60 protein-coding genes are annotated in these 53,199 nt (G+C 40.8%); 24 read left to right on the top strand and 36 right to left on the bottom strand.

All coding sequences use genetic code 11. The features are described from left to right. Nucleotides 1-168: 168 nt before the first annotated feature. Both OU683_RS16225 and OU683_RS16220 read left to right on the top strand, forming a co-directional pair. Nucleotides 169-2,394, top strand: a complete 2,226-nt coding sequence (locus tag OU683_RS16225) for an NADP-dependent isocitrate dehydrogenase (RefSeq protein ID WP_268140216.1) — start codon at nt 169-171, stop codon at nt 2,392-2,394. 159 nt (nt 2,395-2,553) lie between these two features. After that, the gene (locus OU683_RS16220) at nt 2,554-3,495 is read left to right on the top strand and encodes a LysR family transcriptional regulator (protein WP_268140214.1); all 942 of its coding nucleotides are present in this window, start codon (nt 2,554-2,556) and stop codon (nt 3,493-3,495) included. Nucleotides 3,496-3,542: 47 nt separating this feature from the next. Here OU683_RS16220 and OU683_RS16215 read toward each other — a convergent pair whose 3' ends face one another. The 3 genes from OU683_RS16215 to OU683_RS16205 form a co-directional block, all read right to left on the bottom strand. After that, nucleotides 3,543-3,740: a hypothetical protein gene (locus tag OU683_RS16215; RefSeq protein ID WP_029034693.1), complete on the bottom strand. Its 198-nt coding sequence runs from the start codon at nt 3,738-3,740 to the stop codon at nt 3,543-3,545. A 128-nt stretch (nt 3,741-3,868) separates the two neighbouring features. Next, entirely contained in the window at nt 3,869-4,669 is an 801-nt protein-coding gene (locus tag OU683_RS16210) for a TIGR00266 family protein (RefSeq protein ID WP_268140211.1), read from the bottom strand. 84 nt (nt 4,670-4,753) lie between these two features. Next, nucleotides 4,754-5,206, bottom strand: a complete 453-nt coding sequence (locus OU683_RS16205; protein WP_268140209.1) for a DUF4442 domain-containing protein — start codon at nt 5,204-5,206, stop codon at nt 4,754-4,756. A gap of 143 nt (nt 5,207-5,349) precedes the next feature. Here OU683_RS16205 and OU683_RS16200 point away from each other — a divergent pair, with 143 nt between their 5' ends. The 4 genes from OU683_RS16200 (at nt 5,350) to OU683_RS16185 (ending at nt 8,105) form a co-directional block, all read left to right on the top strand. After that, nucleotides 5,350-5,868: a DUF4870 domain-containing protein gene (locus OU683_RS16200; RefSeq protein WP_268140206.1), complete on the top strand. Its 519-nt coding sequence runs from the start codon at nt 5,350-5,352 to the stop codon at nt 5,866-5,868. A 77-nt stretch (nt 5,869-5,945) separates the two neighbouring features. Next, on the top strand, nt 5,946-6,290 hold the full coding sequence (locus OU683_RS16195; RefSeq protein WP_228916590.1) for a PadR family transcriptional regulator: 345 nt from the start codon (nt 5,946-5,948) through the stop codon (nt 6,288-6,290). Further along, a complete protein-coding gene (locus OU683_RS16190; RefSeq protein ID WP_268140204.1) occupies nt 6,283-7,974 on the top strand; it encodes a PspC domain-containing protein in 1,692 nt (563 codons plus the stop codon). Before OU683_RS16195 ends, OU683_RS16190 begins: the two co-directional genes overlap by 8 nt. Beyond that, on the top strand, nt 7,971-8,105 hold the full coding sequence (locus OU683_RS16185) for a hypothetical protein (RefSeq protein ID WP_268140202.1): 135 nt from the start codon (nt 7,971-7,973) through the stop codon (nt 8,103-8,105). The genes OU683_RS16190 and OU683_RS16185 overlap by 4 nt, the downstream gene beginning before the upstream one ends. A 61-nt stretch (nt 8,106-8,166) precedes the next feature. Here the strand turns inward: OU683_RS16185 and trxB are convergent, their stop codons facing one another. Continuing rightward, nucleotides 8,167-9,138: a thioredoxin-disulfide reductase gene (gene trxB, locus OU683_RS16180; RefSeq protein WP_268140200.1), complete on the bottom strand. Its 972-nt coding sequence runs from the start codon at nt 9,136-9,138 to the stop codon at nt 8,167-8,169. A 141-nt stretch (nt 9,139-9,279) separates the two neighbouring features. On the opposite strand from trxB, the gene OU683_RS16175 reads away from it, so the two are divergent. Then, complete coding sequence (locus OU683_RS16175) at nt 9,280-9,906, top strand: trimeric intracellular cation channel family protein (RefSeq protein ID WP_268140198.1); 627 nt, start codon at nt 9,280-9,282, stop codon at nt 9,904-9,906. 157 nt (nt 9,907-10,063) lie between these two features. Continuing rightward, nucleotides 10,064-10,417: a hypothetical protein gene (locus OU683_RS16170; protein ID WP_268140196.1), complete on the top strand. Its 354-nt coding sequence runs from the start codon at nt 10,064-10,066 to the stop codon at nt 10,415-10,417. Here the strand turns inward: OU683_RS16170 and OU683_RS16165 are convergent. From OU683_RS16165 to OU683_RS16120, 10 genes are all read right to left on the bottom strand, one after another. Next, nucleotides 10,414-10,830, bottom strand: coding sequence for a DUF6691 family protein (locus OU683_RS16165; RefSeq protein ID WP_268140194.1), 417 nt, complete (start codon nt 10,828-10,830; stop codon nt 10,414-10,416). The two genes, OU683_RS16170 and OU683_RS16165, sit on opposite strands and share 4 nt — an antisense overlap. Nucleotide 10,831: 1 nt before the next feature. Then, nucleotides 10,832-11,389, bottom strand: coding sequence for a YeeE/YedE family protein (locus tag OU683_RS16160; protein WP_268140191.1), 558 nt, complete (start codon nt 11,387-11,389; stop codon nt 10,832-10,834). Between the two features lie 79 nt (nt 11,390-11,468). Next, nucleotides 11,469-12,362 carry an NAD(P)-dependent oxidoreductase gene (locus OU683_RS16155; protein WP_268140189.1) on the bottom strand — a complete coding sequence of 298 codons (894 nt, stop codon included), beginning with the start codon at nt 12,360-12,362 and terminating at the stop codon, nt 11,469-11,471. A gap of 152 nt (nt 12,363-12,514) precedes the next feature. Next, entirely contained in the window at nt 12,515-14,056 is a 1,542-nt protein-coding gene (locus tag OU683_RS16150; RefSeq protein ID WP_268140187.1) for an acyl-CoA carboxylase subunit beta, read from the bottom strand. 17 nt (nt 14,057-14,073) lie between these two features. Further along, complete coding sequence (gene accC / locus OU683_RS16145) at nt 14,074-15,516, bottom strand: acetyl-CoA carboxylase biotin carboxylase subunit (protein WP_268140185.1); 1,443 nt, start codon at nt 15,514-15,516, stop codon at nt 14,074-14,076. Between the two features lie 47 nt (nt 15,517-15,563). Further along, nucleotides 15,564-16,049 carry an acetyl-CoA carboxylase biotin carboxyl carrier protein subunit gene (locus OU683_RS16140; protein WP_268140183.1) on the bottom strand — a complete coding sequence of 162 codons (486 nt, stop codon included), beginning with the start codon at nt 16,047-16,049 and terminating at the stop codon, nt 15,564-15,566. A gap of 130 nt (nt 16,050-16,179) precedes the next feature. Continuing rightward, nucleotides 16,180-16,545, bottom strand: coding sequence for a DUF3703 domain-containing protein (locus tag OU683_RS16135; RefSeq protein ID WP_268140181.1), 366 nt, complete (start codon nt 16,543-16,545; stop codon nt 16,180-16,182). Nucleotides 16,546-16,553: 8 nt separating this feature from the next. Then, nucleotides 16,554-17,891: an MBL fold metallo-hydrolase gene (locus tag OU683_RS16130; protein ID WP_268140179.1), complete on the bottom strand. Its 1,338-nt coding sequence runs from the start codon at nt 17,889-17,891 to the stop codon at nt 16,554-16,556. Between the two features lie 130 nt (nt 17,892-18,021). After that, on the bottom strand, nt 18,022-18,510 hold the full coding sequence (locus tag OU683_RS16125; protein WP_268140177.1) for a DUF2231 domain-containing protein: 489 nt from the start codon (nt 18,508-18,510) through the stop codon (nt 18,022-18,024). A gap of 2 nt (nt 18,511-18,512) precedes the next feature. Next, nucleotides 18,513-18,827: a hypothetical protein gene (locus OU683_RS16120; protein WP_268140175.1), complete on the bottom strand. Its 315-nt coding sequence runs from the start codon at nt 18,825-18,827 to the stop codon at nt 18,513-18,515. Nucleotides 18,828-18,967: 140 nt separating this feature from the next. Here OU683_RS16120 and OU683_RS16115 point away from each other — a divergent pair, with 140 nt between their 5' ends. The 5 genes from OU683_RS16115 to OU683_RS16095 all read left to right on the top strand — a co-directional run bounded on the left by OU683_RS16115 (nt 18,968) and on the right by OU683_RS16095 (nt 22,960). Continuing rightward, the gene (locus OU683_RS16115; protein WP_268140173.1) at nt 18,968-19,315 is read left to right on the top strand and encodes a hypothetical protein; all 348 of its coding nucleotides are present in this window, start codon (nt 18,968-18,970) and stop codon (nt 19,313-19,315) included. A gap of 91 nt (nt 19,316-19,406) precedes the next feature. Beyond that, a complete protein-coding gene (locus OU683_RS16110; protein WP_268140170.1) occupies nt 19,407-19,829 on the top strand; it encodes a DoxX family protein in 423 nt (140 codons plus the stop codon). Further along, nucleotides 19,810-20,229, top strand: a complete 420-nt coding sequence (locus OU683_RS16105) for a DsrE family protein (protein WP_268140168.1) — start codon at nt 19,810-19,812, stop codon at nt 20,227-20,229. Before OU683_RS16110 ends, OU683_RS16105 begins: the two co-directional genes overlap by 20 nt. A gap of 23 nt (nt 20,230-20,252) precedes the next feature. Beyond that, nucleotides 20,253-20,846, top strand: a complete 594-nt coding sequence (locus tag OU683_RS16100; protein ID WP_268140165.1) for a TlpA family protein disulfide reductase — start codon at nt 20,253-20,255, stop codon at nt 20,844-20,846. A gap of 50 nt (nt 20,847-20,896) precedes the next feature. Continuing rightward, on the top strand, nt 20,897-22,960 hold the full coding sequence (locus OU683_RS16095; RefSeq protein WP_268140162.1) for a protein-disulfide reductase DsbD family protein: 2,064 nt from the start codon (nt 20,897-20,899) through the stop codon (nt 22,958-22,960). A gap of 57 nt (nt 22,961-23,017) precedes the next feature. On the opposite strand, the gene OU683_RS16090 is transcribed toward OU683_RS16095, so the two are convergent. The 8 genes from OU683_RS16090 to OU683_RS16055 form a co-directional block, all read right to left on the bottom strand. After that, nucleotides 23,018-23,629: a class I SAM-dependent methyltransferase gene (locus OU683_RS16090; protein ID WP_268140160.1), complete on the bottom strand. Its 612-nt coding sequence runs from the start codon at nt 23,627-23,629 to the stop codon at nt 23,018-23,020. A gap of 12 nt (nt 23,630-23,641) precedes the next feature. Further along, nucleotides 23,642-24,259, bottom strand: a complete 618-nt coding sequence (locus OU683_RS16085; protein ID WP_268140158.1) for a class I SAM-dependent methyltransferase — start codon at nt 24,257-24,259, stop codon at nt 23,642-23,644. Further along, on the bottom strand, nt 24,231-25,304 hold the full coding sequence (locus OU683_RS16080) for an MBL fold metallo-hydrolase (protein ID WP_268140155.1): 1,074 nt from the start codon (nt 25,302-25,304) through the stop codon (nt 24,231-24,233). The genes OU683_RS16085 and OU683_RS16080 overlap by 29 nt, the downstream gene beginning before the upstream one ends. A 5-nt stretch (nt 25,305-25,309) precedes the next feature. After that, complete coding sequence (locus OU683_RS16075) at nt 25,310-25,774, bottom strand: methyltransferase family protein (protein WP_268140153.1); 465 nt, start codon at nt 25,772-25,774, stop codon at nt 25,310-25,312. A gap of 70 nt (nt 25,775-25,844) precedes the next feature. Then, nucleotides 25,845-26,885: a cytochrome d ubiquinol oxidase subunit II gene (locus tag OU683_RS16070; RefSeq protein ID WP_268140150.1), complete on the bottom strand. Its 1,041-nt coding sequence runs from the start codon at nt 26,883-26,885 to the stop codon at nt 25,845-25,847. Nucleotides 26,886-26,887: 2 nt separating this feature from the next. Next, a complete protein-coding gene (locus tag OU683_RS16065) occupies nt 26,888-28,189 on the bottom strand; it encodes a cytochrome ubiquinol oxidase subunit I (RefSeq protein WP_268140148.1) in 1,302 nt (433 codons plus the stop codon). A 194-nt stretch (nt 28,190-28,383) separates the two neighbouring features. Next, nucleotides 28,384-29,181 carry a sulfite exporter TauE/SafE family protein gene (locus OU683_RS16060; protein WP_268140146.1) on the bottom strand — a complete coding sequence of 266 codons (798 nt, stop codon included), beginning with the start codon at nt 29,179-29,181 and terminating at the stop codon, nt 28,384-28,386. A 64-nt stretch (nt 29,182-29,245) separates the two neighbouring features. Then, complete coding sequence (locus OU683_RS16055; RefSeq protein WP_268140144.1) at nt 29,246-29,881, bottom strand: Crp/Fnr family transcriptional regulator; 636 nt, start codon at nt 29,879-29,881, stop codon at nt 29,246-29,248. A gap of 221 nt (nt 29,882-30,102) precedes the next feature. Here OU683_RS16055 and OU683_RS16050 point away from each other — a divergent pair, with 221 nt between their 5' ends. Continuing rightward, complete coding sequence (locus OU683_RS16050) at nt 30,103-30,888, top strand: TlpA family protein disulfide reductase (RefSeq protein ID WP_268140142.1); 786 nt, start codon at nt 30,103-30,105, stop codon at nt 30,886-30,888. 107 nt (nt 30,889-30,995) lie between these two features. Here the strand turns inward: OU683_RS16050 and OU683_RS16045 are convergent, their stop codons facing one another. Both OU683_RS16045 and serA read right to left on the bottom strand, forming a co-directional pair. After that, a complete protein-coding gene (locus OU683_RS16045; RefSeq protein ID WP_268140140.1) occupies nt 30,996-32,795 on the bottom strand; it encodes a nitronate monooxygenase family protein in 1,800 nt (599 codons plus the stop codon). A gap of 250 nt (nt 32,796-33,045) precedes the next feature. Beyond that, nucleotides 33,046-34,938: a phosphoglycerate dehydrogenase gene (gene serA / locus OU683_RS16040; protein WP_268140138.1), complete on the bottom strand. Its 1,893-nt coding sequence runs from the start codon at nt 34,936-34,938 to the stop codon at nt 33,046-33,048. Nucleotides 34,939-35,185: 247 nt separating this feature from the next. Between serA and OU683_RS16035 the strand changes: the two genes are divergently transcribed. Then, nucleotides 35,186-35,596, top strand: coding sequence for a hypothetical protein (locus OU683_RS16035; protein WP_268140135.1), 411 nt, complete (start codon nt 35,186-35,188; stop codon nt 35,594-35,596). Between the two features lie 144 nt (nt 35,597-35,740). Beyond that, nucleotides 35,741-37,048: a rhodanese-like domain-containing protein gene (locus OU683_RS16030; RefSeq protein WP_268140132.1), complete on the top strand. Its 1,308-nt coding sequence runs from the start codon at nt 35,741-35,743 to the stop codon at nt 37,046-37,048. 46 nt (nt 37,049-37,094) lie between these two features. On the opposite strand, the gene OU683_RS16025 is transcribed toward OU683_RS16030, so the two are convergent. Next, a complete protein-coding gene (locus OU683_RS16025; RefSeq protein WP_268140128.1) occupies nt 37,095-38,564 on the bottom strand; it encodes an SLC13 family permease in 1,470 nt (489 codons plus the stop codon). A 134-nt stretch (nt 38,565-38,698) separates the two neighbouring features. Here OU683_RS16025 and OU683_RS16020 point away from each other — a divergent pair, with 134 nt between their 5' ends. The 5 genes from OU683_RS16020 to OU683_RS16000 all read left to right on the top strand — a co-directional run bounded on the left by OU683_RS16020 (nt 38,699) and on the right by OU683_RS16000 (nt 43,179). Next, complete coding sequence (locus tag OU683_RS16020; RefSeq protein ID WP_268140126.1) at nt 38,699-39,166, top strand: hypothetical protein; 468 nt, start codon at nt 38,699-38,701, stop codon at nt 39,164-39,166. 291 nt (nt 39,167-39,457) lie between these two features. Continuing rightward, nucleotides 39,458-39,892, top strand: a complete 435-nt coding sequence (locus OU683_RS16015; protein WP_228916658.1) for an RrF2 family transcriptional regulator — start codon at nt 39,458-39,460, stop codon at nt 39,890-39,892. Nucleotides 39,893-39,912: 20 nt separating this feature from the next. After that, the gene (nadA, locus tag OU683_RS16010; protein ID WP_268140122.1) at nt 39,913-40,860 is read left to right on the top strand and encodes a quinolinate synthase NadA; all 948 of its coding nucleotides are present in this window, start codon (nt 39,913-39,915) and stop codon (nt 40,858-40,860) included. 1 nt (nt 40,861) lies between these two features. Continuing rightward, on the top strand, nt 40,862-42,391 hold the full coding sequence (gene nadB, locus OU683_RS16005; protein WP_268140120.1) for an L-aspartate oxidase: 1,530 nt from the start codon (nt 40,862-40,864) through the stop codon (nt 42,389-42,391). A 116-nt stretch (nt 42,392-42,507) separates the two neighbouring features. Next, on the top strand, nt 42,508-43,179 hold the full coding sequence (locus OU683_RS16000) for a hypothetical protein (RefSeq protein ID WP_268140218.1): 672 nt from the start codon (nt 42,508-42,510) through the stop codon (nt 43,177-43,179). Between the two features lie 127 nt (nt 43,180-43,306). On the opposite strand, the gene OU683_RS15995 is transcribed toward OU683_RS16000, so the two are convergent. Both OU683_RS15995 and trhA read right to left on the bottom strand, forming a co-directional pair. Then, nucleotides 43,307-43,594, bottom strand: a complete 288-nt coding sequence (locus tag OU683_RS15995; protein WP_268140118.1) for a DUF202 domain-containing protein — start codon at nt 43,592-43,594, stop codon at nt 43,307-43,309. 76 nt (nt 43,595-43,670) lie between these two features. Further along, the gene (trhA, locus tag OU683_RS15990) at nt 43,671-44,321 is read right to left on the bottom strand and encodes a PAQR family membrane homeostasis protein TrhA (protein ID WP_268140116.1); all 651 of its coding nucleotides are present in this window, start codon (nt 44,319-44,321) and stop codon (nt 43,671-43,673) included. Nucleotides 44,322-44,545: 224 nt separating this feature from the next. Between trhA and OU683_RS15985 the strand changes: the two genes are divergently transcribed. Further along, nucleotides 44,546-44,890, top strand: coding sequence for a hypothetical protein (locus OU683_RS15985; protein WP_268140114.1), 345 nt, complete (start codon nt 44,546-44,548; stop codon nt 44,888-44,890). 27 nt (nt 44,891-44,917) lie between these two features. On the opposite strand, the gene OU683_RS15980 is transcribed toward OU683_RS15985, so the two are convergent. The 5 genes from OU683_RS15980 to OU683_RS15960 all read right to left on the bottom strand — a co-directional run bounded on the left by OU683_RS15980 (nt 44,918) and on the right by OU683_RS15960 (nt 47,705). Next, on the bottom strand, nt 44,918-45,370 hold the full coding sequence (locus OU683_RS15980) for a hemerythrin domain-containing protein (RefSeq protein WP_268140111.1): 453 nt from the start codon (nt 45,368-45,370) through the stop codon (nt 44,918-44,920). 10 nt (nt 45,371-45,380) lie between these two features. Then, nucleotides 45,381-45,860, bottom strand: a complete 480-nt coding sequence (locus tag OU683_RS15975; protein ID WP_268140109.1) for a hemerythrin domain-containing protein — start codon at nt 45,858-45,860, stop codon at nt 45,381-45,383. Continuing rightward, complete coding sequence (locus tag OU683_RS15970) at nt 45,832-45,993, bottom strand: hypothetical protein (RefSeq protein ID WP_268140107.1); 162 nt, start codon at nt 45,991-45,993, stop codon at nt 45,832-45,834. The genes OU683_RS15975 and OU683_RS15970 overlap by 29 nt, the downstream gene beginning before the upstream one ends. 149 nt (nt 45,994-46,142) lie before the next feature. Further along, entirely contained in the window at nt 46,143-46,898 is a 756-nt protein-coding gene (locus OU683_RS15965) for a LytR/AlgR family response regulator transcription factor (protein ID WP_268140105.1), read from the bottom strand. 255 nt (nt 46,899-47,153) lie between these two features. Next, a complete protein-coding gene (locus OU683_RS15960; RefSeq protein WP_268140103.1) occupies nt 47,154-47,705 on the bottom strand; it encodes a hypothetical protein in 552 nt (183 codons plus the stop codon). A gap of 382 nt (nt 47,706-48,087) precedes the next feature. Here OU683_RS15960 and OU683_RS15955 point away from each other — a divergent pair, with 382 nt between their 5' ends. Beyond that, nucleotides 48,088-49,203 (top strand): PAS domain-containing sensor histidine kinase, encoded by a 1,116-nt coding sequence (locus OU683_RS15955; protein ID WP_268140101.1) that lies wholly within the window; start codon nt 48,088-48,090, stop codon nt 49,201-49,203. Between the two features lie 254 nt (nt 49,204-49,457). On the opposite strand, the gene OU683_RS15950 is transcribed toward OU683_RS15955, so the two are convergent. From OU683_RS15950 to OU683_RS15935, 4 genes are all read right to left on the bottom strand, one after another. Further along, nucleotides 49,458-50,207 carry a carboxypeptidase-like regulatory domain-containing protein gene (locus OU683_RS15950; RefSeq protein WP_268140099.1) on the bottom strand — a complete coding sequence of 250 codons (750 nt, stop codon included), beginning with the start codon at nt 50,205-50,207 and terminating at the stop codon, nt 49,458-49,460. A gap of 175 nt (nt 50,208-50,382) precedes the next feature. Continuing rightward, on the bottom strand, nt 50,383-51,027 hold the full coding sequence (locus tag OU683_RS15945) for an outer membrane beta-barrel protein (protein ID WP_268140097.1): 645 nt from the start codon (nt 51,025-51,027) through the stop codon (nt 50,383-50,385). Nucleotides 51,028-51,035: 8 nt separating this feature from the next. After that, the gene (locus OU683_RS15940; RefSeq protein ID WP_268140095.1) at nt 51,036-51,341 is read right to left on the bottom strand and encodes an N-6 DNA methylase; all 306 of its coding nucleotides are present in this window, start codon (nt 51,339-51,341) and stop codon (nt 51,036-51,038) included. Next, complete coding sequence (locus OU683_RS15935; RefSeq protein ID WP_268140093.1) at nt 51,335-51,514, bottom strand: type I restriction-modification system subunit M N-terminal domain-containing protein; 180 nt, start codon at nt 51,512-51,514, stop codon at nt 51,335-51,337. Before OU683_RS15935 ends, OU683_RS15940 begins: the two co-directional genes overlap by 7 nt. Nucleotides 51,515-51,786: 272 nt before the next feature. Between OU683_RS15935 and OU683_RS15930 the strand changes: the two genes are divergently transcribed. Further along, nucleotides 51,787-52,656, top strand: coding sequence for a hypothetical protein (locus OU683_RS15930; RefSeq protein ID WP_268140091.1), 870 nt, complete (start codon nt 51,787-51,789; stop codon nt 52,654-52,656). The last annotated feature ends 543 nt before the right edge of the window (nt 52,657-53,199 follow it).

The raw sequence follows: 53,199 nt of genomic DNA, 5'->3' as shown, positions 1-53,199 counted from the left end.
CTCTTTATTCACCGGGAAATATTTATCCGCAAAGAAACTTATTTTTCACTTTAGACCCAACTTTTGAGATTGATCCTCTTTCTCTCTCTATCTTAACCTTCCAACCTGTGAAATACGCTTTAAAAATGGTAAATTGCACACTCTTGATCAAAAATTAAAATATTCAATATGTCAAAAACAGCCAGAATTATTTATACTAAGACAGATGAGGCTCCTGCCCTCGCTACATATTCTTTTTTACCAGTTGTTGAATCCTTCACAAAACCGGCAAATGTCAAACTGGAAACAAGGGATATATCTTTAGCAGGAAGAATTCTTGCCCAGTTCCCCGAAAGACTTAACGAAGATCAGAGAGTCTCCGACGATCTTGCCGAATTAGGAGAACTGGCAAAACAACCCGAAGCCAATATCATCAAGCTCCCAAACATTAGTGCCTCCATTCCACAGTTAAAAACAGCTATAGAAGAATTGCAGCAAAAGGGATACAATCTCCCAAGTTATCCCGATGAACCAAAAACAGATGAAGAAAAAGAAATTCAGTCGAAGTATGATAAGGTAAAAGGTAGTGCTGTAAATCCTGTACTCCGCGAAGGAAATTCGGACAGGCGCGCACCAAAAGCTGTAAAAAACTACGCGAAAAAACATCCACACTCAATGGGTGAATGGAGCAAAGACTCCAAAAGTCATGTTGCCACCATGAGCAAGGATGACTTTAGGCATAATGAAAAATCTGTTACTCTTCAGGAGGCAACAAAGGTGAATATTCAGCTTAAAAGCGAATCAGGAAAAACCACGGTTCTCAAAAAAGATCTTCAGCTTCAAAAAGGGGAAATTATTGACGGAACTTTTATGAGTAAAAAAGCTCTTATTAAATTTCTTGAAGAACAGGTGAAGGATGCCAAAGACAAAGGAGTTCTTTTTTCTTTGCACATGAAGGCGACTATGATGAAAGTGTCCGACCCTATTATTTTTGGTCATGCAGTAAAGGTTTTCTTTAAAGACATATTCGAAAAATACGGAAATGAACTTCAGGAGGCCGGTGCCGACCCTAATAGCGGGCTCGGAGATGTGCTAAATGCGATCAACAACCTTCCCGATGCTAAAAGACAGGAGATCAATTCCAGGATCGAAAAAGATCTAAAGGAGGGACCCGATTTGGCCATGGTAAATTCAGACAAGGGAATTACGAACCTCCATGTGCCCAGTGACGTGATCATTGATGCTTCTATGCCTGCAATGATTCGAACTTCAGGAAAAATGTGGAATGCAGATGGTAATCCGCAGGATACGAAAGCCGTGATCCCCGATAGTAGTTATGCAGATCTTTATGAAACCACTATCCAGTTCTGTAAGGAAAAGGGTGCATTTGACCCAACAACAATGGGTACAGTTCCCAATGTGGGCCTTATGGCTCAAAAAGCCGAGGAATATGGATCTCATGACAAGACCTTCGAATTAAAAGAAGCAGGAGTTGTGCAGATCGTAACCGGAGACGGTAAGGTTCTTATGGAGCATAATGTGGAAAAAGGAGACATTTGGAGAGCGTGCCAAACAAAGGATGCTGCGATCCAGGACTGGGTGAAATTGGCAGTGAATCGTGCAAGAGCTACAGGTTCTCCCGCCATTTTCTGGCTGGATAAAGACCGTGGACACGATGCAGAAGTTATAAAAAAAGTAGAGCTTTATCTTAAGGATCAGGATACAGCGGGGCTCGAGATCAAGATAATGTCTGTTGAAGATGCTACCAGGTATACCCTGGAGCGCGTTAAAGAAGGAAAAGACACAATCTCGGTAACAGGAAATGTCCTTAGGGATTACCTGACAGATCTTTTTCCTATCCTGGAACTGGGTACAAGCGCCAAGATGTTGTCTATCGTTCCTCTTATGAATGGCGGCGGATTGTTCGAAACCGGTGCCGGTGGTTCTGCTCCAAAGCACGTTCAACAGTTTGTGGAGGAAGGACATTTGCGTTGGGATTCTCTGGGAGAGTTTCTCGCACTTGCTGTTTCCCTGGAACATCTTGGAGAAAAGTATGACAATAAAAGAGCGCTGGTTCTCGCCAATGCCCTTGATAAAGCTACGGAAGAATTCCTGGAAAAAGATAAATCTCCATCCCGCAAGGTCAATGAACTTGACAACAGGGGCAGTCATTTTTATTTAGCTCTTTTTTGGGCACAAGCTGTAGCTGAACAGAACGAAGACAAGGAGCTAAAAGAGCATTTTGAGAAGGTAAGCACTAAGCTGAAAGAAAATGAAGAGAGAATCTTACAGGAGCTTATAGACGCACAGGGATCCCCTGTGGATATTGGAGGCTATTACAAACCTGAAGAAGATAAGGTCACAGCAGCAATGCGACCAAGTAAAACTTTTAATAAAATTCTCCGCGGAGAGTGATTAAAGAATATATTTTTTTGAAAAGAGCCGGGATGACCCCGGCTCTTTTCATTTTATATAACTATACTTTCCAGGATCCAATTATAGAGGAATGAACCTTTTTTTATTATTTCTATAGAAAAAATAAATACTTTTGCATCTGAACAAATTCTGGAATCTATGACCATTACACAGTTACACTACGTTTTAGCGGTGGCCGAACATCAAAACTTCACAAAAGCGGCACAAAAAGTATTTGTAACCCAGCCTACTCTTAGTATGCAGATTCAGAAACTGGAGGATGAACTCGATGTACTTATCTTCGACCGCAGTAAAAAGCCTATTGAGCTTACAGAGACCGGTCGTAAGATCGTTCAACAGGCCCGTAACATTGTGAACGAGAGTGACAGGATTAAAGATATCGTGGATCAACAAAAAGGATTTGTAGGCGGGCTTTTTAGATTGGGGGTAATTCCTACTGTTATGCCAACGCTCCTGCCAATGTTCCTGCATAATTTTATAAAAAAGTACCCAAAAGTGAAGTTAAAAATAGAGGAACTTCATACCGAAGCAATAATTGAAAAACTTGAAGACGGTCATCTTGACGCAGCTATTGCTGCCACTCCTTTGGAACTACCAAATATAAAAGAACAGGTTCTTTATTATGAACCTTTTGTAGGTTATACTCCGCCGGGGCATAGATTACATTCTAAAAATAAACTTGAGGCCGAAGATCTTGACCTCGACGATATCCTGTTATTAGAAGACGGGCATTGTTTTAAGGATGGAATTCTCAATTTATGCAAGGCTACACGTAAATCAAGTGATCAACATTTCCAGCTGGAGAGTGGTAGCTTTGAAACCATGATAAAGCTTGCCAATGAGGGGCTGGGAATGACCCTTCTCCCCTACCTGCATACTTTGGATCTTAAAGAAAATGAACAAAAGAACATAAGGATGTTCTCGGAACCTAACCCGGCAAGGGAAGTAAGTCTCATTTACAATAAAAGTGAATTAAAAATGCAGATCGTGGAAGCTCTGCGCAGCACGATCGCAGGTGTTGTCAAAGGAGCAATTGCCTTCCAGAACGTGAAGATCATTAGTCCAATTCATAAAAAATAACACAATTAAAAGTAAAAAAAGCGGCTTTTAATTAGCCGCTTTTTATTTTAAGGATTTAGATAAATTAGACATTTATTTAATTCGGGGTTTTGCCGAATCAGGGTAAAAATGTACAACTTCAACTCCTCAATTTCATAAGGTAATAATCGCTGAAGTGCCTTTTTAACCTCTTTGCAGAACAGAGTAACATCAAAACTTACTTTACTTAGTACTGTCTTGGTGTACTCAAACATCGCTCTTGCCATAATGGTAAAAATTAGTTAACCTTGGTTAGAAAAAGTAATGGTTATCTATAAGCGAAATCGTTTTCGTTAACAGTTATAAAAATAAGCTTTTTTTCCTAAAAGGGAACAAGAAGAAGCTAATTTAACACTTAAAAACGGTTATCTCCACTTACCATATTTCCAAGGCCTCCAAGGATACTTCCTTCTCCTTTATCTCTACCGCCGCCTTGTGGTGCTGCAGCTAAAATTCGACCTGCCAGTCTACTAAATGGCAAAGACTGGACGAAGACTGTACCCGGTCCTGTAAGGGTAGCATAGAATAAACCTTCCCCTCCAAAAAGGCTGTTTTTAATGCCTCCTATAAACTCAATGTCGTAGTTTACATCCCTGGTAAAACCAATGATACAACCGGTATCCACCTTGAGCTTTTCTCCAGGTTGCAATACCTTTTTAGCTGTAGTACCGCCCGAATGTACGAAGGCCATCCCATCACCTTCCAGCTTCTGCATTATAAACCCTTCTCCTCCAAAGAAACCGCGACCTAGTTTACGACTAAACTCCACGCCAATGGCAACTCCTTTTGCAGCGCATAAAAAAGCATCTTTTTGACAAATGAACTTCCCGCCATACTCGGTAAGATCAATGGGGATCACTTTCCCCGGATAAGGAGAGGCAAAACTTATTTTCTTTTTTCCCGGAACCTGATTGGTGAAGATGGTCATAAAGAGACTTTCCCCGGTAAGCAACCTTTTTCCGGCTCCCAGTACTTTCCCTAAGAACCCTTCATTCTGTTTGGAACCATCCCCAAAGATAGTGTCCATCTTGATCCCGTCGTTCATCATCATAAAATTGCCGGCTTCGGCAATTACAGCTTCCTGTGGATCCAGCTCCAGCTCCACATACTGCATCTCCTCTCCAAAGATTTCGTAGTCTATTTCGTGTGCATTCATATTAATAAGATTTAAAGTTCAAGGTTTAAGGTTTAAGGTTTAAGGTTTAAAGAAAAAACCTGATCACTGAGCACCGAGCACTGATCACTTCAATTTAATCGTCCACTCGAATTCAAAGACAGAAACCTCCTGTCCTTCCTCATTTAATCCCCGGGAACGCATCCAAAAAGTTTGTCCCTCGCCAGTCTTTATAGTCTCTTCAATAGCTGCAGTGACAAGATGAGCATCATTACATATAAAGGAAATTTTCCCTTTTGCTTTTTTGCTAAACTTGGCATTATTCTGTGCAACCAGCATTGAAATACGCTTCCCCTTAGCCTGTATGGCTGTCATTACAAGAGCGCCTGTACTCAACTCTGCAGCCATAGCCTGCACTGCAAAATACAAAGAATTGAACGGGTTTTGGTTGATCCAGCGGTGCCTTACTGTTGTAAGACAGTGATTTTCATCAATTTCCTTTACTCTTACTCCACAGAGCCAGGCACTGGGAAGTTTAAACATTAAAAAAGAATTTAATTTTTGGGAAGAAACTTCCATAGTCATTGTTGATTTCTTTAAAAGTATTCAAATTATTCAACATGTTAAAATGTTAAATTTTGCACCCAGCTAAAAAAATATAGTACTTTGTTTTGCATAATACCATCTTTAAGATATATATTTGTATAAGAAAATCAATCATAATGAACAATCAATCAACAAATCCAGACAAGACCGTAGCAGCATTAATCCACCTGTCTACCTTCAGCCAGTTTTTCTTTCCCTTTGGAAACTTTATTTTTCCTTTGATCTTCTGGACTGCAAAAAAGAACGATCCTTTTGTGAATGAACACGGGAAACAGGCGCTCAATTTTCAAATAAGTCTTTTTCTTTATTTTATTTTTCTGGTCATGGCAGGAATTGCAGGAGCAGTCATAATTGGAATTAAAATAAACTTTGATGGCCCATTATACATTAATGAGCATCACCAGTGGATAGGAAATCCGATGGAAGCCAGTCCAATTATTATATATGTAGTGATCATGGCGCTTCTTATTCTTGGATTACTTGTTCTTAATATTTACGCGGTAATTTCAGCAACTATACGCGCGGGGGAAGGTCACTTATATAAATACCCTTTGACCATTAACTTTCTAAATGCAAAGAATATTCACAATTCTTCCGCAGCTACAGAGAAAACAGAACCTCAACAGGATCTATAATAACGCATCATCAGTCAATCATTAATCATCAATCGATCAAAAAATGAACAGTTCATCAACATTCAAAACAAAACACTATGAAGATTGAAAACACAAAGGCACAAATGCGCAAAGGTGTTTTAGAATACTGCATATTGTCTGTACTAAGAGACAATGATGCATACGTAGCCGAAATCCTCGACACCCTTAAAAGCGCAAAACTCCTGGTGGTGGAAGGAACAATTTATCCTTTGCTTACCCGCCTAAAAAATGCCGGGTTACTAAACTACCGCTGGGAAGAATCAACCAGTGGACCACCAAGGAAATACTATGGGCTCACCGAAACAGGAAAAATATTTTTAAAAGAGCTCACCCATACCTGGGATGAACTGCAAACTGCAGTAACAATTGTAACCACCCAAAAACCTAAAAATCATGAATAAGACAGTCAATATAAATCTTGCCGGCATTTTCTTTCATATTGATGAGGATGCTTATGCCAGACTTCAACATTACCTAGAGGCGATAAGAAGATCTCTCACCAACACCTCGGGCCAGGAAGAGATCATTCATGATATTGAAGCACGTATAGCCGAACTTTTTGCTGAAAAGATCCAAAATGAAAGACAGGTAATTGGCATTAGAGAAGTAGATGAAGTGATCTCGGTTATGGGACAACCCGAAGATTATGTACTGGATGATGAGATCTTCGAGGATGAACCAGTATACCGTAAAACCAGAGGAAAAAAGCTGTTTCGGGATACCGATAACAGCTATATAGGAGGAGTTTCATCGGGGCTTGCCCATTATACAGGAATAGATGCTTTATGGTTAAGAATCCTGTGGATCCTTTTAACGATCTTCTCGACCGGTGCTTTTATTTTAATATACATCGCGCTTTGGATCTTTGTGCCCGAAGCTAAAACCACTGCCGATAAACTCGCAATGCGTGGAGAGCCGGTTACCATTAGTAACATTGAGCGCAAAATAAGAGAGGGGTTCGACGAGGTGTCGGGAAAGATGAAGGACATCAACTACGAAAAATACGGTTATAAGGCGCGGTCCGGTGCAAATTCGGCTGCGACTGCAGTAGGTGATGTCGTAAAATTCATCCTTAATCTTTTTGTAAAACTTATTGGGATCTTCCTCATATTGATCGCGGGAGCCACCTTAATAGGATTGTTCATTGGTCTCTTTTCTATAGGAACTTTTGGGATCATAGAAGCTCCATGGACAGACTTTGTGGAAATCGCCGGACCGGGAGCCGAAAGTATCTGGATCATTTCCCTTCTTGCTTTCTTTGCCGTGGGAATTCCATTTTTCTTCCTTTTTATCCTGGGACTAAAGATCCTGGTCAAGAACCTTAGATCAATTGGAAGAACTGCAAAGCTGGTGCTGCTCGGGCTATGGATAATTTCTGTACTTGGTCTTATATTCTTCGGAATTCAGCAGGCTACCGAGAGAGCTTTTGACGGGGAGGTGAGGATTACCGAAAATCTTCCTGTAACCGCCAATGACACCTTATATGTGAATATGGTGGGAGATCCTCAGTTCAATTCAACTCCATATCAGTCCGAAGATTTCAACATATCCTATGACGACAGTAACAGGAAAGTGATTTGGTCGCAAAATGTGCAGTTGATCGTTAAATCCACTTTGGATTCCCTGGCAAGGCTGGAGGTCATAAAAGAAGCAGAAGGCAAGAGCTACGAGGAAGCCCGTCAAAGAGCCGAAGAGATAAGCTACAATACCAGCTATTCAAACGGCCGACTTGACTTAAGCGGTATACTCACTACAGACCCTTCCAACAAGTACAGGGAGCAAAAGGTGCAGGTGACTTTATTTTTACCGGTAGGTACTGTCCTTTATGCTGCAGATAACACCTATTCCTTCCACAGGAATACAGATTATTATGGTGACATCCTGCACAATGGATATGAAGAGAGACACCTTAAGATTACCCGTGAAGGAACAGAATGTCTTGACTGTCCCGCCGAGGAAGAGGATCCATGGGGAGATTCTGAGAGTGATTGGGATACAGAAGAGAGCGAAGAAGAATCTTTAAATGAAGATTTTCCAGACGAAGAAATACCGACAACAGAAACCGATACAATAACAGGACAATGAGCGTACTCATAGAAATTGTAGTAGCCACTTTCTTTGCCCTAATATTTTCAAAAGGGGAAGAAGTTATACCCGAAGTAGCGGAAAAAGCAAAAACCGAAAAAGTTTGCGAAATTTTTTCTGAAGAATGTTAAGCTGAAAAAATAAAAGAGGCTGTCAAAAGACAGCCTCTTTTATTTTTATAAAACTGCTATATTATTTTGCAGTAACCTCTTCATTACTTTCCACAGTTGCCAGATATCTCTCGGCATCAAGAGCGGCCATACATCCTGTACCCGCAGCTGTGATCGCCTGGCGATACTCTTTATCCTGTACATCACCCGATGCAAAAACTCCCGGCAAATTAGTCTTCGTACTTTTCCCCTGGGTAATAAGATAGCCTGTGTTATCCATATCCAGCTGGCCTTTAAAGATCTCGGTATTTGGTTTATGACCAATGGCAATAAAAAGTCCGGTGATATTGATCTCCTCCTTTTCACCTGTTTGATTATTGAGGATCCTAAGACCTTCTACAACCTGCTCCCCAAGAACTTCATCAACTTCCGAATTAAATCTTACTTCCAGGTTTTTAGTATTAAAGACCCTATGCTGCATAGCCTTTGAAGCCCTTAATTCATCTTTTCTCACCAACATGGTAACTTTATTACAAATATTAGCAAGATAAGTAGCTTCCTCGGCTGCAGTGTCCCCTCCTCCTACTATGGCCACGTCCTGGCCTTTGTAGAAGAAACCATCACAAACGGCACAAGCCGAAACTCCGCCGCCTCTCAATCTCTGCTCACTTGGAAGTCCTAAATATTTTGCCGTTGCCCCTGTCGAAATAATGATGGTTTCGGCTTCAACCCAGGTAGAGTTGTCTACACACACCTTGTGGATACCTCCTTGTTCTTTGTTCAATTGCACCTCTGTGACCATTCCCATGCGCACCTGCGTTCCAAACCTTTCGGCTTGTTTTTGAAGATCGATCATTAAGGCAGGTCCATCAATACCCTCGGGATAACCGGGAAAATTATCCACCTCAGTTGTAGTGGTTAACTGCCCGCCCGGTTCCATTCCCGTGTACATTACAGGGTGAAGATCTGCCCTGGCGGCATATATAGCTGCAGTATAACCTGCAGGACCAGAGCCTATAATTAAACATTTTATTCTTTCTCTCGTTTCGCTCATGATAGTAAAATTTCTTACTGTAAAAATAGTAACTTTAAAAGAAATCTTCAGGCTTAATACATACAGATTTGATATACCGGAATAACTTCTATCATTAGTAGCAAGTTTTTCAGGCTCCTGCTATTGCATTACCTTTGAGCCATGATCGAATTATCGTTATTTAATGTTCTGGACCTTTTAGGAACCATTGCCTTTGCAATTTCGGGGGCTCTTTCGGCGATGAACAGGCGGCTTGACCTTTTTGGAATCTTTATTATTGCCTTTGTCACAGCTATTGGCGGCGGAACTGTAAGGGACATTCTTATTGGCAATACCCCGGTCACCTGGATGGAAAACATCATTTACATCTATTTAATTGGATTTGTCACTATACTGGCTATTATTTTCAGGAAATATCTTGACCATCTTAAGAAATCCCTGTTCTTATTTGATACCATTGGATTGGGGATTTTCACCATCACCGGCGTAGAAATTGGTATTCAGAATAACCTTAACCCAATAATTTCTATCACCCTTGGCGCTATGACGGGTACTTTTGGTGGGGTTATAAGGGATATTCTTTGTAACGAGATCCCGGTGATCTTTAGAAAAGAGATCTATGCAACCGCCTGCATCGTTGGAGGTTTGGCCTTTGTTATATTTTATGAATTGGGAATGGCCCAGGATGTTATCTATTTGATCACCTCCCTTACCGTGATCCTCATAAGACTTATGGCTGTGAAATTCCACATCTCTCTTCCTTCCTTTTATCTTTCCGAGGAAAAATAACTCTCAAAAATGCTATTTCTGAAGATGGTTTTTTAACAGGAAAAGATTTACAATAATTTCCCGTATTTGCTGTAACGATTTCATTTTCAGACAGTCTTTAAGATATAGGTTCCTCTTCCCCGAAGAAACTGATTATTAACTTTTAAAGATCTGCATTATGAAACGTTTTAAATTATTACTGTTGACTTTAGCGATCACTATAAGCACAGTTATCTACGCCGAAAAAACTGAGAAAATATATGACCTAAACAGTCTCTCTGCCGAAATTGAGCTATTACTTCGGGATGCCAATCATAGTCTTGAAGAAGGAAGTTTTGTTACTGTTTTCTTTTCCATTGCTGAAGATAACAGCATTCAATATGTGGGGGTAACTGCACAGGAGTTGGAAGTGAGCGATCTACTTCAAAAAAAGCTTCAGGGGCAAAAACTCGATGGCACTAAATGGAGAGAAGGAATGATCTATGAACTCACCATCTCCGGAAAATCACAGGTGGCCTGTGCTTCCCGTTAATGTGGCAAATGCTTCCGAAGCAATCCATAAAGAAAAGCACCCCCCAATGCTCCGGCCAGAACCACTAAAAGTGAAACATACCCCGCGCCAATGAGCGTATAAATGGGACCGGGACAAGCCCCCGCCAAAGCCCAGCCCAACCCAAAAATTATACCTCCAAAAAAGTACTTTTTAAAGCCTCTTTCTTTAGAGGCTATTTTTATGGGTTCCCCTGTGAAGGATTTCAGGTTCATTCTTTTGATAAGCTGTACCCCAATAACGCCGAGTATCAAAGCCGAACCAATTATGCCATACATGTGGAACGCGTCAAACCTGAACATTTCATAAATGCGAAACCACGATGCGGCTTCAGATTTATACATGACAATGCCGAAAAAAATTCCTACAAATAGGTATCCTGCTGTTCTTTTCATGTTAAAAAATTATGGGAAATAATAAATGTACCATCACCAGACCGCCAATGAAAAAACCAATAACTGCGATGAGGGAAGGTAACTGTAGGTTGCTAAGGCCCGAGATAGCATGGCCAGATGTACATCCTGCAGCATAACGGGCCCCAAAACCAATGAGCAATCCCCCAATAATAAGAATTGACAGGGATTTAAAATTGTTTAGTGCTTCGAATCCAAATAGCTGCTCCGGTAAATAGGCATTGCCTGCACTTTTAAAGCCCAGGTTCTCCAGCTCTGCAACAGTTTCTGTAGCTATGGCGACAGCAGTATCGTTGGAAAGCAAGTGAGCAGCTACAAAACCCCCTATTGCAGCCCCGATAACAACCACAAGGTTCCAGCTACTGGATCTCCAGTCAATATTGAAGTAATCGGACTGTTTACCCGCCCCACACATGCTGCACATAGTTTCCAGGTTGGAAGACATACCGAATTTTTTGCCCATAAATATAAGCAGGAACATCACCAACGCTATTAATGGACCGGCAACATACCACGGCCAGGGTTCTAAAATAAATTCCACCTCATCTTAATTTGCGGCAAATATAGAACTTCCAATATTTATATGTCCGGGCAGATCATCGGGAAACCTTATGCCGGGATCACTGAAGAAAATCCCTTACGTTTTCCAAAACCTTTTCAGAAAGTCTTCTTTGGGTTTCGGCCGCCCAGCCTGCACTTTTATCGGCCGTGATCACACGCGAAAGTTTTTCGGTTTCTTGGGGAAGTTGCTTTTTTCCATCCCCGTCAAAAATGGCAAAATTGCCCTCCTTTTTTATCCAGTCACTAAAAGCACTTTCTTCAAATGGCAAACCAAGGGAGGTATTGACAAGGATCTTACCTGTTCCAAAAAGTTTAAATTGAGGTGCCTTTAAAATAAAAGTATTCTTCGGAAGGTGAAGAGAAATTACATCCACCGTTTTCAGCAATTCTTCCAGAGGCAGGTAAGTTATTTCATTTTCAAGATCTTTTTTTCGGGTGCGGCTGTAATAGAAAAGCTTCGGTCCAAACGGCAGCAGGCATTTTGCAAGTAATTGCCCTGTAACCCCCAGGCCAATGATACCTATTTTCTTATCGGTTAGTTCCACAGGCATTTCCTTCCATTGATATTCTCCCAGGCCGTGGAACAATCTCACTAATTCAGAAACAATGAATTCTGCTACACCGGGATCCCCGTAATCTCTTATTCCAGTTACTGTGATCCCTTTGCTTCGCGCAAATTGTACCGCAACATTAGCCGAAGCATCATCGTATAAGCTGCACGCCATACCTATATACTTCAGGTTAGAACATTGCTCAATAATTTCCTGAGAAATTTCTGTTTTCCATGAAACCAGTATTGCATCTGCATTAGAAATTCGCTCAACCGTTTCCTCTTTTGAACCCGGCTCATCATCGTACACTACGATCTTTTCTTCACTCATTTCCTGAAGCGCTTCAAGGGCCCAAGGCTCGAGTTTTGTATAATCGACACAGACAATTTTTTTAAACTTCACTACCAGATGTTAGATTTTAGACGTGAGACGTGAGACGTGAGACATTAGACGTTAGACGTGAGATTTTAGATTAATAAAATTCTAAAAGCCAATAAGTTTTTGTTTACTGCCATTTTACCAATCTGGAATTCCGAATTTTGAACCTTAAACCTTTACAGTGGAATATTTCCATGCTTCCGGTCAATGCGCAACACTTCTTTGTTTTCGAGCATGCTAAATGCTTTTAAGAGTTTCCTGCGGGTATCTTTTGGTTTGATAACTTCATCAATGAAACCACGTTGTGCAGCTTTAAAGGGATTGGCAAATTTTTCGGCATACTCTTTTTCTTTTTCTGAAAGTTTCAGCTCAGGATCATCGGCTGCTTTGATTTCTTTTCTGAAGATGATCTCGCTGGCACCCTTAGCTCCCATTACCGCGATTTCGGCTGAAGGCCATGCGTAGTTAAGATCGGCACCAATGTGTTTGGAATTCATCACATCATAAGCGCCACCATAGGCTTTTCGGGTAATGACCGTCACTCTTGGAACGGTCGCTTCACTAAGGGCGTACAATAATTTTGCACCGTGCAGGATGATCCCGTTCCATTCCTGGTCGGTTCCCGGCAAAAAGCCCGGTACGTCCACCAGCACCAGTAACGGTATATTGAAACAATCACAGAAACGGGTAAACCGGGCAGCTTTTCTTGAAGATTCCACATCAAGCACTCCCGCGAGGCTCATTGGCTGATTGGCCACTATTCCTATGCTCCTGCCTCCCATCCTTGCGAAGCCGACTATAATATTATCTGCGTAATTTTTATGGATTTCAAAAAAAGTATCTTTATCAATAATTCCTGCGATTACCTCATGCATGTCATAAGGTTTATTGGAACTATCGGGGACAATGTTTTCAAGTTCTTCCCGCACTTCGTCGCCCAATTCATAAGGCAGCTTTTCAGAAATATCTTTGTTGTTCTGCGGCAGATAGCTCAGCAATTTTTTAATGTCTTCCAGGCAGCCAATATCATTTGCTGATGTAAGGTGCGTGACCCCGCTTTTAGTGGAATGGGTACTTGCCCCACCCAGTTCTTCGGAAGTAACTTCTTCATTGGTTACCGTTTTTACCACGTTGGGCCCCGTCACGAACATATAGCTGGTATCCTGCACCATGAGGGTGAAATCTGTCATGGCCGGGGAATATACTGCGCCACCGGCACATGGTCCCATAATTGCCGAGATCTGCGGAATAACTCCAGATGCCTGAACATTCCTATAAAAAATGTCGGCATAACCTCCAAGCGAGCGCACTCCTTCCTGAATTCTTGCTCCTCCCGAATCGTTAAGTCCTATGATTGGAGCTCCTACTTTCATCGCGTGATCCATTACCTTACAGATCTTCTCGGCATGAGTTTCTGATAGAGAACCTCCAAAAACAGTAAAATCCTGTGCAAATACGTATACGAGTCTACCATTTATGGTTCCGTACCCGGTGACCACTCCGTCACCATAATATTGCTGATCTTCCATCCCGAAGTCGGTCGTGCGATGGGTGACCAGAATTCCAATTTCTTCAAAAGAACCTTCATCCAGCAGGTAATCAACCCTTTCACGGGCGGTGAGTTTCTTCTGCTGGTGTTGTTTGGCTATTCTTTTTTCACCGCCGCCTTTAAGAGCTTCGGTGATTTTTTCATTTAGCTTTTCGGTATTTTGGCTCATGATTTCTGCTTCCGGAATTATTTATTGGGTAATCTCAACTGCTGCCTGTCTTCCAGGTACTGCTTTATTGCGACCAGGGCCGCTATTTCTGCTTCTTCTGTGGTTTGGGATTCCAGCTTTTCGGCCGAATAATATTTTTTCACAAAATGGGTATCAAAATTCCCACTTCTAAAAGCTTCATGTTCAAAAACAAACTTCCCAAAGGGTAAGGTAGTACTAACCCCTTTCACTTCATATTCGCTAATTGCCTTCAACATCCTTTGGATAGCTTCCTCACGGGTCTTTCCATAGGTGATGAGTTTTGCCAGCATAGGGTCGTAGTAAATTGGCACCTCCATACCTTCCTCAAAACCATCGTCAAGCCTCACCCCTTCTCCCGAAGGACCGCTATACCTTTCGAGAAGGCCAACACTAGGCATAAAATCCTCCATTGGATCTTCGGCGTAAACCCGTAACTCCACAGCATGGCCGGAAATCTTGAGATCCTTCTGCGAAAAAGACAGCGTTTCTCCCCTTGCTATTTTTATTTGCTGCTCTACGAGGTCGATGCCGGTGATCAACTCGGTCACAGGGTGTTCCACCTGCAACCTCGTGTTCATCTCCAGGAAATAGAAATTCTTATTTTCGTCCAAAAGGAATTCCACAGTTCCCGCACCCACGTAATCGCAGGCTTTGGCAACTTTTATTGCAGCTTCTCCCATCTCCCGGCGCAAACTCGCGTCAAGAACTGCCGAGGGGGCTTCCTCCACCACCTTTTGATGGCGCCGCTGTATGCTGCACTCCCGCTCGAAAAAGTGCAGAGTATTTCCATGAGTATCGGCAAGCACCTGGATCTCGATATGCCGCGGACTTCCAATGTATTTTTCAATAAATACAGAACCGTCACCAAAAGCCGATTCAGCCTCACTTATTGCCCGCTTCATCTGGTCTTCCAGATCTTTTTCTTTTTCAACAATCCGCATTCCTTTTCCGCCACCGCCGGCGGAAGCCTTTATGAGGATGGGAAATCCAATTTCGACAGCGATCTTTTTAGCTTTTTCGGGATCTGTGATTGCTTCATCAATCCCCGGAACCATAGGAATACCATAGTCCTTTACTGCATCTTTGGCGGCGAGCTTACTCCCCATGATCCTTATGGCTTTTGAACCGGGACCAATCCAGATGATGCCATTCTGTTCTACTTTCTCGGCAAAATCTGCATTCTCACTTAAGAAGCCGTACCCGGGATGGATTCCATCGACCCCCAGATCTTTTGCCACTTCTATGATCTTATCCCCAAGAAGATAGGATTGATTTGAAGGGGCCTCCCCTATGCAGACGGCTTCATCGGCAAATTTTACGTGGGGTGCATTACGATCTGCAGTAGAAAAGACAGCAACTGTGCGTATTCCCATTTTTCGGGCTGTTTTCATCACTCGTAAAGCGATTTCTCCCCGGTTTGCTATTAAGATTTTTTTCATTCTAAGACTTTAAATTAGCTGGTATTCAAAAAAGGCTTTTTGAAGAGCTATTCCATTTCTATAAGTAGCTGGCTCTTATCAACAGTTTCCCCTTTTTGAACCTTTACAGATTTTACTACCCCATCCCTGGGTGCAGTTAGCGTATTTTCCATTTTCATAGCTTCCAGTACCAGAAGATAATCCCCTTCCTTCACTTCATCTCCTTCTTTTACCTGTACGTCAAGAATAAGCCCCGGCATGGGTGCTTTAATATCATTTATCACCTGTGCAGCCGCGAGACTTAACCCCATCTCCTCAATTAAAAGGTCAAGTTCATTGGATATTTTCACTTCATAAGGTTCAGAATTCACTCTTATGGTGTAAGACCTCTCTAAAAAATGTGATTTTTGAAGTTGGGTTTTAAAGGAACGGTTGTTTTTTAAAACATGTGCTGCACCTCCACCCGATTTTTGCAGATCAAGTGCTTCAACTTGTTCTTTAGTAAATTCGAACTCCATGTTCCCGTTTACCGTTACTTTATATTTTTCTTCCATAAATGCGGTTTTTATGCGCTTTTGGTAAATATAATAAAAAAATTGTCTGTCAATTTTCGGATATTTTCAATAACGACCAACAAAAAAGCCACCTTGAGGTGGCTTTTTTATAATTTTTTTGGTTTTATTCTTACATTTTCAGCTTAAAAAGCACCTGGATATCTTCAGGCAAAGGCATAGATCTAAGGGGAGGAACATTTGCCCCACCTGTATTTCCTAAAGGAATTTTGCCCACAAAAGACTTAACCCCACCTACAAGTAATCGGGGGATTTGCCCCAGGATCTCTTTTACATCTTTTATTGCTAATCCAAACTTCAGCATAAGCCAGTGTGCATAGGTGTGTTCCCATGGATAGGATTGACCAATAACATGTGCCCGTTCAAGGTGATGCCACGCATGAACAAGGTTTCCCTGGCTAAATGCAGCTTTGTATAACACCAATTCTCTTAAATAGTAGTACTTAAGCCGCTTTGGGATCCTGAAATTGAATTTCATCGTATGGATTAATTGAACTTCTTTATATCCTCACTTAGATCAAAAACATCTGTTTTATGAAAAAAGTTCTCGAGAATACTGGCTCCTGCAGTAGACCTGTATCCACCTGCACAATGCACCACTATAGGTTTATTTGCCGGAACTTCATTTGCCCTTTCTCTCAATTCATTTAGAGGAATGGTTAGAGCAGAATCAAATATTTTACCCTCGGCAACTTCACTTTGATTCCTTATATCTACAATCGTATAATTGTCTTTATGTTCTCTAAAATCGTGCAGATTGAACTCTTCTGAAGTCTGGAATGCTTCCTTTGGAAGGGTTAAAATTCCTCTTAATTGTTTTTCATAACCAATTTTAGCAGTCCTTTCAAGGATGTCACTTATTTGCTTCACACTTTCTACCACCAGATAAAAAGGTTCCTCTGGCTTTACAATAGCCCCTAACCAGGTTTCATATTTGTCGTCTTCATTCCGGGCCATAATGTTGATACTGTTTGGCAGATGATTTTCCTTGTACTTGTCTCCGTCACGAACATCAATCACGGTAATTCCTGATTCTACTTTTTCTGTCAACAACTTAAGCTTTACAGCTGCCTTGGTTTGCTGAACATTATCTGCTCCTGTTTTGTTGACATCCACATTAAACCCAAAGTAATGGGGAATAAATGGCTGATCCTTGAGAATAGTTTCAACAAATTTCTCTTCTGTCTGCTCCTGAAAGGCCCAATTATACTTCTTTTCATAGCCTAATGTACTTGAAGAATCTGTACTCATATTCTTTCCACAAAGAGATCCTGCACCATGTGCCGGATACACAATGGCATCATCGGGTAAATCATTGTACTTGTTCTGCATTGTATCATACATCGCTTTGGCCAGCTCCACTCTTTTAGCTGTCATATTACCGGCTTTTTCCCTAAGATCGGGCCTGCCTACATCTCCAATAAACAGGGTGTCTCCTGTAAAGAGAGCTGTTCTATGGTCATCCTTGGCAACAATAGTAATACTGTCAGGCGAATGACCGGGAGTATTAAGAGCTTTGAACTTTACATTTCCCATTTTAACAGTATCACCTTCATCAAAAGCCTGGTGTTCGTAATCTGCCCCCAGCAATTTACTTACGTAAATGTTTGCTCCGGTTTGCTCTCTCACCTGGCAATGACTACTCACAAAATCGGCATGTGGATGAGTTTCAAACACTGCAACGATCTTTGCATCCTGTTCCTCGGCGTATTGATAATACTGTAGTGGGTTTCGACTTGGATCTATAAGTGCCATCTTTCCCTCACTTACCACTGCGTAAGAATAATGAGCCAGAGGACTGTCTTTAAATTGTTTTATTGTCATATCAATCAGTTTAAAATTAAAATACCGGAGTAACCCGATCTAAAAATTGAAGAGCAAAAATAGCTTTTTTAGGCAGGCTAGTAAGTAACACGGGTTACAGAGAGTTTAGGCATTCAGCTTTAATGATTTACTACTCGAATTCGGCACAGTTTCCCGAAGGCGTATAAACTCCTGCAGCCTGTTGATAAACCAGAGTGGCGCCGAGATGGCCGGTATAAGCCAGGGTGCCCGTGCCAATAGCCAGCAACAGGATCATAAGCAATCTAAAGAGCAGGTTTCTAAAAATGGGATATTTTAGTTGCCTTAAAAGGTCAACCCCCAGTCCTGCAGAAAAAAGCCAGGCCGTAGTCCAGGCAAGATTCTCGTGGTCTTTTAATACGGTGGGGTCGCAGATCTTCCTGGAAACCACACCATCGGCCAGATTTCCGGTAAAAATAGCGATCCAGACCGTCACAACTCCGGCAATAAGTAATACTGTTCCTCCCCGCTCCCAAACCTCCCGGGAGTATTTTAGAGCAACAACTTTAAATAGAAAAGCCACCACCAGCAGGGCGATGGGAAAATGAACAGACAGAGGGTGAAAAACCTCTGTCCGCCAAAAATCTGGTATTTCTTCCATATTTATTCTAGAACCCGCACAGCAAGCGGATTAAGTCTTTTACCTTCTTTTTCTACATCAACTTCAACTCTCATTCCTTCCTCCAAAGTTGAGAACTCTACTGTACTTCCATCCCGGGTAAGTTCCGTATTGTCTGAGAAATAGAGCTCAAGGATTTGATCATCATCTGTCTCTACATAGATCTCGGTCTTAGATGGCTCTACTTCCTTAATAGTTCCTTGATAAGTTCCGGATTCCACAACATCTGTGCTTTCCCCACAAGCAAAGAACAAAAGGGTGATAGAGAACATTACAGTCTTTAAAATACTGGTTTTCATAATTTTGATCGATTAATTAAATTATTTGGTTATTTTCAATCTACTAAAATACCTAAAAACCTGTTCTTCCCAAAACCTTATGAACCTTATGTAACAAATGTGACACATATTTTTCAGGTCAATTATTACTTTTGCTCCTCATGGGTTTTAAAAACTACATAGCGGCATTTTTCGTGCTTCTTTTCCTTGGAAAGATGGTGTCGATAGATGCAAAATTCTTAGGGATCATTTATAGTGCTTCCGAAGTAACGCTGGTAAACAAAATGTGTCCTAAACAGCAACTTGAAAAGGATTCTGCCGATGAGTTTGCCCAGACCGATTTAGAATCTCATTTTGCATTTGACTACCTGTGCCAGGTGGCTTTTGACTTTAAGCCAGGCGAGGAGGCCAATACCGTTACCCACAACAACTTCAAAAAACACAGTTACCGGGCGCCGGGGATTTTTTCTATTTCCCGTGACAAATTCTATCCGCCCCCAAAGGTTTAATTTCAATTCCTGAAAATTATTCCGGCTAAAAATCTGGCTCCCTGCCGATATAACAGCCATTATTTATTCATTCATTTTATTATTTATAACAATGACCACTACAACCTTAGTGAGCCGTCGTTCGGTACAAATTTTCCGAGTGATGTTAAGCGGGATATTCCTGGTGGCAAGTTCAAGCCATTTGCTTAAGTTGGAAAAAACGCTGCAACGAATAGACCAGGCCAGTTTTAAGGGTATAGCTTATTTTTTTGGAGAACCCCGGGTAATGGTGATTGCCTCAGGAATTGTTATGCTCCTGGCCGGAATAAGTTTGTTAATAGGGTTTAGGACCCGATGGGCAGCAGCAATTTTACTTGCCGTTCTTATTCCAATAACTCTAACAATTCAAGTAGGACAGATCACAACCCTGGGCCCTTTATTTAAAAACATCGCCATTATGGGCGGGCTTGTTTTCTTCATATTAAACGATTTCGATAAACCTCAAAAAACAACTCATGAAAAAGATTTTTTATAGCAGCATACTAATCATGTTCGCATTATTTACAGTTAGTACTCAGGCGCAGACACAGCCTTCAGAAAAAACGAATTATGTAGTTCTTACCAGAAAAGTACCCCAGTTAAAGCCTATTCTGCTGGCGGCACAGGAGCTGGCTAAACAAGATGGACATCAATTTGGTGATTTCCAGGTAGTAGTTTGTGGTAAGGCTGTTCAAAACCTCACCAATGAAGAAATGATGAAGGATTTCATCTCGCAGGCCGGGCAGGCAAATGTCACCATAAATGCATGTGGTTTTTCCCTAAAGAAGTTTGGAGTAGATCGCGAAAAACTGCACCAGAGTTTAAAGGTGGTGGAAAACGGCATTCTATACAACTTCGAATTACAAAAGAAGGGCTATTTAAGTATTGAACTATAACATCAACAAAAAACGATTTTCTCATGAATAAGAAACTAAAAAAGAATTTAATAGAATACGGAATTATAGGAGCAGTCCTAATTGGCCTTTTTGTCACCGGCCTCCACACAGAGGTATTTGGATTCCTGCAACGTGGTATATTGGCCACCGGAATTATGGACCCAAAAATTGAAGAAAAAGATGATATTGCTTCGGTAACTCCTGCCAAAGGAGCAGTTCTGGACCTTAACCTGGTAAATTCCAAAGGTGAAAAAGTTAATATGGAACAGTATCGTGGAAAAGTTATTTTTCTAAACTTCTGGGCCACCTGGTGTCCTCCATGTATTGCTGAGATGCCTGGAATTAATAAGCTTTACCAGGATGTGAAAAACGATAATGTCGAATTTATAATGCTCTCTGTAGATCAAAATTTCGAGAAAGCTAAAAAGTTCAAGGAAAGAAAAGGATACGATTTTGAGATCTACAGAGCTGCAGGACCAATACCTCAAATGTATTCTACCCGCAGTATTCCCACTACTTATGTGATCGATGCCGATGGAAATCTTGCACTTACCCATCTTGGAATGGGGGATTTTGACACAAAAGATTTCAAACAATTTCTAACCGAGCTTCAATAGAGAAACGGCTACCCTAACCGGGTAGCCTTTCCTTTAATCAAAAAGAATTCATGAAAACAAAATTTTTTAGCCTCCTGCTGGCTTTATTCTCATTTCTTCCTCATGTAGCACAGGTGCAGGAAGCACCAGAATGGCAGGTTAAGGCCGATAATAATGATGCTGCACCGGGAGATGAGGTTACCCTCACATTTACTGCCGATATACCTCAAGACTGGTACATGTATTCCAGTGATTTTGATCCCGACCTGGGGCCAATGCTTACAGAATTCAGTTTTGATCCTTCCGGAAAATTTGAACTTTTGGGGGAGATCTTACCGGTAGATCCCAAGGAAAAATATGAAGAAATTTGGGAAGGGGATGTCACTTATTTTACCGAAAAGGCGGTTTTTAAACATAAGATCAAACTTATTGATGAAAAACCGGTGATCTCGGGAAGTGTAACCTACCAGATCTGTTCCGATGTGACCGGGCAATGTATTCCCTATGAATCTGAATTTTCCATCGACCTTTCGGGAGAAAAAGCGGGTGCAGTAGCAAATGCCGCAAACCCTTCTAACTCTTCAGGTCAACCCCCTCTTAAAGAATTGGAGCCGTTTACCAACACCTTCCAGCCTGTGGAAGAAGAAAAAGGATGGATGGGATTGATGGCCTTCTTCCTCATCTCGTTTGGAGCAGGACTGGCAGCCCTGCTTACTCCCTGTGTTTTTCCAATGATCCCCATGACCGTTACATTCTTTACAAAATCCAGCGGTAGCCGCTCAAGGGGAATATTGAATGCGATTATCTATGGTGTTTCTATCATAGCTATATATACCCTTGTAGGAACGGTCTTCGCTTTAATATTTGGAGCTGGTTTTGCCAATTTTCTAAGCACACACTGGCTTCCCAATCTTTTGTTCTTCGCAATTTTTGTATTATTCGCTCTCTCTTTCTTTGGATTGTTTGAAATAAGACTGCCAAATAAACTGGTCAATAATATTGACAACCAGGCAAACAAAGGCGGTTTAGCCGGGATATTTTTTATGGCTTTTACCCTTGTCCTTGTTGGCTTTAGCTGTACAGGTCCTATCGCAGGAACTATTTTACTGGAAGCCGCCAGCGGGCAGGCAATTAAACCCTTAATAGGAATGTTAGGCTTTTCTACTGCCTTTGCAATTCCATTCACGCTTTTTGCGATCTTCCCGGGATGGCTAAGTTCCCTGCCTAAAAGCGGTGGCTGGCTTAATACGGTAAAGGTTGTTCTTGGGTTTTTGGAACTTGCGCTCGCACTTAAATTCCTGAGTATGGTAGACCAGGTTTATCACTGGAATCTTCTTGACCGGGAAATTTATCTGGCCCTGTGGATCGTAATTTTCGCTCTGCTCGGATTTTACCTTTTAGGAAAGATCATTTTTCCACATGAACAGAAATCTGAAAGCACTTCTATTTCACGATTGCTCAGCGCAATCCTGGTCTTTAGTTTTGTGGTTTATCTTATCCCCGGCCTCTTTGGTGCACCTTTAAAAGCACTCGCAGGTTACCTGCCGCCAATGAGTACTCATGATTTCCAGCTCCTGGAGACCCCAGTATCTTCAGAACAGGAAGCGCTTACCGCCGAATGTGAAAAGCCGAAATACGATGATTTCCTCGAGCTTCCGCATGGCATCAAAGGATACTTTGATTACGAGCAAGCGCTTGCCTGCTCAAAAAAGCAAAATAAACCCATATTTATAGACTTCACGGGCCACGGCTGTGTGAATTGTCGGGAAATGGAAGCCGCTGTATGGAGTGATCCTGCAGTTTTGAAAAGGTTAAAAGAAGACTACATTGTGGTCGCCATGTATGTGGATGAAAAAACAGAACTCCCCCGGGAAGAATGGTACACTTCTGTTTACGATAATAAAGTAAAAAAGACCATTGGTAAACAAAACATGGATTTCATGATCCAGAAGCTTAATGCAAATGCTCAGCCATACTACACGCTGGTGGGAGACAATGAGGAGTTACTCTCTCCTCCAAGAGCATATGATCTTGACGTACAGGAATTCGTTGAATTTCTGGACGAGGGAAAAATTAGGTATAAAGAGAACCTGGACAAGGTAGATCCTGCCTTTTTAGGACAGGCAGGAAATTAAGACCACTTTCTAAAAATTAAATACCCGCAGTTAAAAGCATTTCACTGCGGGTTTTAATTACTTTTTCTGGGCCACAAAACGAATAACTGCGCCCAAACCATCGTGTCCATTTCCTTCTTTTAAATCAACTTCGGCTTCATATAATTCCAGGAAGTTGAGACTACCAAAATCCTCTTTTATCTCCTCCATAGAAAATAACAAGGCTTCGTCCTTTGGACCTCCTACTCCCGGATTTTTATCCTGATAGATCTTATGCTTTTTACTAAAACCTTCAAAAAATATTAACCCATCCCTTCGCAAATAAGAGATCAATAATTGGTGGTATTTTTTTCGTACTTCCACAGGAAAATGCGCATAGATCAATGCTATGGCATCAAAATCCCCTTTTTCAAACCCCAGATCTGGCAGTTCCCCCACCCGGTAATTCAACTCCACCTTATGCTTTTTGGCTAATTTTTCAGCTTTCTTTTTCGCCTCTGTACTAACATCAAAAGCAGTTACTTTCCAGTCACACTTAGCTGCGAAAACAGCATTTCTCCCTTCCCCTTCAGCAGCAAATAATATTTCCCCGGGATCAAATTGAGTAAACCGCGAGTGGAAATACTCATTAGGCACCTCTCCATATACATATTCTTCGCTATTGTATCTTTCATTCCAAAATTCTTTCATCTCTTTTCTAATTTATTTTTTCTTCTGAAAACTACATACTGTAAAATTCTGTGTTTTGCCCGAAGGGGTGGTGTGATCTAAACTTCTTCCACTCAAAACACTAAATTCTTCTTCGAACAATTTCTGCATATCCCCTACAGAGTATCTCTGCACCGGAAGTCCGCTACAGGTAGGTGGACCTTTATCTGAAAATGTACTAAGGATCACATAGCCTCCCGGTTTTATAGATTCAAACAAAGTTTTTAAGTAATTCTCCCGTTGTTCTTCATTAGTAAGAAAGTGAAAAGCGGCCCTGTCATGCCACAGGTCAAATTTTTTATTAGGTTTAAAATTGGCTGCATCGGCTACAATCCATGTAACCTTGTCGGCTTTTTCGCACATTCGCTCCTTTGCCCGTTGAATGGCATTTTTGGAGATATCTACCACCGTAACATCGGTATAATCCTTGGATACCAGGAACTCTGCTAAAAAACTGTCCCCTCCTCCAATGTCTATAATAGCAGCATCCTTTTCAAGATTACACTCCTTGATCAAATTCAAAGAAATCTCGGGCATAGGCTCATACCAACTCACTTCTGTGGGGGCTTTTTCAGAATAAACCTTATCCCAATGTTGCTGATTCTCGTTCATGTTGTTCATCTTTATTTTCAAAAAGCCACCATGGCTGCTGTTCATATTCCGCAGTAAAATTAACCGGTTCTCCAATTCGCGGAGACAAATAATCAATTCCGGCTTTTTCGGCTGCTGTCACAAATCTTTGGATAGGTTCATTCCACGGGTGATATGAAAGTACAAATTTCCCCCAATGCACTGGAATGACCTTTTTTGCCTGTAAATCTGCAGCTGCCTGCACAGTTTGCTCCGGGAACATGTGGATTTGAGGCCAATATTTTCCAAACTGTCCGCACTCCAGGAAAACGAGGTCGAATGAACCGAATTTTTCACCTATCTTTTTAAAGCTTCCGTCAAAGCCGGAGTCCCCACCAAGAAAGATCTTATACCCGTAGATCTCCAATACGAAGGAAGACCAAAGAGTTTGTGCTCTTTTAATACTTCGACCCGAAAAATGACGTGCAGGGGTAGCAGTAAGTCTTACCCCGCTGTTGATCTCTTTTGACTCCCACCAATCGAACTCGGTAATTTTGTCATTTTTGACACCCCAGGTCTCCAGGTGTGCGCCTACTCCCAGAGAAGTAGCGATTTTTGACACCTTAGAATCCAGTTTCTTTACGCTGGGATAATCCAGGTGGTCGTAGTGATCATGAGTGATGACCAGAAGATCAATTTCGGACATATCTTCAGCATCATAATGATCTGCTCCCTCAAAGGCTTTTCCGAAGAAGCGAAAGGGCGAGGCATTGCCACTAAAAACAGGGTCTACGAGTACTCTATATCCTTTAATCTGAATCAAATATGAAGAATGTCCAAACCAAACCAGTTGCGGTTCGTTTGGATTAAGATCTTTTAGTACTACTTTCTGATTTGGAATTTCTGAAGACGGCCGAACAGAAGAAGGTCTCGAGATCATCTTTTTAAGAATGGTGAAAATCGAAACATTATCGGGGTTAACCGAAGTTTTTTCTACGTTTTTGAAACTTCCATCCCGGTAATTAGGAGAATTCCTTATTCTCTGAAGGCGCATACCCTCAGGACTTTTTCCAAACCTCTTGATCATCTTGATTAAATTCTTCCCTTAAATTTAGGAAAAAATCTTCCTGTACGCGTCTTATAAACATCATAATCGGGAAAAGCTTCTGCGAGCCTTTGTTCTTCGTACCTGCTCTTAAAATAGAAAAGGAGGTACAGTAAAACACTTATTGCGAGTTTATATCCCGAACCCAACCATATGGAGATCCCAAAAGCCATAAATAAAATGCCTGAATAAATAGGATGGCGCGCAAAAGCAAACACTCCTCCTGTAACGAGTTTTGCTCCTTTCTTAGGACTGGGAAAGGGCGATAAGTTTGTATTAAGTTGCAGAAATGCAATAAGCACCAGCACAAGTCCAATTACCGCAACAATAAAAGACAGCGCACTTAGATTGCTTGATAATTTGAAACTCCATGCCTCCATTTCAACGATCCAGGCTATGAACACCAGGAATTGGAGAGCTACAAAAATCTTGTCCTTTTTAGGAACAGCCATTCATTATTTTTTAGAGGGATGATTAAAAAAGATAGTTTAAAGAATTTTAAATAACAATTTGATTTTTTTGCTAATGCCCCATTTCTTCCTTTCCGGTTTCCAGGATCTTGATCATTCCGAAGGATTTCATTAGATGGAAAAGTCCCGGTAATATGATTGCACCTCCTATAAGCAGCATGATCGCCAGGTTTTGGATGACCGAATGAGGAGGCAGCCCTTCCAGAATGCTAAGTTCCTTCCCTGTGGTAATAATAATGTATGGAAAGTGAGCATAAAGAGCCGCAAACAGCACAAGCACTACTTGTAGCCCTGCCAGGTACCTGCTGGCCACCCGGTTCTGCTTTTTTATTGCTCTCCATAAAGGGAACAAAAGAATTCCTGAAAGAATAACTGCTCCAATAGATACCGGGTTATTGATAAAATCCTTTATGAATTTAACTTCAGATATATAACCGTAAAGAATTAGTATGAATCCCAGTAGCACCAGTACTGTGGTAAAAATGGCAGACTTACGGCTGAACATTCTACGTACTTCCCCCTTTGTTTCTCCAATGAGTAAAGTAGAAGCAAGAAAGGCACAAAGTGCAGCATAGAATAAACCCACTAAAAAAGAAAAGAGGTTGAACCAGGGCCAGATAAAAAGTTCAGGAAAAGAGTAACCTGAAAAATCTTGAGCAAGTATTATCCTTCCGCCCACCAGAGATCCAAAAGACATCCCCAGAAAAACCGGAGTAACAAGACTGGAAATGCGAAACATCCAGTTGTAGAAGAACTGGGATTTATCTACAATGGCATCATAATGGCGAAAAATAAAGGCAACTCCTCTCATAGTAATTCCCAGTAATACCAGAACGAACGGTACATGCAAATAGATCATTATCACATTAAAATAACTGGGGAAAGCTATCCACATTATAACAATCAAAATGATAAGCCAAATATGATTGGCTTCCCAAACCGGTCCCATGACGCGATATACGGTATCACGGGTAATTCTTTTACTCTTTTTGGAGGAGAACAATTCTACTATTCCCGCTCCAAAATCTGCCCCTCCCAATAGAACATAAAGGAGCAGGGAAAACAAAAGAAAAAAGAGCACGATGTACAGCATAACTATTCTTTTGTGTTATTAAGAACTTTGATCTGTCTGCGCATTAACCAGGTTACTGTAAGGGCAAGCACCAGATAAACCACTACATACATATAAAAGCTAAATTCCATTCCCGGCATAGGTGTTACCGCTTCACTGGTTTTCATAAACCCGTAGATGATCCACGGCTGCCGACCAACTTCGGTTACTACCCAGCCAGCTTCCACAGCAATAAACCCAAGAGGTGCAAGCACTACAAAGATCAACCAGTACCATTTCCTGTTAAAAAGGGATTTGTACTTTAAACTAATAAAATAGAGAATTCCCGCAAGCATCAATAAAGTCCCAATTCCTACCATGATCTGGAAAGCATAATGTACAATAGCTACAGGAGGATGTTCATCTTCGGGAAAATCCCGCAGCCCCTTCACTTCGGCATCAAAGTCTCCAAATGCAAGAAAGGAAAGAGCTCCGGGGATTTCGATCTTGTGGGAAACTGTTTGCTGTTCTTCATTTACAATTCCTCCTATGTAAAGTGGCACATTCCTACCGGTTTCATAATGTGCTTCCATAGCAGCAAGCTTTACAGGTTGTCGCTTAGCTATATCTTTAGCAGAAAGATCCCCGCTTAGAGGTTGAAGAAAGGCCGCAACTGCACCAAAAATAATGGCTATTTTAAAAGCCTTCTTATGGAGCTCGGGTCTTTTGTTCCTGTACACCTGGAAAGCATGAACTCCTGCCACAGCAAAACTTGTGGCTACAAAGGCCGCTATTGTCATGTGAAGAGCCTGTGTAAACCAGGCGGGATTTAGAAATGCCTGTACAGGGTCAATATTTGTAAATTGCCCGTCTATAAAATCAAAACCTGTGGGAGCATTCATCCACCCGTTTGCCGAAACTACTAATATACCCGAGGCAACTCCCGATATTCCAATGATGATCCCGGTGAACCAGTGAAATCTTTCGGGTAACTTGTTCCAACCATACAGGTAAAAGCCCAGGGCTATAGCTTCTACAAAAAATGCAGCACCTTCGAGAGAAAAAGGCATTCCAATAATAGGTCCGGCATGTTTCATAAATTCCGGCCACAGCATTCCTAATTCAAAAGAGAGAGCAGTACCAGAGACTGCTCCTGTTACAAAAAATATAGCCACTCCTTTCTGCCAGGCCTTTGTAAGTTCCAGGTATAGAGGGTTACGGGTGTTTAACCATTTCTTGTGGGACACGACCATAAAAAAAGGCATGACCATTCCTATACATGCAAAGATGATATGGAATCCCAGGGTAAAGGCCATTTGCAGTCTTGCAAATTCAAGATTTTCCATGGAAAAAAACTATTAAAAATTTATTTTTTAAAGATCTTGACCAGACTCTAGTGTAATAATATGTTAAATTCTCCTCTATTAGATTAGATGATTGCAGGAAATATTCTCCCCGCCTAAACCTAATTTTCATAAGAAGCTTTGGCAGTGAAAAGTAATACTTAAAAGAGTACTCTCCCATAGCTCAAATTTTACTGTCAAAAGATCTCTTTCCAAAAAATGTACAGCCCCATCAACAGTACAAACCAGCCAAAACTTTTCTTAAGCTTCTTTCCATCAATAAAACGATTAAGCCATATCCCTACGAAGATACCGACTACCGACATTGTTGTGAAGATAAGAAGGAAAACCCAATCAATTTCAAGATTCTGCACGTCTCCAATAAAACCTATAAGAGATTTTACAGCTATGATCACGAGAGAGGTCGCTACGGCTCGTTTCATTGGTAATTTTGCCATAAGCACCAGCGCTGGAATGATAAGGAATCCTCCACCGGCCCCCACTATTCCTGTTAGAACTCCTACTATAGCACCTTCTAATGTTATGAGTAAATAATTGAACCTCACCTTTCGTGGCTTAGCGTCCTTTTCTGAAGGTTCCATGATCATGGATACCGAAGCCAGTATCATGATAAAGGCAAAAAACAACATGATCCCAATGTTTTTGGTAACAGTGAAATCGGCAATAGTAAAAATAGTCTCCGGGATCGCCGGTACAAGGAATTTCCTGGTAAGATAAACTGCTATAAAAGCCGGAATGGAAAAAACAATGGCGGTACGTATGTCCACCCGTTTTTTCTGAAAGTTTTTAATTGAGCCAAAAAGAGAAGTAGTTCCTACTACGAAAAGAGAATAGGCTGTTGCGGTCACGGGATTAACGGAGAGGAGGTATACAAGTACAGGTACGGTTAAAATAGAACCTCCACCGCCTATGAGTCCCAGGACTACTCCAATAAGTAAAGCTCCCAGGTAACCAAGAATTTGTGTTATCTCCATTCTTTAAAAGTTCGGTGCAAAAGTACTTTTTTAAAGCTGCAGGCTTTGTAACAAAGATCACATACTAAAGATCATGCACCATGATGCTATTACGCTGCAACCCAATTTTACCCTCTATCTCGAGCTTTTTTAGGAGTCGCGAAACCACTACACGGGAGGTATGAAGGTCGTAAGCGATCTCCTGGTGAGTTACCTGTATTTGTTCATTTTTGTTGATCTTGGCCTTATCCTGCAGGTACCTCATAAGGCGCTCATCCATATTTAAAAATGCGATAGTGTCAATAGTATCAAGCATCTCGGTAAGCCTGGAGTGATAACTTTCAAAGACAAAGTTCCTCCAGCTTTTGAACCTGGAAGTCCACTCCTCCATTTTGTCAATAGGGATCATTACCAGGTGTGTATCCTTTTCTGCAACTGCCCTTATCTCACTTTTTGTGTGACCCAGGCAACAGGCAAGTGTCATGGCACAGGTATCACCACGTTCCAGGAAGTACAGCAGTAATTCATCCCCGTCCTTGTCTTCCCGCAGGATCTTAATTGCTCCTTCCAATAGCAAGGGCATGCTTTTTACATAATCTCCAATATCGATGATGGTTTCCCCCGCCTTTACTTCTCTTAAAGTTCCAAACTTTGTAATTTCTACCAGTAATTCTTCTTCAAATATAAAATGATAGGCATCTCTGAGTTCTTTTTCAAGCATGGATAAAGGTTTTGTTCGGTAAATTTAGGTTATTTCTAAAGAATTCTGAAGTTTGATTGACGCTTCTCTTTATCCGGATCTCCCTTGTGGTAAATACAGGTTTTGCTGGTTTCAAAAAATGGGTTTTTCAAACCCGGCAATTTCTGCGGAAGATTTCTCCAAGGCATTCCCGTCTTTTACCAAAATCCTTATCTTTAACCTCTATATAAATCAACAGTATATTGCTACCTTTCAAAACCATATTACGGACTTTTTTCCTCGGAAGCATTTTCCTTCTAAGCTCTTGTCAGGAAAACGAAAAAGTTACCGAAACCGATCTTCTTTTCTCTTCCCTTCAAGGCGACCAGGCCAAATGGTGGAGATATCACAAGACCAATATCGACCTGGCTTCAGATTTTGTGCCCCTGGGAGAAGAAGGAGATACCATCTTAAAAAAGGCTTTTTTGGAGGCTATATTGACGGGCGAATTCATTGTCCTTGAAAAGAAAAACAAGAAAGGGGGCGAACAATATCAACTTTTCAAGATGCAGGAAGATGCAGATGATGATATAAGCTATACCATCATGGCCGACACCTATCCTGCGTACAAGCATTTTATCATGGAAGGAAAGGACTTTCCCGAGTTTGAATTTACAGACCTGGAGGGAAGAAAATTTTCAAAAAAATTAGCCGAAGGTAAAACCCTGGTTGTTAAAACATGGTTCCTAAGATGTAAGCCATGTATTGAAGAAATGCCCATGCTCAATCAATTAGTAAGTGAATATGAAGACCGGGAAGACGTGGTTTTTCTTAGTCTTTCCCTTGACCCAAAAGAGGAGCTTGAAACATTTCTTTCAAAAAGGGAATTTAACTATCCGGTGATCCCCAACCAAAAAGCTTTTATTGAAGACACCCTTGGTTTTTCTGTCTATCCAACGCATATAATCGTAGAACCTACGGGAAAGATCAGGAAAGTTGTGAATACGGCACCCGAGATGATCGCCGCTCTGGAAAAAAACCAGGACTAACATCCGCAGGAAAATCTTCACGCGTCCAATCTTTTTGCCAGTTGAGGCTTAAAATAAGATGTAAAATTATCCCCTCTATAAGGCTTTTTAGAGGGGATAATTTTTTTTTAGTTATTACTTAGCCCGGTCCTTATTTCCAGTACCGCCTGTTCCATTTTGTACAGGCCTTGTTCAAAAGCATCTTTCTTCTTTATAAGCTCCCTTTCCAGTAAATCCCTGTAATGTGCAACTCCTTCCAGAAGATTATTGCAGAATCCAGTCCAGGCTTTTATATCCCTGGGGCCGGGATTAAATGTATTGCGCACCTCCTCCTTAAGATAATCTACATAAAGCTGTAGTTCCTTGATGAACATATGTGGACGATCCTCATTTTGGGAGAATTCCTTTCGCCCATAAATATGATCTGTCATTTCCTGCAAACTGGCTACCTTATTGAAGTTTACAATATTTGGCCCGGGGCAGATGGTCACCGCATCGAGTTTTTCCACAATAGGCACCTTGTAATTTAGGCCGGCGGAGTTACTTAACCCAATGCACAAACACTCCTTGCTTAGCAGGTCATCTACCTGCAGTTGATATTCATTTTCCGGTAGTCCTGCATTTTCAAGTTGCTCCAGTTTTAATTTTTGATATTTTCTTGAAGCAGTACAAATAGGTTCTTTAGTAAACTCGGTATTGGAGACAAGGTATTTTTCGGTACAGGGACTTCCCGGTTTTCCTTTGTCAATTCTTTGCTGTCTCTCCTTATCGGCGGTGGTTCCTTTAAGATAGTTGAATCTCACCCCCAGCGGCGAAGCTTTGCTCAGTACCACATCGTTCTCTTTACTTTTTGCGAGCAACTCAAGAGTATTCACGTCTACAGTTGTAGCTTCGGGGCAAAGCAGGAAAGGAGTTCCCCAACCGGCGCCGTCAACATTATAATATCCATAAAGCAGGTTTTGCTCTGCCGCAGTCCCAATTCCACCCTGTACCGTAATATTCACGGGATGTGGCTCTTCAAAACCATTTTCTCCTTTGGCTATTATAGCAGGATTGTAAAGGCTGAACAGCTCTTTTCTTAACTCATCTTTTTTATTTCTGAACTCTGCCAGGATTGGTCCAAGTAAATAACCCTGAGTGGCAAAGGCATGTCCGCCGCAGTTCAATCCGGACTCAATTCTGAATTCACTCACCCAAATACCTTTTTTAGCCAGGTATTTCCCCTGTATCAATGCAGAACGATAGTCGCTAACTTTGATGATCACTTTCTTCTTAAAAACTCCCCAGGCCAAAGCATCAAATGCTCTGAAATTTTCCAGGTAGTTAAATAACCTGGGATTCATTCCCGCAGAAAATATCACAGCAGAATTTTCAAGATTACTTTCAGCAAAAGCTTTCAAAGCTCCCAGAGCATCAGATCCATCTGCAAGGATTTCCCCTGTTTTATCTTTGTTGTTCTTATCGACCTTGGTCATGATGTTCACTTCAATTGCACCGGGACGAATATGCTTCCGAAGAAAAGTTTCCAGCTCTGCCTTAGCCTCTCCGTGAGCCTGCTGGAATTGATGATATTTTTCTTTGAGTCCGCTCTCCTCGGGCAGCATCTCGAAGTACTTCACGATCTCCGACCCTTTTTCAAAAGCCGACTCTTTGAGCTTATCAAACCTGGTCTGCACATTCCGGTTCACCAAATTAAGATAGTCTGTAATGCGTCGCACGCGATAATTTTCCTCGTGTTTTTCAATAGGAACGTAAGTTTCCTCATTTTCCTGGTAGTAATGCTTCCTCATCATTTCAATGAGATTGTCTTCAATAATAGACAATGCCGAAGTGATCCCGTAGGAAGCAACTTTAATTGGCGTGTCTATTGTGAAGGCAATTCCCATTACCGGGATGTGAAACCGGTGTGGGGATAGATCATATGTCATATATAAAGGTTTTTAAAGGCAAAACCTCAAAGATGAAGAACCTCCCGCAGCTTAAATATGATTTAGATCAGGTTTGAGGTAGATATGAGATATGAGATGTTAGACTTGAGACTTGAGATATGAGATATGAGTATTGAGAAATACGGATGTTAGTGGGTAGTGGGAAGGAAATTAGATTTACCAGGTTAAAAGTTCAGGGTTGAAGCAAACAACTCTCAACCTGCAATTTTGAACCTTAAACCTTAAACCTTTAATAGAGCACTCTGAATCTTATTGTTCCATCAATTCCCTTCATCTCCTGGATAACTTCCTCATTGTAAGCTTTATCAATATCTGTGATCACGTAGCCAATTGTCTCATTTGTCTTAAGGTATTGCCCAACGATATTGCAGTCATGATCTGAAAGCACATTATTGATATGGGCGATAATACCCGGCCTGTTGTGGTGAACATGGATAAGGCGATGCGCATTCTCGAGTATAGGCAGTTGCAGGTTTGGAAAGTTGACGCTGTTTGTCGTGCTTCCGGTATTGATGTATTCAATGATCTTCCCCGGAACAAAATTTCCGATATTTACTTGTGCCTCTTCTGTACTCCCACCAATGTGCGGCGTTAAAATGACATTTTTGACACCTCTTAATTCAGATTCGAACTGCTCTGCGTTGGTCTTTGGCTCCCTTGGAAAAACATCCACTCCTGCACCACGTATCTTTCCGCTTTCAAGATATTTTCTCAGCGCTTTTAGATCCACCACATGTCCCCGGCTAAGGTTGATGAATACCGCTCCATCTTTCATGAGTTGCAGTTCATTCTCGCCAATAAGATTTTCATTCTCCTTGCGCCCGTCCACATGAAGGGTCACAATATCTGATACCTTGAGCAGTTCCTCCAAACTTTTGCACTTGGTCGCATTTCCAAGAGCCAGCTTCTCCATAAGATCGTAATAGTACACGTCAAACCCAATAGCCTCGGCCACTACAGATAATTGGGAGCCAATATTCCCATAACCCACAATCCCAAGTTTTTTTCCGCGGACTTCCCTGCTTCCGTTTGCCGACTTGTTCCAGTTACCTTCATGCATTTCTGCAAGCCTGTCTGGCAAGCCGCGCATAAGAAAGATGATCTCTCCAATAGCCAGTTCCACTACAGATCTCGTATTGCTGAAAGGGGCATTAAAGACTGCGATCCCCTTTTTAAGACATTCCTCCAGGTCAATTTGATTTGTACCAATGCAAAATGCTCCTACTGCAATGAGCCTGTTGGCATTCTCCAGCACCTTTTTCGTGACCTGGGTTTTAGAACGTATTCCCAGCACAGAAACATCTTTTATTTTCTCTGCCAGCTCTTCCTCATCTAAAGCACCCGAAATTGTCGTGACGTTATAGCCCTCATTTTTCATGATCTTCACGGCATCTTCATGCACATTTTCCAGGAGCAAAACTTTAATACGGTTCTTGGGATAGGAAATTGCTTTATTCATCTTGTGCAGATATAAGAATTCATCAAGGCTGGGAGTGATATGATCGGCTTTTTCGAGGACGTTGCCACGTTCCACATTTTCGGTAAAGGCGTAAAATTTATTGGCAAGACCGGCAGCCTTTATCTCATAATCTGTATATCCATCCCCTATCACATACACATCTCCCTGCAGGTCCAGTCTTTTCAACATTTCCACCTTGCCGTTGTTGGAAGAAAGAACATTTTCTTTGTCGAAATTATTCAGTTTACCATTTTCATCGGTGAGGAAGGTATTGGCAAAAACATTTTCTTCTCTAATCCCAAACTCCCTTACAATGGGTACAATGAACTCTTTAAAACCGTTGGAGATAATATAAATATTCTCGTGGTTTTCTTCAAAAAATTCCCTGTTTCGTATAAAACTTGTGGATACCTTACTTTTTAACCTGTCAACCAGTTTTGGCAAATGTTGTTCTTCAGCATTGAGCAGGGCCAGGCGCTGTTCCAGGGATTCCCTGAAAGAAAGTTCTCCGGCCATTCCGCTATTAGTAAGATCAGACAATCTTTGAAGCCGTTCATTTCTTTCCTCATGATTTTCCAAAGAAATTTCTCCTAAAATATCAAGAGCTTCGACCTGTGTGAAGGTACTGTCAAAATCGATCACAAAATGCCTGTTGTTGTTCATGCTGAAGTTGTTGAAATGAACCCAAAACTAAGCTTTTTCGGGCACAAGCCGAAGGTTTCCTCAGCAAGTCCATAAGATTTTACATATCCTGAAATAATCCCTCTAAAAATTATTTTTTTTTGATTTTTTTCAGAAGAAACTGAAGTTCTTATAACGTTCCACAAGAATAGAACTTGTAAGGAAAGTTTTGCAAGTGTAACGAACTAGTATTGCCGCACACTAACAGGTTTAAAATAACCATCCAACCATGCAAATTAGAACTTTATTTCCTTTGCTATTGCTCCTCATTTCAATAACGTCATGTGTAACCACAACAACTGAAACCCATTCTATTACACCTCATTATTCAGTGACAGAAGAGACTTTGAAAAACCAGGTCGCCAATGTTATTCCTGCGGAAACTGTGACTTTCACATCAACACATACCGAAATATCGGATGGAACGGAATTTAACACAATCAATGTGGAAATCCAGGCCCCAAGATTACCTGACAATGGACTTTCCTTCTCCCGAATGGCCGATGAAATACAAAAAGCTGTAGAAAATGGAATCGGGGATATTGAAGACTATAAGACAATGACCATCGAAGTTCATCTCACTGAGGATGACAGTGAAGTGAAATATAATCGATCTTATAAAAAGGAGATAAGGCTGTAAAAGGAGAAATAGTACTTAAGCAAGATTTAGGAATATCTTAAGTCGTGAGCTTCTTCAGAAAAAACGGATTTTACTTATCTTCGGAGAAATGATAAAAAAGAGCTTCTACGGAAGTTCTTTTTTTGCCAAACAATTCGAAAAAAGATGACAAAATTCAGGGAAGTAACCACTCAGGAACTTATAGAAAGACAAAAAAAAGGAGCACGTATCATTGATGTGCGTCCTGTAGATGCTTACAACGGCTGGAAACTTCGCGATGAGCATCGGGGAGGACATATTAAGGGTGCAAAATCCCTTCCGGCAAAATGGGCCGGCTATATGGATTGGATCGAGATAGTGAGGCACAAGGAAATTGATCCTTCCGAAGAGATCATCATTTACGGATACACTCGCGAAGAGGCTATAAAAGTTGCCGAAAGTTTTGAAAAAGCAGAGTACTCTAAAATAGCAGTTTACAACTTCTTTTTAGACGAGTGGGCTATAGATGAAACTTTGCCAATGAGTTATCTACCAAAATACCGACAGCTGGTGTCTGCACAGTGGGTAAAGGACCTGATCTCTGGAAAGAATCCGGCAGAATATGATAATGATAAATATGTTGTGGTGCACTCGCACTACCGCAACAGAGACGCTTACTTAAGCGGACACATTCCAGGAGCAATTGACATGGACACTAATGCCCTTGAATCTCCGGAAACCTGGAACCGCCGTAGTCCCGAAGAACTAAAGAAAGCACTGGAAGAGCACGGGATCACCGCCGATACAACCGTTGTTCTTTATGGGAAATTTATGTTCCCAGATAATGATGATGAATTCCCGGGAAGTGCTGCCGGCGACATTGGAGCCATTAGAAACGCCTTTATCATGATGTACGCCGGGGTCAAGGATGTGAGGGTACTCAACGGCGGGTTCCAGTCCTGGGAAGATGCAGGATTTGAGGTAAGTACAGACGATGTACCGAAACAACCTGTTCAGGATTTTGGTGCAAAAATCCCAGCCCACCCGGAGTTGGCTGTAGATGTGCCCGAGGCAAAAGAGATGATCGCTGCCGGTGATGCCGACCTGGTTTGTGTACGCAGTTACCCCGAATATATTGGAGAAGTGAGCGGTTATAATTATATCGAAGCAAAAGGTCGTATTCCCGGAGCTATTTTCGCCGACTGTGGGAGTGACGCCTATCACATGGAAAACTACCGGAATGTAGACCATACCACCAGGGAATTTCATGAGATCATAGAGAACTGGAAGCAGAACGGTATCACGCCCGATAAGCACCTGGCATTTTACTGCGGAACAGGATGGCGTGGCAGTGAAGCCTGGTTCAACGCCTGGCTCCTGGGTTGGCCAAATGTTTCTGTATATGATGGTGGCTGGTTTGAATGGAGCAATGATCCAACAAACCCTTATGAAACCGGTGTACCTAAAGAAGAAGTAGGCTCTCACCAGCAGTGATTGGAGATGCTATATAGAACTCTCACAAAAATTTCTGATTAGCGAATTATTCAAAAACGGCCGGAATTTCATCCACAGTAATGTTCCAAATAGTTGGCAGCAAAAAGTAGATGATAAGGGTAATAATTAAAATGGAAAAAATATTCATCCAAACTCCTGCGCGCACCATATCTTTTATCTGTAAATGACCCGACGCAAAAACCACGGCATTTGGCGGAGTTGCAACCGGCAGCATAAAAGCACAGGACGCTGCGAGAGTAGCCGCTACCAGTAAAAAGTAGGGATGAATATTCATCGCCAGGGCCATAGGTGCAAGAATTGGTAAAAGCATGGCAGTTGTAGCTAAATTTGAAGTTACTTCGGTAAGGAAGTTAACCGCTGCAACCAATACCATTATTAGGAGAATCAGGGGAAGGTTTTCAAGATCTGTCAATTGCTCTCCAATCCAAACCGCAAGTCCGGTTTCTCCGAAACCTTTTGCCAGGGCCATTCCGCCACCAAAGAGAATGATTATCCCCCATGGAATTTTCACCGCATCCTCCCAAACAAGGATACGCCCGTTGTCTTTTCCTGAAGGCAGAAGAAACAACACAATTCCGGCAGAAATAGCAATAATTGTATCATCAATAAATGGAATGAATGGTTGAAGTAAGAAAGAACGGGTAATCCATCCCAGTGCCGTAAGCACAAAAACCGTCAACACAATTTTTTCCTGTTTGCTTATACCTCCCAGTTCGAGGAGAAAGCGGGAAATTCCCCCCCTCCCGCCCGAGAGTTTCATACCTTTTAAATTAAAAGCAAAAGATGTAAGATATTTCCAGCAAATGGCCAGGAGAAGTATAGAAATAGGCAAGCCTAATTTGATCCATTCAAAGAAGGTGATCTCAATCCCGTAAAGTTTCTGAACTATCCCGGCCAAAACAAGATTTGGTGGCGTACCAATGAGGGTCGCTATCCCACCAATAGAGGCACTATATGCAATGGCGAGCATTAGCGCCTTTCCAAAAATGACATTTTCATTTCTTTCAGTCTCAGGATTATCCTTTAACTGGCTAATGATCGCAGCACCAATAGGCAGCATCATTACAGAAGTGGCGGTATTTGAGATCCACATGGATAAAAAAGCTGTGGCAACCATGAATCCAAGAATAATAAATTTAAGGTCTGTACCAATTAGCTTAATAATATTAAGTGCAATTCGCCGGTGTAACTCCCATTTTTCGATAGCAATAGCCAGTAAAAAACCTCCTAAATAAAGAAATACAAATTTATCGCCATATGCCGAGGTTGTCTCTCCTATAGATAAGGCACCTGTTAACGGAAAAAGCACAATGGGAAGTAAGGCTGTGACCGCAATGGGGACAGCTTCGGTTACCCACCATAAAGCCATCCACAGGGTTACACATAGCACATCCCAGGCCGGGGAAGGCATAGATTGAGGATGATCCAGGCTTTGAAGTACCAGGTAAATCAAAGGACCAAGAAAGATCGCTATACGTTTTACAGAAATTTTCATCTAACCTAAGTTAAGAAAAGCTTAAGAATATTCGGGACTTCAATCTTTTATACTAATTTCATAGAGCCTGAGGACTTTAGGCGCCAGAATACATTTCCTGGAATTAATTACTTACCATCCAAAACCTTTCAAATATGAAAACCAGTATTACAAAAATTTCAGCCTTCCCCTTTCTTCTTCTTCTTATTTTTTTAACTGTCTCCTGTGAAGATAATGAGCAAATAAATCTTTCAGAAAATCGAGAGGCAAGAGAAGATGTCTATGAACAGATACTTAATGATGAACAGCTTTTTGGCGAGTTCATGAACGAATTGAGAGAAAACAGAAAATCAATGGAATGGATGGACAACAACCGTCCCATGATGAACCGTTTATACGGCAGGGAAAGAATGCATAATATGATGAGAAGAAATCCACAGATGCGGGATTCCATGATGCAGGGAATGATGGCAAGCATGGAAAACGATACTATTATAAGATCTTCTCCTCAAATGCGGGAAAGAATGCTACGTCACATGAGCACAATGATGCAACGGGATACAGCTTTTGCAAGGCAAATGAGACAAATGGTACAGCAAATTACTGCCGGTGAGGGAATGTAGATAAAGTGTGAATTTAAATTTATCAAAAGCTGTTTCAAAAGCTGTTAAATCGTTATTCTTACTTCACCCATCTGTTCAGTTAAGGCGTGATTTTTAATTTTAATAATCAGGTCTTTAAAATTAAAAGATGAAATTTCTAAAGCGCTGGAAATTTCTGGTTGAAGGAATAAAGAATTTCAAACAGCATCTTTTATTTTTTCCTTTCTCAAAAATTGAGCAGTTCCTGACACAGGTCATAAAATAAAGACATTCATGTCCCTAATTTTGTGCTTTAACCTGATAATAAAGCCCATGTTTTCAAAAGCCTGTGAATATGCAATTAGGGCAGCTATTTTTATCGCTTCAGAATCTGAAAGAGGCAGAAGAGCCAGCCTTAAAGATATTGCGCGGGAAATAGATTCTCCAGAAGCCTTTACTGCCAAAACCCTTCAAAAGTTAAGCCGAAGCGGCATTATTGTTTCTACCAAAGGTGCTCACGGCGGCTTCGAAGTAAAGCAGGATATGGCGACCAAAATCAAGATTTCAGAAATTGTTCTCGCTATAGACGGAGATAAGGTTTATACCCGTTGCAGCCTTGGACTTCACGATTGTTCCGAAAACCATCCCTGCCCTTTTCACTCCCGTTTTAAACCAGTAAGAAATGGACTAAAGGAAATTGTAGAAAATACCAGCCTTAGAGATCTCACCAGCGGACTTGTTTCGGGAGATACTTTTTTAAAGATCTAAAACCATCAGAGCCAAAATTTATGACAGTGACAACCCTGCCTCAAAGAATTTTACAAGAACAGGTAACACGATTAAAAGAGGAAAAAAATGCAGTGATCCTGGCTCACTACTATCAGGAGCCGGAAATACAGGAAGTTGCCGATTTTATTGGCGATTCTCTGGAACTTGCCAAAAAAGCTGCGCAAACTTCTGCCGATATTATAGTATTTGCGGGGGTACATTTTATGGCCGAAACGGCAAAGATCCTAAACCCCTCAAAAAAGGTGCTTCTGCCCGATCTTAATGCCGGCTGCTCCCTTGCCGACAGTTGTCCGCCGGAAGCCTTTAAGAAACTTAAAGAACAGTACCCCGATCATGTGGTGGTCACTTATATTAATTGTTCGGCAGAAATTAAAACCCTGAGTGACATTGTATGCACCTCTTCCAATGCCGAAAAGATCATAAATTCAATTCCCCATAATAAGCCAATCATCTTTGCGCCAGATAAGAATCTGGGCAGGTACCTCATGGAAAAAACAGGCAGGAAGATGCTGCTGTGGGATGGTGCATGCATCGTGCACGAAGCATTTTCTCTGGACAAACTCCTGGAATTGTATAAGCTGCATCCTACTGCGCAGATCATTGCGCACCCCGAATCTGAAGCGCATATTTTAAAGGCCGCCAATTATGTTGGCTCAACATCGGGAATGCTCAATTACGTGAAGAACAGCGAAAAAAACACTTTTATTGTAGCTACAGAAGCAGGAATCCTCCACCAAATGCAAAAGGATGTCCCTTGGAAAACCCTCATCCCTGCCCCCGCAAAAGAAGACAATACCTGTGCCTGCAGCGAGTGTGCATTTATGAAAATGAATACCCTCAAAAAGCTGTATGCCTGTCTGGAAAATGAAGACCCGGAAATTATTCTTTCCAAAGACCTTATGAAAAAGGCTCTTGTACCCATTGAACGTATGCTTAAACTTTCTTAAGATGAAAACAGATGTGCTGGTAATAGGATCGGGAGTGGCCGGCTTGACCTTTGCTATTAAAATAGCGAAGGCCCGTCCCGATGTAGTAATATCGGTGATCACGAAAGAAAGGAAAGAGGTTTCCAATACTGCACAGGCCCAGGGCGGGATCGCCGTGGTCCTGGACAGGCTAAGGGATAGTTTTGAACTGCACGTACAGGACACTATAAAAGCGGGTCGCAGCCTCAATGATCCCAAAGTTGTGAAAATGGTTGTTTCCCAGGCTCCGGAACGACTGCTGGAATTGATGGCCTGGGGCACTTCTTTTGATGCCGGTAAAAATGGAACTTTAGAACTTGGCCTGGAAGGAGGACATTGCCGCCATCGCATTGTACACCACCGGGATCTTACCGGACTGGAAATTCAACGGAAGTTGATCTCCCATGCAAAATCTTATCCCAATATCCATTTTTACGATCATTATTTTGTAACCGAGCTTTTGGTGGATAAGCAAAAAAACAGTTGTACCGGAATCACAGCCCTTGACAAAGAAACAAGTCAAAAAATAAATTTCACTTCAAAAATCACCTTTTTGGCAAGTGGAGGTAGTGGGATGGTATTTGGCAACACTACCAATCCTTCTGTAGCCACGGGGGATGGTATAGCCATGGCATGGCGTGCCGGCGCCAGGGTGAAAAACATGAACTACATACAGTTCCACCCCACGGCATTGTACGAAGAAGGAAAACATCCACTTTTCCTCATTTCTGAAGCTGTTCGTGGATATGGTGCGTATGTAGTGAATCACAAGGGCAACAGGTTCCTTTTTAAAACCGATTCCCGCGGGGAACTGGCTACCCGCGATGTAGTTTCAGAAGCCATTGTTAAGGAAATGAAATCCTGGGGAGAGAAACATGTTTACCTGGATTGCCGTCACCTTGATCTTTCCAATTTCAGCAAAAAGTTTCCCACCATCATTACCTACTGCAACTCCATAGGTCTTGATCTGGCAACAGATCTTATTCCGGTTGTTCCCGCAGCGCATTACCAGTGCGGGGGTATTGAGGTGGATCAAAAGGCGCGAACATCAGTAAAGCAACTGTATGCTTCGGGAGAGTGCGCACATACCGGCCTTCACGGAGCAAATAGATTGGCATCAAATTCTCTTTTGGAGGCACTGGTTTATTCTCATGAGGCTTCCAAAATCGTTTTACAGGAACTGGATCTTATTCCGCCACCGCAACTTCATCAACAAAAGGTGCTCCTTAACTGTGAAGCTGAAGCCGATGACGAGATCATTGCCAGTCTTCGAATGCGGCTTAATGAGATCATGGATTACGATCTTCTACATTCAGTTTCAAAAAGGGAAAAATCAGAAGCTCTTGAACAACTGCAGTATTTGCAGGATATGCTCGAAAATTACCCGCAGTTCAATTCGGGAACAGTGCCATTTTTTGAGCTCAGGAATATGGTCCAAACGGCAATGTTGATCCTTAACGATGCCATAGATCAATCCCTCTCAAAAAAAGGAATCCCTTCTGAAACTTTTTAAAGTATGTGTTTGGCTGAAGCAAAACAATTATACTTGTAGAATCTTAGACCTGAAAAATGCCTTTTGTAAAACGAAAAACTGCTGCTAAATTTCGCAAAGCTCATCGTTAACTCGGAATCTTTCTCGGAATCCAGTTTTTTATGTGGACTATAAGCGGAATGTATTTTAGCTGGACAGATATTGACGAAATCCATGGCGACCACTTTCGAAAAAGCCATGTACAGCCTGCTTCTTTTACTAATTTAAAAGGTATTTCTGAATTGTTCCCCGAAGTAGAGGTGAATTCCCTCCAATTAAAAGATGTTGCAGGGGAACCATATTACTGGATCAATGAAGAAACCTTAGTGCATGCCCGCAGCGGAATTCAAAAACAGGAAATTTCCCAGGAGGAAGCAGTCAAAATTGCAGATAAGAACATGCTCAATACCCTGGAAATCTCTGGAATAGAGAGGATCACCTCAACCGGGGACCACCATGAATATAGGGGCGGGCGCCTTCCTGCCTTTGTGATCTCGTATGCAGGGAGTGAAAATATAAAAGCTTACGTATCTGTGGTTGACGGCACCTTGGGGTCTGTGCGTCACCGGGACTGGCGTTGGTTTGATTTCCTGTGGATGACCCACACTATGGATTATGAAACAAGAGATGATTTCAATACCGGCATTCTTCGGGCTTTTTCCCTTCTTGGATTGATCACAGTATTAAGTGGTTTTGTTCTGTGGTTCATCTCCTCTCCTACCATGATGAAGTTTTTTGGTAAAACAGGAAAGAAAAAGAGATATCAGTAAAGTTTATTTTCTGATAACTTTCCCCTCCTTGGGGATTTAGGATCATCTATTCAAGAATGCAGGTTTCGTGCTTAATTTTGCAATTCTACACCCAACCGGGCTGCACCTTTCACCCATTAATATTTAGTTATATGTTCTCTCTATAATATTTTTTTATATGCCTCTTCACATAAAGAAATCTTAGAAGGCCTATTAGCAGAATAATTGGAGCAACAATAAGAAGAAAGATCCCAAGATCAAACATGTCCTCCAGAACTTCAACCCTAAGTATAGCCACACCCGAACCCAGCACCACGATAAAGGTCCTGAAATAAGCCAGAAAGGTACGTTCATTGGCCATGCGGGTACGGTCAATGGCCAGCCAGTCCCGTGTAATGAGATCTTCCCTGACTTTTGTTTGTTTTTTTTGTTTCAATTTATTTCCAGGCCTTTATAATTTCTATGAATAAAGGTAGAGATTTAAGTGAGATAATTAAAAAAGCGGATTATCGTTAAGGACTCACGTGATTGTAAATTGCCATATAATGGCAGTAACTTCCCAGCAATACAAAGAAATGGAAGATCGCATGGTTATAGTTTATTCTGCTTATGCTATAGAGGATTGCACCTATGGTATAGGCCAGCCCGCCACCTAAAAGCCATAGCAGCCCCTGGGAAGAGAGATTTTCCATTAAAGGTTTTATAGCAAAAATAATGACCCAGCCCATTCCTACGTAGAGCAGTGTTGAGAGGATTTTGAACCTTCCGGTAAAGAAAAGCTTCAGGATAGTTCCAAAGAGGGCAATGCCCCACACTACTCCAAGAATGATCCATCCTGTGCGGCCATGCAGTGTCACAAGTGCGAATGGCGTATAGGTGCCGGCGATAAGCACAAAAATGGCAATGTGATCAAAAACCTTGAAATTAAACCTTTTTCTTTTGTCTTTTGTGCTGTGGTAAAGGGTGGAAGCCAGATACAATAATATAAGAGAGCTGCCAAAAATGAGAAAACTGAGCAGTAACCTCCTGCTATCAAATTCAAGGGCCTTAAAGATTAAAAAAAAGAGTCCCAGTACACTTAGAACCAGGCCTGCTCCATGAGTAATTACATTCAGGAGTTCCTCTTTGGGAGAATAAGACCTTATCTTTAACGGCTTCTTCAATTTTTGTAGGTATTCTTCCTGTAAAAATAGGCCTATAAATCAGCTTTTTCAAAATTCACGGGCACTACCTTATGAGAATTTTCCATACAAAGATTAATTCTCATTATTCTTTGATCGATGAAAGACCATTTTTATAGCTGAACAGCAAAATTAACCACAATTAAACTTGCAGGATAAAATTTTTATTTTAATTTAGCTCGTTCAGTTTCACCTACTTATACCATATGGATCTGTTATTAGCCCTGGTTGCTTTTGAAATTATTGCTTCCAAATTTTTAGTGTCTTACATTTCATCAAATGGACCGGTTGTTTCTTATGAAGAGAAGAATCCGCTGCTTCGTTTAATGTTTAAGATGTTGAAGCTGGATCATGATGCATGGATTTCCTTCTTCTGCACCATTCTTCTAACGGCAGTATTGGTATACCTGCTGGCTTCGTTTTATTCGGCCACTGCTTACCACGTTTTATTTATTCTGGGAGGTTTCTACACCACAGTATTAAACCTTGGCGCAGCTCACAGCAGCTATTTCCAAAAAAACAACTTTATTACCCGCAGGCTTTTACGATAACAATTAAGTACACAATAAAATTTAGACTTATGAGGTCCAGAATTTATCGTTCCAGTCTTTCTGGTTAAAACTTATTTTTTCATGATTTTTTTGGATCATGATAAGATCTTCCGGGGTTACACTTTTCGCTAGCTCTTTATAAAGTACGCGCTCTTCGAACCTTATATACGTGCCCAGTTCTTCTTCAAGCAAGTTTAGGACCTTTTCATTGTCGCAGTCGCAGCTAAGTAGTTTATTAATTCGCCTGTGATTTGCCAATGCTCTTTTGACCCTAACATTGTTTCCCAAAAGTGGAAATATATACTGCTCTTCCAGCTGAAAATGAGGATCTAAATAGTTATTCTTAAACCAGTTAGTATAGTTCCTTATTCTTTCTTTTTCTATATTATTTTGGAGACCTTTTCTTATATTATCACAAAGCTGAAGCGCCTGCCGGTGTTCAAGGGACAAGGGCTCTAATACTAAAGATGTTGTTGTCATGCTCCTGTTTTTATTTCCCTTTTATAATCCAAAACTTATCTTCCCAAATGTCATCTGAGAAAGCAATGGCATGATGTTTCTTCTGGATCTCTTCAAACTGTCCGGGAGTAGCCGCCTGTTGCACCTCGTTGAACACAATACGTTCCTCAAATCTTATATGCTTTTCGAGCTCTTCCTCTATAAGACTCAAAGCCTTAAAAATTTCCGACTGTTGGTTGAATAGTCTCCTGAGCCTCCGGTGTTCGGCAAGAGCTTTTTTTACAAATGGATTTTCATCTCCTAAAACAGGAAAGACAAATTTTTCTTCGGCCTCAAAATGGGGATAGAGGTACTTGCTTTTGAACCAGTCAGTATAGCTTTTAATACGCTCGGGCTCAACCTGCATCTTTATTCCCTGTCTTATTTTCCAGCACAACAACAGGCCGTGATGATGTTCACGACTTAAAGGCTTTAGGGCTTCATTACGTTTTATCGGTTTCTTCTTTTCCATTACTCTTTTTTCGTCCCGGCTTCTTCTTTCCCAGTGGTTTATTCCTTAGCTCGCCACAAATATTGCAAAGCTTCACTGGTTCTTTTACTTCGGAAGCAGCTTTGGTAGATTTAATTTGATCCTTTTCTTCCATAAAATACGGCTAATAGGACAAAGATGCCCAATTTAATTCCCGAATTTTATGAGGTCGGTCATAACTGAGAGGGAGCAAAAATGGAAAATCCAATGTGAGATTGGAAATAGGATAACCAAAAGAAAAATGTTCCTGAACCTTGGTCTCCTTCAGATTCCAAGTTTCTCTAAAAATGGTTTCTTTTGAGCTTTACTTGTATGCAAGAGTCGGCCGTCGGCCATCTTTGCGTCAATTTCACCATATTCTGAATGCACCAGTTCTTTCACGTGATCCAGGTTCACAATAGCCGATCGATGTATTCTGAAGAACAAATTAGGATCGAGAATTTCATCCAGGGCACATAAGGATTCCCTAAGTAGGTATTTTTTACTGTGAGTATAGATCTCGGCATAACAACCCGAGGAGATGATGTAAAGAATATCCCGCGGATCAACAAGGATTGTTTTATTTCCCTGTTTCACAGGAATTTTAAAAATGGTTCCGGTAGAACGATTGGTGTAAAATCCTAACAGGTTCTGGATCTTGCTATCAATATCAAGCTCTTCGTGAAGCACAGTGTTGAGCACCTTAGAAACTGTTTTGTAGAATCGTTCCTCTTTAAATGGTTTTAAAAGAAGATCACACACATTTGCATCAAAAACCCTGGAAGCATCGGGATTGTGTGCTGTGAGAAAAACAATTGCGGGACGGGGAGAAATTTCGATCTTTTCAAGGACCTCAAAACCATCCATATCTTTCATTTCAAGATCCAGGAAGATAAGGTCGGGGCTGAGGGAATTGATTTGTTCGACTGCAATTTTTCCACTGGCGCATTCTCCCAAAACCTCAATTTCCGGAACCTTGTTTAAAAGGTTGATCACCCGCTTTCGTGCGAGGGCTTCATCGTCTATTATTAAAGCTTTCAAAGGCCAAAGCTTAATTAATTATTTCCTGTTCAAATTTACATTTTTTAGTCCCATTTAAATAAGAAAATGGACCAAAAAGAGCATAAAAATTTACTCTTTCTGGTCCCTTTATTCAAAATCCAATTAAATAGAAAAGACTGTCAAAAAAAATATTCATCCCCCCTTCGTCTCCACTAATGTAGAGACCCTGCACCTGTTGAGTGCAAAATGAATTCCTTCTTTGACAGTCCTTAAACGAGCCTCAATTTTTAATTTTTACAAGCTCGAAATTTCTATTGGCTTCACATCATTTACGTCGATCTTTAATTTCTGCACCTTATCCCCCTGCTCCAGGCGAATCTTATAGTACTCTTTCTGTACATCCCCATCTACTCCTCTTGCAATATGTAAATTTCTGGTCATATTCCAACCTTCATATTTGCTGTATATGTCTCTCTGCAAACTGGCTGGAAGCAGAACATTTTTCAGCCTGTAAGAAACCCTTTGCAAATTTCCTTCTTTACAATACTTAGCCTTCATCCTGCCTTTTGTACTCTGAACCTCTACCTGGTATTCCAAGGTTTTTCCATCCTGCACAAGATCAATAAAGGCTTCTATATTGCAGTACTTATCAAGAAAAGCAACAGGATCTTTTTCAAACTCTCCAGTATATTTTTCTTCTATTTTAAAGATATAATTTTCACCATCTACCGTAATTTCAGGTAAAACAGGATCAAACCCTACACGGGCTTCTTTGAGTTCAGTAAATTGAGCATTGCCAATTCCTGCCCACATTAGGATCATAAGGGAAACAAAAAAATTTCTCATAATAACAGCTTTAATTAGTGATTTTTGAAACCTGAGTTTTACCTCAGCCCGTCAAAATTTCCTTCAAATTTACACTAGATGACAGCCTCTTTAATAGTTGTGATATGAATAGCCCGAAAGTAGTAACCGGGAGCCACTTTATACACATGGATTTGAAAATCCTGCCTTGGCAATAGCAGGCTAAAGAGCATACAGTCCCTCAAATGGCTGCAGTAGAAACAAATATTAACCTAATGTCACTGCAAGTAAGGTATTGAAAGAAAAAATCTATCTTAGTAGCATATAATGAAGAACAGCAAGATTGAAAAAATGGGATTACTGCAAATCATTATTCCTCTGGGATAAGCTCCGGAAGCAATAATTGTCCAAAGGATACTGCCTAATGAAAACCCATTCCAATACTATGTCTACTACTCATCACCCCACCGCAAAAATTGATAATCAATTCAAAATCGAACCTTTTTTTGAATCAACGTCAGACTTTCTCTGTATTGCCGGTTATGACGGTTATTTTAAAAGAGTAAATCCTGCTTTTCTGAAATTATTGGGTTACACAGAAGAAGAATTATTTTCAAAACCAATAAGCGAATATATTTATCCCGGAGACCGAAGTATCACTTCGAGCCACAGAGATCAATTGAAAAAAAAAGTTCCTCTGTTGAACTTTGAAAACAGGTATATCACTAAGTCGGGGGAGATTGTCTGGCTTACCTGGACCTCCATCCCGGAACCATCTGAAGAACTTATCTACGCCATTGCAAAGAATATATCCCATATAAAAAAGCTGGAGGAAGAGCGAAATATGCTTCTAGCTAAACTTACTAAAGTAAATGCCGAATTCAAACAATTGTCCTACACCACTTCCCACGACCTTCGGTCTCCGGTAAGTAATTTCATTTCTATTTTTAGCCTTATAGATACTTCAACAATTCAGGATGAAGATACCCTGTTTTATTTGGACCTACTAGAGGCTTCAGCTTTCCAGCTGAACAATACTCTAAATACACATCTTGAAGTTCTAAACGAAGAAGACAAACTGAACGTAAAAGTTGAAAAGGTTAGTCTAGAGAATACTCTGGAAAATACTTTGGGACCTTTAAAAGCTTTGATCGATAATTCACGAACATCTTTTAATATCGATTTTTCAGAAGTGCCGGAGATAAAATTCAATCCATTTTACCTTCATAGCATCTTCCTGAATTTAATCTCGAATTCCATAAAATATTCAAGGGCGGGGGTCCCGCCAAAAATTAGTATTAAATCAAAAATTTCAGGTAATTTTTCGACTGTAATCTTTTCTGACAACGGACGTGGCATGGACATGGAAAAGGCTGATGGGAAGATCTTTGGCTTACATCAAAGATTTCATGATCACCAGGACAGTAAAGGCATAGGCCTGTATCTTGTAAATAACTACATGAACAGCCTGGGAGGTAATATACAAGTAGAAAGTGAAGTGGACGGCGGAACCACCTTTTTCTTAAATTTCAGATCCTGATTCATTACAAAGGCCGCTGAAAATACAAGAGGTATTTACGTTACTTCTATTTAGACATGCAGTACAGGTTCCCCGAAAGATAACACATAGATCCAGGCCAGAAATTCTTAATAGCGGGATAAGAATTAGTATTTGTTTCTAATCTGAATCCAGATATACTTCTTTTTTTTAGGCTCAATTGGGTTATTTTTTATTTTTCTAATGATCGGGTTTATTTTATCCTCGAGTATCCTTTAGTGTTAACCGACAAACTTTTAATATTCTACTTCTACATTAATTGATTGGGCCCCATTGACTTTTTCCCATTTCCCAAGACTACTTGTTCTCATAAAACCTTTTCCTTTGGTTAGAATAGCTCCCATATAAATTTCCCGTGGTTTTTTGAAATCCGGAATAATTTCGACTCCCACAAAGAAATCTTCATCAAGATAAACCGAATGTTTTTCAAGATTAATATTTACCCAGCCTTGCTCTACTTGCTTACGTTGTATAATATTCTCAAATACTATTTTTTCACCGGGGGAACCGTCAAGGTCTTTATAAAAATTAACTCTAACAAAAGCACTATCTGTTTCAAATCCCTGTCTTAAATAAAAATTTACATGCTTCACCCTGACGGTTCTATTATTAGGAATTTTAATTTGTTTTGAACTTTCGATAATGTCCATTTCATCTGAGACTGTACTCACCCATAACAATGGATTATAGCTTTTAACCCCAATTTTTCTGTTTTTCTTCTTTCTGTTTGTAACTACAACCTCAGATAATTGATTTTCAATTGGTTGAAGTGTAATAACCATTTTCTTAGAATTTTTGATAGGGATTTTTACGGATTTATATATGACGTGACTAATTGTGAGACTGTCACCTGCAAACCCATGGGGCAACTTTATCCTGAATTTTCCTTCCAGGTCAGAAACGGTGCCTTTATTTTTATCGATTACGCCAATGTTTGCAAATTCAACGGGATTATTTGTTTCAGAATCGATCAACAATCCACTCATGACAATTTCCTGGGAAAAGGTTAAAAGGCTTACGAACTGAAATAGGATAAAAGTGTAAATGTATTTTTTCATTTTCTTGTTTTAGTTTACGCACCACATCCCGTTCAAAAAAGTGCGATTCGAACCAGGATCAAGCATTTGTTTTTGATAGAATTATATTATGTTTTTTACCTTTCTAGAACTGAATTCCTAAACTTACTCCATAAGATCTGAACAGGATATTATCCGGTCTTTCATTATTTTCATTTAAAATGGGTTCTTTGTAGATGTAGTAATTATAGTCTCCAAAGACGTTCAAATTCCAAATAAAAGTATCTGTTCTTGCGATGGGGAATTGAAGCCCAAGACGCACATTTCCCATCTCACTATCTATATTGTCGCTTAAAGCAATATTATAAGCAGTCATCAAATTAATATTTACGCTTTCGTAATTAACAAAATGATATCTGAGAATTCCTCCTAGTTTTAATGCCGAAATATTTTGCTGAACCTGGTGTTGAAAACCACCTACAGCACCTATGCTCAACTTGTTTAAAATGGGATAGTTAATGTTATATAAAATGCCATATGAAACTTTATTTTCTAATTCGGCACTACTTCCTCCTAAAGGCTTTCCATTGTTATCATATAGGGAATAGTCATACCTGACTTCATTATTTACTCCAAATTCCACTTCAACATTGGAAAACCAGCGTTTCTCTAATTTATCCTGAATTGAACTTTGGGAAATACCTTTTCCTATATTAAAAAGATCAGAGGGACTTTGGGAGTAGGAATAAAAACTCGTAAGAAGTAAAAAAGCGAAGAAATAATTTTTCATTATTTAGTTTAAAGTTTTTTTTCAATGGTTTCTGAAATGTTATTTTCCTTTATGTTCAACTTTAGTTTGTACATCGGTATTTTCATTTGCTCCTGACTGGTAGTATCGTCATTAAAAATCCGCCGTTTCCTGCTGGCCATAGTGCCCATTATAAAGGCGTCCGGGAACAGGATCTCGTTGTTGCGTTCGCGGTGGGTGCCGTCTTTTCCTTCACGGTTTTTGCTCAGGATAAAAAGGCAGGCGGGGATTCCGGTGGTAAGGAACAGCTTATCGGGCAGGCGCACAATGGCATCCATCATAGAATTATCTACCATATGCTGCCGTACATTTTTCTCACCTTTGTTATTGCCTCATAGCGTTCGCTAAGGTGCTTTACGAAAACAAGGGGAAGGTTGTAGTTTTTATTGTTATTCTCAGATACCGCGCCGCGCAATTTGTTCGCCGCATCCCGAAGTTCTTTTTCAAAATCAATGTCTGCTTTCGCCATGTAGGGAAAAATATAGTGCTTCTGGAAAACAGGATCCTGTAGGGAAGAAACTGAAGGGGAAAGTTAGTTAATATTATTAACACAACGAAGTGTGTATTTCATCTTTCCGCAGGTTATGCCGATTTTAAGTTGTAGAAAATTTACAGGCTGTTTCTCTGGAATAAGTCCTGACCTAAGCCTTCAAGCCTGATTCCTACATATTTATCTTTCAAAAATGATAAAGTATGACTAATTTTCAGGGATTCTTGATTTCCTACTAAAGCATAGGTTATATGAGAAAAAATAAAATTATTTCCCTCCTTGTCTTTTTTATCGCTGTTATTTCAGGAGTTGCTTCGGGATTCGGAATTTTTTCTGACAAGGGTCCGGGACCATTTGAGCATGAATCAATTCGTGGACAAACTATTAAAATATTCGGCAAGGGAATCTATAAACACATGCCTGCAGATGTTGCCATACAAGGTATAGCCCAGGATTATGTGACCTTGTTTTTGGCCATTCCATTGTTGTTAATTTCGTTGATGGGCTTCAGAAAGAAATCCATTCAGGCTCATTTCATATTGGCGGGCACATTAGGTTATTTTTTGGTCACTTACCTATTTTACCTTACCATGGGAATGTATAATATTATGTTCCTTTCTTATGTTTTTTTACTAGGACTTACATTTTTTGCTTTCTTTCTTACAGTAGATCGGCTTAATCAATATAATGCTACGGAAGTTTTTACGACAAAGACACCCCACAAATTTGTTGGCTGGTTTTTGATACTGAATTCAGTTATTATCGCATTTTTATGGTTAAGTATTATTATTCCCCCGTTGTTGGATGGTTCTATTTATCCACCGGACTTAAACCACTTTACTACTTTAATTGTTCAGGGCCTGGATCTTGGGTTGTTATTGCCCATAAGTTTTATTGTAGGATATTTTTTAATGAAGAAGTTTCCTTTGGGTTTTAGTTATGGGACTGTCTATATAATATTTCTATCTGTTTTAATGACAGCACTTACCGCCAAAGTTATTGCTATGGCTATGGCTGACGTAAATGTTATTCCGGCGATATTTATTATTCCATCCATTAATATTATTACCATTTGGAGCGCTTTCCTGATGATCAAAAACGTGAAGAAAAAGGATTGGTGAAATTGGTGCTTGAAAACATTGTTGTCCGGAAAAAGAATAAAGACCGCACCACTTCTAGAGCCAGGAACCAAGACTTAAAAAAAACTTCCAGCAGGAATCACTTTGCTTCATATTGGAATTTGGTGCTTGAAAACATTGTTGTTCGGAAAAAAATATAGACCCTCCACTTCTAGAGCCAGGAACCAAGACTTAAAAAAACCTGCCAGCAGGAATCACTTTGCTTCATCATATTGGAAATTGGTGCTTGAAATTTGAATTTTACCCGAAGGGTATAGGATTTAAAGAATCCTCATTACATCCATCGCTGGAAATATAAAAGCTCTGCCGACTATCGTCGTCAGCTTTTCTTGTTTGTCCCCTATTGGAATTTGGTGCTTGTAATTTGAATATTACCCGAGGGGTCCAGGATTTAAAGAATCCTCATTACATCCATCGCTGGAAATACAAAAACCCTGACGGCTATCGCCGTCAGCTTTTCTTGTTTGTCCCCTATTGGAATTTGGTGCTTGTAATTTGAATATTACCCGAGGGGTCCAGGATTTA

It is taken from the genome of Salinimicrobium sp. TH3, assembly GCF_026676115.1.
Lineage (GTDB): Bacteria > Bacteroidota > Bacteroidia > Flavobacteriales > Flavobacteriaceae > Salinimicrobium.
The sequence above is the reverse complement of the archived record's forward strand: the minus strand, read 5'-3'. Positions and strand labels throughout refer to the sequence as shown.

Coding starts and splice junctions, on each gene's coding strand:
- OU683_RS16170 (WP_268140196.1), top strand. CDS start 10,064: ATGAAACGTTTTAAATTATTACTGTTGACTTTAGCGATCACTATAAGC.
- OU683_RS16055 (WP_268140144.1), bottom strand. CDS start 29,881: ATGCTTGAAAAAGAACTCAGAGATGCCTATCATTTTATATTTGAAGAA.
- OU683_RS16205 (WP_268140209.1), bottom strand. CDS start 5,206: ATGGAAGTTTCTTCCCAAAAATTAAATTCTTTTTTAATGTTTAAACTT.
- OU683_RS15980 (WP_268140111.1), bottom strand. CDS start 45,370: ATGACAACAACATCTTTAGTATTAGAGCCCTTGTCCCTTGAACACCGG.
- OU683_RS15940 (WP_268140095.1), bottom strand. CDS start 51,341: ATGGTAGATAATTCTATGATGGATGCCATTGTGCGCCTGCCCGATAAG.
- OU683_RS16080 (WP_268140155.1), bottom strand. CDS start 25,304: ATGATCAAGAGGTTTGGAAAAAGTCCTGAGGGTATGCGCCTTCAGAGA.
- OU683_RS16165 (WP_268140194.1), bottom strand. CDS start 10,830: ATGAAAAGAACAGCAGGATACCTATTTGTAGGAATTTTTTTCGGCATT.
- OU683_RS16125 (WP_268140177.1), bottom strand. CDS start 18,510: ATGGAAGAAATACCAGATTTTTGGCGGACAGAGGTTTTTCACCCTCTG.
- OU683_RS15930 (WP_268140091.1), top strand. CDS start 51,787: ATGAGAAAAAATAAAATTATTTCCCTCCTTGTCTTTTTTATCGCTGTT.
- accC (WP_268140185.1), bottom strand. CDS start 15,516: ATGAAAAAAATCTTAATAGCAAACCGGGGAGAAATCGCTTTACGAGTG.
- OU683_RS16070 (WP_268140150.1), bottom strand. CDS start 26,885: ATGCTGTACATCGTGCTCTTTTTTCTTTTGTTTTCCCTGCTCCTTTAT.
- OU683_RS15975 (WP_268140109.1), bottom strand. CDS start 45,860: ATGGAAAAGAAGAAACCGATAAAACGTAATGAAGCCCTAAAGCCTTTA.
- OU683_RS16105 (WP_268140168.1), top strand. CDS start 19,810: ATGAAAAAGATTTTTTATAGCAGCATACTAATCATGTTCGCATTATTT.
- OU683_RS16015 (WP_228916658.1), top strand. CDS start 39,458: ATGTTTTCAAAAGCCTGTGAATATGCAATTAGGGCAGCTATTTTTATC.
- OU683_RS16225 (WP_268140216.1), top strand. CDS start 169: ATGTCAAAAACAGCCAGAATTATTTATACTAAGACAGATGAGGCTCCT.
- serA (WP_268140138.1), bottom strand. CDS start 34,938: ATGAACAACAACAGGCATTTTGTGATCGATTTTGACAGTACCTTCACA.
- OU683_RS15935 (WP_268140093.1), bottom strand. CDS start 51,514: ATGGCGAAAGCAGACATTGATTTTGAAAAAGAACTTCGGGATGCGGCG.
- nadA (WP_268140122.1), top strand. CDS start 39,913: ATGACAGTGACAACCCTGCCTCAAAGAATTTTACAAGAACAGGTAACA.
- OU683_RS16100 (WP_268140165.1), top strand. CDS start 20,253: ATGAATAAGAAACTAAAAAAGAATTTAATAGAATACGGAATTATAGGA.
- OU683_RS16065 (WP_268140148.1), bottom strand. CDS start 28,189: ATGGAAAATCTTGAATTTGCAAGACTGCAAATGGCCTTTACCCTGGGA.
- OU683_RS16190 (WP_268140204.1), top strand. CDS start 6,283: ATGAATAAGACAGTCAATATAAATCTTGCCGGCATTTTCTTTCATATT.
- OU683_RS16060 (WP_268140146.1), bottom strand. CDS start 29,181: ATGGAGATAACACAAATTCTTGGTTACCTGGGAGCTTTACTTATTGGA.
- OU683_RS16045 (WP_268140140.1), bottom strand. CDS start 32,795: ATGACATATGATCTATCCCCACACCGGTTTCACATCCCGGTAATGGGA.
- nadB (WP_268140120.1), top strand. CDS start 40,862: ATGAAAACAGATGTGCTGGTAATAGGATCGGGAGTGGCCGGCTTGACC.
- OU683_RS16035 (WP_268140135.1), top strand. CDS start 35,186: ATGCAAATTAGAACTTTATTTCCTTTGCTATTGCTCCTCATTTCAATA.
- OU683_RS16095 (WP_268140162.1), top strand. CDS start 20,897: ATGAAAACAAAATTTTTTAGCCTCCTGCTGGCTTTATTCTCATTTCTT.
- OU683_RS16075 (WP_268140153.1), bottom strand. CDS start 25,774: ATGGCTGTTCCTAAAAAGGACAAGATTTTTGTAGCTCTCCAATTCCTG.
- OU683_RS16115 (WP_268140173.1), top strand. CDS start 18,968: ATGGGTTTTAAAAACTACATAGCGGCATTTTTCGTGCTTCTTTTCCTT.
- trxB (WP_268140200.1), bottom strand. CDS start 9,138: ATGAGCGAAACGAGAGAAAGAATAAAATGTTTAATTATAGGCTCTGGT.
- OU683_RS16140 (WP_268140183.1), bottom strand. CDS start 16,049: ATGGAAGAAAAATATAAAGTAACGGTAAACGGGAACATGGAGTTCGAA.
- OU683_RS16090 (WP_268140160.1), bottom strand. CDS start 23,629: ATGAAAGAATTTTGGAATGAAAGATACAATAGCGAAGAATATGTATAT.
- OU683_RS16130 (WP_268140179.1), bottom strand. CDS start 17,891: ATGACAATAAAACAATTTAAAGACAGTCCTCTGGCTCATTATTCTTAC.
- OU683_RS16200 (WP_268140206.1), top strand. CDS start 5,350: ATGAACAATCAATCAACAAATCCAGACAAGACCGTAGCAGCATTAATC.
- OU683_RS15950 (WP_268140099.1), bottom strand. CDS start 50,207: ATGAGTGGATTGTTGATCGATTCTGAAACAAATAATCCCGTTGAATTT.
- OU683_RS16185 (WP_268140202.1), top strand. CDS start 7,971: ATGAGCGTACTCATAGAAATTGTAGTAGCCACTTTCTTTGCCCTAATA.
- OU683_RS16135 (WP_268140181.1), bottom strand. CDS start 16,545: ATGAAATTCAATTTCAGGATCCCAAAGCGGCTTAAGTACTACTATTTA.
- OU683_RS16120 (WP_268140175.1), bottom strand. CDS start 18,827: ATGAAAACCAGTATTTTAAAGACTGTAATGTTCTCTATCACCCTTTTG.
- OU683_RS16150 (WP_268140187.1), bottom strand. CDS start 14,056: ATGAGCCAAAATACCGAAAAGCTAAATGAAAAAATCACCGAAGCTCTT.
- OU683_RS15970 (WP_268140107.1), bottom strand. CDS start 45,993: ATGGAAGAAAAGGATCAAATTAAATCTACCAAAGCTGCTTCCGAAGTA.
- OU683_RS15985 (WP_268140114.1), top strand. CDS start 44,546: ATGGATCTGTTATTAGCCCTGGTTGCTTTTGAAATTATTGCTTCCAAA.
- OU683_RS15945 (WP_268140097.1), bottom strand. CDS start 51,027: ATGAAAAATTATTTCTTCGCTTTTTTACTTCTTACGAGTTTTTATTCC.
- OU683_RS16025 (WP_268140128.1), bottom strand. CDS start 38,564: ATGAAAATTTCTGTAAAACGTATAGCGATCTTTCTTGGTCCTTTGATT.
- OU683_RS16020 (WP_268140126.1), top strand. CDS start 38,699: ATGAAAACCAGTATTACAAAAATTTCAGCCTTCCCCTTTCTTCTTCTT.
- OU683_RS15955 (WP_268140101.1), top strand. CDS start 48,088: ATGAAAACCCATTCCAATACTATGTCTACTACTCATCACCCCACCGCA.
- OU683_RS16030 (WP_268140132.1), top strand. CDS start 35,741: ATGACAAAATTCAGGGAAGTAACCACTCAGGAACTTATAGAAAGACAA.
- OU683_RS16210 (WP_268140211.1), bottom strand. CDS start 4,669: ATGAATGCACACGAAATAGACTACGAAATCTTTGGAGAGGAGATGCAG.
- OU683_RS16175 (WP_268140198.1), top strand. CDS start 9,280: ATGATCGAATTATCGTTATTTAATGTTCTGGACCTTTTAGGAACCATT.
- OU683_RS15960 (WP_268140103.1), bottom strand. CDS start 47,705: ATGAGAAATTTTTTTGTTTCCCTTATGATCCTAATGTGGGCAGGAATT.
- OU683_RS16220 (WP_268140214.1), top strand. CDS start 2,554: ATGACCATTACACAGTTACACTACGTTTTAGCGGTGGCCGAACATCAA.
- OU683_RS16085 (WP_268140158.1), bottom strand. CDS start 24,259: ATGAACGAGAATCAGCAACATTGGGATAAGGTTTATTCTGAAAAAGCC.
- OU683_RS16195 (WP_228916590.1), top strand. CDS start 5,946: ATGAAGATTGAAAACACAAAGGCACAAATGCGCAAAGGTGTTTTAGAA.
- OU683_RS16215 (WP_029034693.1), bottom strand. CDS start 3,740: ATGGCAAGAGCGATGTTTGAGTACACCAAGACAGTACTAAGTAAAGTA.
- OU683_RS16110 (WP_268140170.1), top strand. CDS start 19,407: ATGACCACTACAACCTTAGTGAGCCGTCGTTCGGTACAAATTTTCCGA.